At 60.6% G+C, this 41,390-nt stretch carries 36 protein-coding genes and 4 pseudogenes; 38 read left to right on the top strand and 2 right to left on the bottom strand.

Annotation, left to right across the window (positions count from 1 at the left end):
* From FCU66_RS27130 to fghA, 3 genes and pseudogenes are all read left to right on the top strand, one after another.
* Nucleotides 1-279: pseudogene (locus FCU66_RS27130) on the top strand (S-(hydroxymethyl)glutathione dehydrogenase); the annotation flags it as partial.
* Between the two features lie 51 nt (nucleotides 280-330).
* Nucleotides 331-900: an S-(hydroxymethyl)glutathione synthase gene (gene gfa / locus FCU66_RS27125; RefSeq protein ID WP_136617945.1), complete on the top strand. Its 570-nt coding sequence runs from the start codon at nucleotides 331-333 to the stop codon at nucleotides 898-900.
* Nucleotides 901-1,115: 215 nt separating this feature from the next.
* Nucleotides 1,116-1,952: an S-formylglutathione hydrolase gene (gene fghA, locus FCU66_RS27120; protein WP_136617944.1), complete on the top strand. Its 837-nt coding sequence runs from the start codon at nucleotides 1,116-1,118 to the stop codon at nucleotides 1,950-1,952.
* A 28-nt stretch (nucleotides 1,953-1,980) separates the two neighbouring features.
* On the opposite strand, the gene FCU66_RS27115 is transcribed toward fghA, so the two are convergent.
* Nucleotides 1,981-2,853, bottom strand: a complete 873-nt coding sequence (locus tag FCU66_RS27115) for a helix-turn-helix transcriptional regulator (RefSeq protein WP_136617943.1) — start codon at nucleotides 2,851-2,853, stop codon at nucleotides 1,981-1,983.
* 212 nt (nucleotides 2,854-3,065) lie between these two features.
* On the opposite strand from FCU66_RS27115, the gene FCU66_RS27110 reads away from it, so the two are divergent.
* From FCU66_RS27110 to FCU66_RS26990, 26 genes and pseudogenes are all read left to right on the top strand, one after another.
* Nucleotides 3,066-4,121 carry an aromatic ring-hydroxylating oxygenase subunit alpha gene (locus tag FCU66_RS27110; protein ID WP_168991873.1) on the top strand — a complete coding sequence of 352 codons (1,056 nt, stop codon included), beginning with the start codon at nucleotides 3,066-3,068 and terminating at the stop codon, nucleotides 4,119-4,121.
* Nucleotides 4,122-4,208: 87 nt separating this feature from the next.
* Nucleotides 4,209-5,222 carry a PDR/VanB family oxidoreductase gene (locus FCU66_RS27105; protein WP_136617941.1) on the top strand — a complete coding sequence of 338 codons (1,014 nt, stop codon included), beginning with the start codon at nucleotides 4,209-4,211 and terminating at the stop codon, nucleotides 5,220-5,222.
* Between the two features lie 15 nt (nucleotides 5,223-5,237).
* Complete coding sequence (add, locus tag FCU66_RS27100) at nucleotides 5,238-6,284, top strand: adenosine deaminase (RefSeq protein ID WP_168991872.1); 1,047 nt, start codon at nucleotides 5,238-5,240, stop codon at nucleotides 6,282-6,284.
* A 93-nt stretch (nucleotides 6,285-6,377) separates the two neighbouring features.
* Entirely contained in the window at nucleotides 6,378-7,409 is a 1,032-nt protein-coding gene (locus FCU66_RS27095; protein WP_136617939.1) for a BMP family lipoprotein, read from the top strand.
* An 82-nt stretch (nucleotides 7,410-7,491) separates the two neighbouring features.
* Entirely contained in the window at nucleotides 7,492-9,006 is a 1,515-nt protein-coding gene (locus FCU66_RS27090; RefSeq protein WP_136617938.1) for an ABC transporter ATP-binding protein, read from the top strand.
* On the top strand, nucleotides 9,003-10,070 hold the full coding sequence (locus FCU66_RS27085; protein ID WP_136617937.1) for an ABC transporter permease: 1,068 nt from the start codon (nucleotides 9,003-9,005) through the stop codon (nucleotides 10,068-10,070). The genes FCU66_RS27090 and FCU66_RS27085 overlap by 4 nt, the downstream gene beginning before the upstream one ends.
* Nucleotides 10,067-10,999: an ABC transporter permease gene (locus FCU66_RS27080; RefSeq protein ID WP_136617936.1), complete on the top strand. Its 933-nt coding sequence runs from the start codon at nucleotides 10,067-10,069 to the stop codon at nucleotides 10,997-10,999. Before FCU66_RS27085 ends, FCU66_RS27080 begins: the two co-directional genes overlap by 4 nt.
* Before the next feature lie 754 nt (nucleotides 11,000-11,753).
* Nucleotides 11,754-12,410 (top strand): 4-carboxy-4-hydroxy-2-oxoadipate aldolase/oxaloacetate decarboxylase, encoded by a 657-nt coding sequence (locus FCU66_RS27075; RefSeq protein WP_181956571.1) that lies wholly within the window; start codon nucleotides 11,754-11,756, stop codon nucleotides 12,408-12,410.
* Between the two features lie 22 nt (nucleotides 12,411-12,432).
* Nucleotides 12,433-13,791 carry an amidase family protein gene (locus FCU66_RS27070; RefSeq protein ID WP_136617935.1) on the top strand — a complete coding sequence of 453 codons (1,359 nt, stop codon included), beginning with the start codon at nucleotides 12,433-12,435 and terminating at the stop codon, nucleotides 13,789-13,791.
* 11 nt (nucleotides 13,792-13,802) lie between these two features.
* Nucleotides 13,803-14,231 (top strand): ATP-binding cassette domain-containing protein, encoded by a 429-nt coding sequence (locus FCU66_RS27065; RefSeq protein WP_136617934.1) that lies wholly within the window; start codon nucleotides 13,803-13,805, stop codon nucleotides 14,229-14,231.
* Nucleotides 14,206-14,889 carry a GntR family transcriptional regulator gene (locus FCU66_RS27060; RefSeq protein WP_136617933.1) on the top strand — a complete coding sequence of 228 codons (684 nt, stop codon included), beginning with the start codon at nucleotides 14,206-14,208 and terminating at the stop codon, nucleotides 14,887-14,889. Before FCU66_RS27065 ends, FCU66_RS27060 begins: the two co-directional genes overlap by 26 nt.
* Nucleotides 14,890-15,011: 122 nt before the next feature.
* The gene (locus FCU66_RS27055; RefSeq protein ID WP_136618020.1) at nucleotides 15,012-16,214 is read left to right on the top strand and encodes an aminotransferase class I/II-fold pyridoxal phosphate-dependent enzyme; all 1,203 of its coding nucleotides are present in this window, start codon (nucleotides 15,012-15,014) and stop codon (nucleotides 16,212-16,214) included.
* 32 nt (nucleotides 16,215-16,246) lie between these two features.
* Entirely contained in the window at nucleotides 16,247-17,458 is a 1,212-nt protein-coding gene (locus tag FCU66_RS27050; RefSeq protein ID WP_246094034.1) for a pyridoxal phosphate-dependent aminotransferase, read from the top strand.
* Between the two features lie 8 nt (nucleotides 17,459-17,466).
* A complete protein-coding gene (locus FCU66_RS27045) occupies nucleotides 17,467-18,825 on the top strand; it encodes an amidase (protein ID WP_136617932.1) in 1,359 nt (452 codons plus the stop codon).
* Nucleotides 18,826-18,975: 150 nt separating this feature from the next.
* Nucleotides 18,976-20,004, top strand: a complete 1,029-nt coding sequence (locus FCU66_RS27040; protein ID WP_136617931.1) for an amino acid ABC transporter substrate-binding protein — start codon at nucleotides 18,976-18,978, stop codon at nucleotides 20,002-20,004.
* Between the two features lie 76 nt (nucleotides 20,005-20,080).
* Nucleotides 20,081-21,178, top strand: coding sequence for an amino acid ABC transporter permease (locus tag FCU66_RS27035; RefSeq protein WP_136617930.1), 1,098 nt, complete (start codon nucleotides 20,081-20,083; stop codon nucleotides 21,176-21,178).
* A complete protein-coding gene (locus tag FCU66_RS27030; RefSeq protein ID WP_136617929.1) occupies nucleotides 21,171-22,271 on the top strand; it encodes an amino acid ABC transporter permease in 1,101 nt (366 codons plus the stop codon). Before FCU66_RS27035 ends, FCU66_RS27030 begins: the two co-directional genes overlap by 8 nt.
* 47 nt (nucleotides 22,272-22,318) lie before the next feature.
* Nucleotides 22,319-23,098, top strand: coding sequence for an amino acid ABC transporter ATP-binding protein (locus tag FCU66_RS27025; RefSeq protein WP_136618018.1), 780 nt, complete (start codon nucleotides 22,319-22,321; stop codon nucleotides 23,096-23,098).
* A 42-nt stretch (nucleotides 23,099-23,140) separates the two neighbouring features.
* Nucleotides 23,141-24,322 carry an epoxide hydrolase family protein gene (locus FCU66_RS27020; protein ID WP_246094033.1) on the top strand — a complete coding sequence of 394 codons (1,182 nt, stop codon included), beginning with the start codon at nucleotides 23,141-23,143 and terminating at the stop codon, nucleotides 24,320-24,322.
* Nucleotides 24,323-24,992: 670 nt separating this feature from the next.
* Nucleotides 24,993-26,099, top strand: coding sequence for a hypothetical protein (locus FCU66_RS27015; protein WP_136617928.1), 1,107 nt, complete (start codon nucleotides 24,993-24,995; stop codon nucleotides 26,097-26,099).
* A 202-nt stretch (nucleotides 26,100-26,301) separates the two neighbouring features.
* Entirely contained in the window at nucleotides 26,302-27,150 is an 849-nt protein-coding gene (locus tag FCU66_RS27010) for an Nmad3 family putative nucleotide modification protein (RefSeq protein WP_136617927.1), read from the top strand.
* 526 nt (nucleotides 27,151-27,676) lie between these two features.
* On the top strand, nucleotides 27,677-28,309 hold the full coding sequence (locus FCU66_RS27005; protein ID WP_246094032.1) for a 3-oxoacyl-[acyl-carrier-protein] synthase III C-terminal domain-containing protein: 633 nt from the start codon (nucleotides 27,677-27,679) through the stop codon (nucleotides 28,307-28,309).
* Nucleotides 28,306-29,022, top strand: a complete 717-nt coding sequence (locus FCU66_RS27000; RefSeq protein WP_136617926.1) for a methyltransferase domain-containing protein — start codon at nucleotides 28,306-28,308, stop codon at nucleotides 29,020-29,022. The genes FCU66_RS27005 and FCU66_RS27000 overlap by 4 nt, the downstream gene beginning before the upstream one ends.
* Before the next feature lie 2 nt (nucleotides 29,023-29,024).
* Nucleotides 29,025-30,269 carry an NAD(P)/FAD-dependent oxidoreductase gene (locus tag FCU66_RS26995; RefSeq protein WP_136617925.1) on the top strand — a complete coding sequence of 415 codons (1,245 nt, stop codon included), beginning with the start codon at nucleotides 29,025-29,027 and terminating at the stop codon, nucleotides 30,267-30,269.
* Nucleotides 30,270-30,359: 90 nt separating this feature from the next.
* Nucleotides 30,360-30,485 (top strand): annotated as a pseudogene (locus FCU66_RS42110) (fructose-6-phosphate aldolase); the annotation flags it as partial.
* Nucleotides 30,486-30,521: 36 nt separating this feature from the next.
* On the top strand, nucleotides 30,522-32,057 hold the full coding sequence (locus FCU66_RS26990; RefSeq protein WP_136617924.1) for an FAD-dependent oxidoreductase: 1,536 nt from the start codon (nucleotides 30,522-30,524) through the stop codon (nucleotides 32,055-32,057).
* Between the two features lie 779 nt (nucleotides 32,058-32,836).
* Here the strand turns inward: FCU66_RS26990 and FCU66_RS26980 are convergent.
* On the bottom strand, nucleotides 32,837-34,027 hold the full coding sequence (locus tag FCU66_RS26980; RefSeq protein ID WP_136617923.1) for an NADH-quinone oxidoreductase subunit D: 1,191 nt from the start codon (nucleotides 34,025-34,027) through the stop codon (nucleotides 32,837-32,839).
* Between the two features lie 791 nt (nucleotides 34,028-34,818).
* Between FCU66_RS26980 and FCU66_RS26970 the strand changes: the two genes are divergently transcribed.
* The 9 genes and pseudogenes from FCU66_RS26970 to FCU66_RS26930 all read left to right on the top strand — a co-directional run bounded on the left by FCU66_RS26970 (nucleotide 34,819) and on the right by FCU66_RS26930 (nucleotide 41,356).
* Nucleotides 34,819-35,616 carry a phosphodiesterase gene (locus tag FCU66_RS26970; protein WP_136621989.1) on the top strand — a complete coding sequence of 266 codons (798 nt, stop codon included), beginning with the start codon at nucleotides 34,819-34,821 and terminating at the stop codon, nucleotides 35,614-35,616.
* Nucleotides 35,617-36,160: 544 nt separating this feature from the next.
* The gene (locus FCU66_RS26965; protein ID WP_136621988.1) at nucleotides 36,161-36,835 is read left to right on the top strand and encodes a protein-L-isoaspartate(D-aspartate) O-methyltransferase; all 675 of its coding nucleotides are present in this window, start codon (nucleotides 36,161-36,163) and stop codon (nucleotides 36,833-36,835) included.
* A 427-nt stretch (nucleotides 36,836-37,262) separates the two neighbouring features.
* Nucleotides 37,263-37,388, top strand: a pseudogene (locus FCU66_RS26960) (IS6 family transposase); the annotation flags it as partial.
* Between the two features lie 294 nt (nucleotides 37,389-37,682).
* Complete coding sequence (locus FCU66_RS26955; protein WP_136621987.1) at nucleotides 37,683-38,120, top strand: hypothetical protein; 438 nt, start codon at nucleotides 37,683-37,685, stop codon at nucleotides 38,118-38,120.
* Nucleotides 38,121-38,459: 339 nt separating this feature from the next.
* Nucleotides 38,460-38,774, top strand: a complete 315-nt coding sequence (locus FCU66_RS26950) for a co-chaperone GroES (RefSeq protein ID WP_136621986.1) — start codon at nucleotides 38,460-38,462, stop codon at nucleotides 38,772-38,774.
* A gap of 50 nt (nucleotides 38,775-38,824) precedes the next feature.
* Nucleotides 38,825-40,459 (top strand): chaperonin GroEL, encoded by a 1,635-nt coding sequence (groL, locus tag FCU66_RS26945; RefSeq protein ID WP_136621985.1) that lies wholly within the window; start codon nucleotides 38,825-38,827, stop codon nucleotides 40,457-40,459.
* Nucleotides 40,460-40,502: 43 nt separating this feature from the next.
* Nucleotides 40,503-40,577: pseudogene (locus FCU66_RS43000) on the top strand (NADH-quinone oxidoreductase subunit D-related protein); the annotation flags it as partial.
* Nucleotides 40,578-40,628: 51 nt separating this feature from the next.
* Nucleotides 40,629-40,994 carry a 4a-hydroxytetrahydrobiopterin dehydratase gene (locus FCU66_RS26935; protein WP_136621984.1) on the top strand — a complete coding sequence of 122 codons (366 nt, stop codon included), beginning with the start codon at nucleotides 40,629-40,631 and terminating at the stop codon, nucleotides 40,992-40,994.
* 35 nt (nucleotides 40,995-41,029) lie between these two features.
* Complete coding sequence (locus FCU66_RS26930; protein WP_095199207.1) at nucleotides 41,030-41,356, top strand: antibiotic biosynthesis monooxygenase family protein; 327 nt, start codon at nucleotides 41,030-41,032, stop codon at nucleotides 41,354-41,356.
* Nucleotides 41,357-41,390 lie beyond the last annotated feature (34 nt).

Here is a 41,390-nt window from a genome sequence, read left to right as displayed (position 1 = left end):
CATCGCGGCTGGGGCAAGTCTGTCGTCATCGGTGTTGCCGGCGCTGGCCAGGAGATCTCGACACGGCCATTCCAGCTGGTCACCGGGCGCACCTGGATGGGCACCGCCTTCGGCGGCGCGCGCGGCCGCACCGACGTGCCAAAAATCGTCGACTGGTACATGGATGGCAAGATCGAGATCGACCCGATGATCACCCACACGCTGAAGCTGGAGGACATCAACAAGGGCTTTGAGCTGATGCTCGCCGGTGAAAGCATTCGCGGCGTGGTGGTTTACTAAGGAGAAGAAAAGCCGCCGACCGAAGCACGGGTTCAACAAGGGAGGAAGAAAATGCCTGAGAAATTGCATCCCAAGATCGACAACGGACTGCCCAAGGAAAGCGCAAGCTTTGCCGGCGGCACGCTGGTTTGCGCCTGCACCAGCAAGCCGGTGAAGGTGAAGGTCAAGGGCCAGATCGCCCACAACCATGCCTGCGGCTGCACCAAATGCTGGAAGCCGGCAGGCGCAGTGTTTTCGGTCGTTGCCGTCGCCGGCACCGGCGACGTCACCGTCGCCGAGAATGGCGACAAGCTCAAAGTGGTCGATCCCGGCGCGCTGATCCTGCGCCACGCCTGCACCGGCTGCGGCGTCCACATGCACGGACCGGTCGAGCGCGACCATCCGTTCAAGGGTCTCACCTTCATCCACCCCGAGCGCTTCGAGGAGGATGGCTGGTCGCCGCCAGGCTTCACCGCTTTCGTCTCGTCGATCATCGAATCCGGTGTCGACCCGAAACGCATGGACGGCATCCGCGCGCAGCTGAAGTCAATCGGCATCGAGCCCTATGACTGCCTCAACCCCGGCCTGATGGACTACATCGCGACATGGACCGCGAAGAAGTCCGGAGCGCTGCCGGCCTAATTTTGTGCGGTCCAATCAATGATAGGCATACGCCACGCTGAAGGTTCTGTGTTCCCAAAATTCGGAGCCTCCCCAGTGTTGGCGTAAGACCGGCGGCGTAGTCGAGCCAGCGCAGCTCGATCGCGCCGCCGGTGCAGTTTTGCGAGGCGCAAGGTTGCGAGCGCCGTGACCGGCAGCTACGCCGGTCACGATGTCCTGACAAGAAGGCAGATCTGATGAAAGTTGTTTCCACATCCAAATCCCATGGCGGCGTCCAGGGGGGTTATTCGCATGCTTCCGAGGTGTGTGCCTGCGACATGACTTTTGCCGTCTTCGTGCCGCCACAGGCCAAGGACGGCCCAGTGCCGGTTCTGTGGTACCTGTCGGGACTTACCTGTACGCACGCCAATGTCATGGACAAGGGTGAGTACAGGCGCATGGCGGCCGAACTCGGCCTGATCGTCGTGTGTCCCGACACAAGTCCACGGGGCGCTGACGTCCCGGACGAGAAGGACAATTGGCAGTTTGGCAGCGGCGCCGGCTTTTATGTCGACGCGACGCAAGCCCCCTATGCGAAAAACTACCGCATGTATTCTTATGTCGGCGATGAACTGCCCGTGTTGATCGCCGCCAATTTTCCCGCCGATATGTCTCGCCAATCCATCTTCGGCCATTCGATGGGCGGACATGGCGCGCTGACCATAGCGCTGAAGAACCCCGAACGCTTTAAAAGTTGCTCGGCTCTCGCGCCGATCACGCAGCCGAGCACGGCGGGCTGGTCGAGGCCTGCGCTACAGAAATATCTCGGGTCAGACGAGAAGAGCTGGCGCCCCTACGATGCCACTTTGCTCATCGAGGACGGTCGTCGTTTCGGCGCCTTTCTGGTTGATCAGGGCATGGCCGACGGCTTCCTGCAGGACGGTCTTCGCCCATGGTTGCTTGAAGAGGCCTGCAAGATGGCCGGCATCGAGCTCACGCTGCGCATGCAGGAAGGTTACGACCACTCCTACAACTTCATCTCGACCTTCATGGACGATCATCTGAAGTGGCACGCCGCTCGATTGGTCAGGTAGGCCGGGTAGGCCGGGTAGTGGGCGGACTTCACTTGCCGACGATCGAATTTGTCTCCGGCAGAGCCATGCCGTAAGCGGTGTCGGCGGCGCCCTCGGCGATATCGCTGGCCAGGCGATAGCCCTTGTTGGCGCGCACTTCGCGCGGCGACATGCCGAACTGTTCGGAGATTTGGCGCGAGAAGTGAAACGGGTTCTTGTAGCCGCATTGATAGGCGATCTCGGAGATTGCGAGGCCGGTCTGCAGCAACAGCGAATGACCGTGGTTGGCGCGCACTTGCCATAGGTAACGCACCGGCGTCACGCCAATGTGTTTGCGAAATGAAGAGACGAGGTGCTGCGGGGTTACCCCCACCAGCGCTGCGAGCCTTTCGACGGTGATCTCCTTTTCATAGTTCTCATCGATGTAGAAGCGGGCGCGCAGCACCGAACGTGGCGTCAGGCGTTCTTGCTCGGACATCTGTGCTTCGTGGAAATAGGCCAGGAAAATGGCCTCGCCGAGCGCGTTGCGGAGCATGTTGAGATTGGAACTCGAGCCGGCGCCGAGCTCGACGCCCAGGCGTTGCATCGCTTCGACCCTTTGCGATAGCGGGATGCGAGGCGACAGGGAACGCAGGCGCACCGCCAGAGCTTCCGGCAAATCGCCCGCATATCCCTCGCACCAGCTGACGCGGGTGTTGCGGCCCTCGGCATACTCCATGGACAGATGCCGCTCATTACGGAAAAAACCGCAGCTGCGCGGTCCCATCACCGTTTCGTCGTCGTCGCAGAAAACGCGCGCCTTGCCTTCGTGGATGATCAGCAAGGTGACATAGCGCTCCTTGAGAGGACCGTAGACGCCACCCGCCGGGTATATCGCTTCGCCGAATATGAATCCGCGACCGCCGTCGATGAATGCGTGCATGGCCAAAATCCTGCTCGCCGCCCGGCATCTTTTGTAACACGGCTATACGGTGCTTCAAAGGCGGAACGAAACCGATCTTAACTGCAGATATATTTTCCACCACGGCAGGCATTCCGCGAAAACCGCGGCTGAGGGATACTTTCCAGCGTCCGATCGAGGTTGTGGTGCTTCCGCTCGGACAAGCCAGCGAGACTGTTCCGAGGAGGAAGCGTGTGTTTCTGCCAGCCGATCATTCCAAGACCAAGGACGACCTGCCGCGCGGCTGTACATTCGCGGCAAGCGACTGGCATATCCTTGCTTCATTCTGGCATCCCGTCGCTTTCATCCACGACATTGCCGACAAACCTGTCCGGGCCAGGCTGCTCGATGTCGATCTGGTGATCTACAAGACATCGGCCGGCATCACTGTTGCCCGTGACCTCTGCCCGCATCGCGGTACCCGCATCAGTGCCGGCTGGATGGCCGACGACCAGATCGTGTGCCCGATGCACGGCCTGCATTTCGACCATAGTGGCGCCTGCTCGAAGATACCTTCGATAGCCAATTCGGAAGGACGAATTCCGCCGAAGCTGAAGCTCGAGACCTATGCCTTTGTCGAGCGCTACGGCATCGTCTGGACTTGCCTGAAGAACGATCCGATCTGGCAGCTGCCCGAGTGGGAGGGCATCTCAAATCCCGATTTCAGAAAGGTTTATGTGCCGAACGGCACCTGGTATGCGGCAGCCAGCCGGCATGTCGAAAACTTCAATGATGTGGCTCATTTCCCATGGGTGCACACAAAGAGCTTTGGCGGCAGCACTGCTGACCCGATCCCACCATACGAGGTCGAGCAGACCGACTATGGTCTGCGTTTCGAGCTGCCCTATCACGAAGGATTCAACCGTTTTGACGATGGCGTCGAGGGCGATGAGCGCGATGTGGTCTACACATACGAGCTTACCTATCCTTTCTCGACAATCATCAAGATCGCGCCGCAGGGTGCGGGCTATGTCGTCTATTTCGCCGATACGGTGTGTCCGGTCTCGGCGCGCGAGACACGCATCTTCCAACTGATGACCGACACGACGGGCGATCCCGACACCGATTATTGGATCAAGGACGCGCTGCTCATCAACGACGAGGACAAGCCAATGGTCGAAGAGCAGCACCCCGAAGAATTGCCGCTCGATCTGAGTGAGGAAATCCATGTGCCATCGGATCGCATGTCGCTCGAATACAGGCGTGGCCTGGTCAAGCGCTTTGGCCTTGGCGCACCGGTCGCGAGTTGATTGCGAGGCGTACCGCAACTGGAGACATCAGGTTGAAGTCATGACTGTCAGATCTGCATCAGCACCCGTTTCAACAGGAGCACGGGCATGATCGTCGGCCTGTTGGAAAACCGCAAGACGACGCCGTCGCCTAAGGCTGATGCGCGGCTGCGCCTTCGTGTGACTCGCAGGCAGGAATGTGCGCAAGGCATCGCGGCCTTCGACCTTGCTGCCGCCGACGGTGGCGAACTACCCGCCTTCACCGCCGGATCGCATATCGACGTCTACCTGCCGGGCGGCATGACGCGACAGTACTCCTTGCGCAACAATCCGGCCGAGCGCCACCGCTACTGCATAGGTGTGCTTCGAGAGGCCGCCGGACGCGGCGGCTCGGCCTACATGCACGACAGGTTGAAGGCCGGCGACACCGTCGAAACGGGTCGGCCCCGCAACGCCTTTGAACTGGAGGACCAAGCACCGTTCTCGGTGCTGCTCGCCGGTGGCATCGGTATTACGCCGATCCTGTCGATGGCGCATCGCCTGTCGGCGCTCGGGCGCGACTTTGCCTTCCACTATGGCGCACGCAGCATGTTGCGCCTGGCCTTTCGCGACGAGATTCAAGCTTCGGCCTTTGCCGACAAGGTGCGTTTCCATCTCGATGACGGACCGGCTGAGCAGAAGCTGGATCTGGCGGCACTACTCTCCAACCGCCGACCTGGCGCCCATCTCTATGCCTGTGGGCCAGCCGGCTTTCTCGACGCGGTGATTGCCGCGGCAAGGAATGCCTGGCCATCCGAAGCAGTGCATCGAGAGTATTTCGCCAATGCCGGCCGGCCAAATCAGGCGATCAAAGACAGACCCTTCCGCGTGACCCTTGCCAGCGACGGTCGCAGCTTTGAGGTCGTACCCGGGCGCAGCATTGTCGAAGTGCTCGGCGAAAACGGCATCGAGATCCAGGTTTCCTGCGAGCAGGGCATATGCGGCACCTGCGTGACGCGCGTGATTTCGGGTGTGCCGGACCATCGTGACCTTGTGCTGACCGAAAAGCAGCATGCGGCCGGCGATCGCATGACGCCATGTTGTTCACGCGCGCTGACCGATGAGCTGGTGTTGGATCTGTAAAGGATGGAAACGGCGATGGATCTGGACCAGTTCACAAAGGCGCTGCCGAAGGCCGAGTTGCATCTGCATCTGGCAGGGGCAGTGAAGGCCGATACATTTCTCAAACTGGCCCGGAAGAATGGCGTCGCACTACCGCAATTCGGTGAGGCCGACGAACTCTACCGCTACGACAACCTCGTCGACTTCTTGCAGATCTACGATCTGGTAGCACGTTCCGTCGTTAGCGCAGACGATTTCCACCTGATCACCTATGGAGCACTCGCGCATGTCGCCAATGCAGGCGGACGCTATGTCGAGTTCTTTTTCAGCCCACAGGTGCACCAGGACGCCGGCGTCAGCTATCAGACGATGTTTTCCGGCATCCTGAAGGCCATGGACGATGCCGAGACGGATTTCGGCCTGGTGTCGCGGCTCATCCCCGCCATCAACCGCGAGCTCACGATCGACCGTGCCTTCGAATTTCTCGATCTGGTGCTGCCCTTCCGTTCCGACAAGGTGATCGGCATCGGCCTGGACTATGATGAGGAACCGTTCCCGCCAGCGCCTTTCAAGGCGGTTTACGACCGGGCAAAAAAAGCCGGGATGCGGTTGACGGCGCATGCCGGCGAGGGGGGGCCTGCGGCCAATGTGCGCGATGCGCTCGACCTGCTTTCGGTGGAGCGCATCGACCACGGCTACAGGGTCATCGAGGACGCCGGCCTTGTCGCGCGGTGCATTGACGAAGGGATCGCCTTTACCGTCTGTCCGAGTTCGACGGTCATCCTGACGCACTGGCGGGATTTGACCGCCGCCGACCATCCCATTCGAACCATGCTCGATGCTGGTCTCAAGCTGGTGGTCGACACCGACGATCCGCCGATGCTGCAGACAGACCTTGCCAAGGAATACCGGCTGCTTGCCGAGACCATGGCGCTCGATCGCGGGACGCTTGCACAGCTCGCGCTCAATTCGCTCGATGCGGCATGGCTCGACGATTCAACCAAGCGCGACTGGCGTGCCTCGTGGTCGGCGGAGATCGATCGCCTGCTGGCCAGAGCGGAGCAATCGTCCACGAACAGCTGAGATCAGTGCCGCCCGGGAGAGGCGGAAATGGAAGACAAAACGAAAAGAATGGGATGCAACCCAAAATGACCTCAGAGGGAAAGGCAGAATCCTATGTTTATGATCTTCGTCAGAAGGGTGGCGGCACTGTCCGCACTCGTCGTCGCTCTCATCGCCATTGGTCCAGGACTGGCGAGGGCCACCGAACCCGACAAACTTCGCATTGCGGTCATCCTGTCGGCTGGAATTGAAAGCGGCTGGGACGGCACGCTTATCCAGGCCCTGGAACGGGTGAAGGCCAAGAAGCCGCATGGCCTCGATATCACCTGGAAATACACCGACCCGTTATGGGGGGACGATGCCGGAGACGCGATGCGGCTGTTCGCCGAAAGTGGCCAGTACGACATCATCTGGGCTCACAGCACCTATTCGGACCAGGTGAAGAAGCTCAAGGACGAGTTTCCCAACATCCTGTTCGTGGTCGTCGGATCGGGCAATGATGGCTTCGGCGGCAACCAGTACTGGATCTACAAACGCGTGCACGAGCCGGCCTATCTACTGGGCACCATAGCCGGCAAGATGACCAAGTCCAACAAGCTCGGCGCGGTCGGCACATTCCCGGCGGATGACGTGAATGACGAGATCAACGCCTTCTTCGCCGGTGCCAAGGCGGCAAATCCCAAGGCCGAGCGAACCGTCGCGTTCATCGAATCCTGGTACGATCCGGCCAAGGCGGCTGAATACACCTCGGCTCAGATCGCAACCGGCGCAGACCTGATCTTTCAACTGACTGGCAATTTCAAGCCGTGTGAAGAAGCCAAGATCCTTTGCTTCGGCAATTTCCAGGATCAGCATTCGTTCTCGCCGTCGACGGTGCTATCGAGCACGGTCGCGCTGTGGGATCCCGACGTCGAACATGTCGTCGATGCCTGGTGGGCCCACGCGGCCGAGGGCAAGCCCTATGCCGGCAACACGGACAAGCACTGGTTCTCGATGAAGGATGGGGGCTCGACCATGGCGTCCTATGGTGAACTCGAGGCGAAGCTGCCGGAAAACGTCCGCGCCGATGTCGATGCGCTGAAAGCCAAGATCATGGCCGGGACGTTCGAGGTGCCGGTCGACGTATCAGATCCAAAGGCGCATTGATCCTTCCGAGATCATCCGGCCGCGACGTGCCGCCGAGGCCGTCGCGGCCGATGCTTCCGCCTCCAGCCTTTTGGAACCAGCCATGTCCACTGCTTTGCGCGTCGAAGGCTTGACCAAGCGCTTCGCCGGCGTTGCCGCCAACGACGATGTCGACTTCGATCTCCGTCCCGGAGAGATCCACTGCCTGTTCGGCGAGAATGGAGCTGGGAAGTCGACACTCTCATCGTGCATCTTCGGTTTCTATCGCCCTGACAAGGGGCAGATATTCGTTCGGGATCAGCCCGTTCACATCGCCTCGCCGATCGATGCGATCCGCCACGGCATCGGCATGGTGCACCAGCATTTCGTGCTGGTGCCGGAATTCACCGTGCTCGAAAACATCATCGTCGGCACACAGCGCTCGGGCTGGCGGCTTAACGCTGCCGAGGCCAGGCAGAAGCTCAAAGCCATCTGCGACGGTTACGGCCTCGACATCGATTTCGACGCCTATGTCTGGGAATTGCCGGTCGGTCGCCAGCAATGGGTGGAGATATTGAAGGCGCTCTATCTCGATGCCGAAATCCTCATCCTCGATGAGCCGACGGCGGTGCTGACGCCGGCGGAATCGCGCATCCTGTTCAACATCATGGGCAAGATGTGCGCCAGGGGCCTGTCGATCATCCTCATCACCCACAAGCTGATCGAGGTCATGCAGTCCAACCGGGTCACGGTGCTGCGCAAGGGCAAGGTCGTGGCAACGCTCAACACCGTTGAAACGTCTCCGGACGAACTCGCCCGACTGATGGTCGGCCGTGCCGTGTCGTTCACGATCACCAAGCCAGAGCTGAAACCGGGTGAGACGGTGGTTGCGGTCAAGGGGCTGACCGCGCACGGACACTGGGGCGAGGCCGTTCTCAAGGACGTTTCCTTTTCAGTCGCGCGCCACGAGATCCTCGGTATAGCCGGCGTTGCCGGCAACGGCCAAAAGGAGTTGTTCGAGGTGCTGTGCGGCGTGCGCAAAGCTCAGGCAGGCTCGATCTGGCTGATGGACGAGGAGATAGCCGGGCTCACCCCCCGCTGCCTGATGGATCGCGGCGTCGGTCACATTCCGGACGATCGTTTCCGTGAGGGTCTGGTGTCGGAATTCAATGTCGCTGAAAACCTGGTGCTCGGCTGGCAGCGTAGCGCGAAATACCGCAGCGGCCCGCTGATAAACTCCAAGGCCATCGCCAAGCTGTCGCGCGACATGATAGCCGAGTACCAGATCGCCACGCGCGACGAAAAGGTCGCTGCTGGAAAGCTGTCGGGTGGCAACGCGCAGAAAATCATCATCGCGCGCGAATTCCGGCATGCCGCCGGTCTGATGCTCGCCAATCAGCCGACGCGCGGCCTCGATGTCGGCGTCATCGAATATGTGCAGTCGCAGTTGCTCAGGAAGCGCACAGAAGGTTTCGCCGTCATCCTCGCCTCAGAGGAATTGAGCGACCTGTTCGGCCTCGCCGACCGCATCGCGGTGATGTTCAAGGGCGAGATCATGGGCATCGTCGATCCCAGGAACACGACCATCACCGAGGTGGGGGCCATGATGGCAGGCCGCCGGCAAGGGACAATCCAATGATCCGCTTCGAACCGAGAACCGAACGCGACGGCCTGTGGACCGCCGCATCCTTCGCCATGGCCGTTGTTGCGGGGCTTGCCGTGTCGGCCCTGCTGCTTGCTTCGACCGGTGCCGATGTCGGTCAGGTCTTCGCAGCACTCGTGCAGGGTGCCGCCGGCTCGCCAAAGGCGTTGGCTACCACGCTGGTGAAAGCGACGCCGATCATCCTCGCCGGACTTGCCACCGTCATTGCCTTCCGCGCGCAGCTCTGGAGCATCGGCCAGGAAGGCCAGGTCTTTGCCGGCGCCATGGGTGGGTATCTTGGCGGGCAGGTTCTGGCCGGTATGCCGCCGCTGCTGTTTTTCCCGGGCGTGCTCGCATTTGGCATGGCCGCAGGCATGGCGCTCGGTTGGCTCGCGGCGCAGCTGAGGAATCGCTTCGGCGTCAACGAGATCATCTCCACGGTGATGCTGAATTACCTCGTCATCTATCTGCTGTCCTGGCTGCTGCAAGGCGGCCCGTGGGGCGAGAACGGCGCCACCATCTCCTACCAGCAGTCGCCGATGCTGCCTGAGGAAGCTTTTCTGCCGGCACTGTTCGGCAGCAACAGGTTGCATGCAGGCGTGCTGTTGCCGTTCCTCGCTGCCGCTCTGTGCGCAGTGGTGATATCGCGGACGCCGCTCGGCTACGAGATACGCGGCCTCGGCTACAATCCCGAGGCGTTGCGGCACAAGGGCGTCAACATCGCCCGCACCGTTACCATCGTCATGATGGCAAGCGGCGCCCTTGCCGCCCTTGCCGGGGCAACGGAACTGTTCGGCGTGGCGCACAGGCTGCGCGCCGACAACCTTATCGGTCTCGGCTATGCCGGCATCATCGTCGGCATGATCGGCGGCCTCAGACCGCTCGGCACGGTCGTGGCCGGACTGTTCTTCGGGGGACTGGCCAGCGGTGCCGTCTACATGCGGGTGCTTGGCGACGTGCCTGCGTCGCTCGTGCCCGCCATCCAGGGCATCACGCTATTCTTCTTCCTCTGCGCCGGCGTGCTGGCGCGTTACCGCGTGGTGAGGGTTGCATTCCAATGAATCAGCTGTTCCAGGAAGCGATCATCGTCAGCATCCTCGCCGCCACCATGCGCACCATGACGCCGCTGTTGTTTTCGGCGATGGGCGAACTCATCACACAGCGTGCCGGCATCTGGAACATGGGTGTCGAAGGCACGATGCTGACGGGTTCCTTCGCCGCCTACATCGCCGCAACGACGACCGGGTCGCTGTGGCTTGCGGTGCTTGCGGCGATCGTCGCCGGAGCCTTGATGGGCGCCATCATCGCCTTCATGACCGCAACCTTGCGCGTCGACCATTTTATCGCCGGCCTCGGGCTCAACCTGCTCGCCGGCGGACTGACGCTCTACTGGTTCCAGAGCTACATCCAGGGCCGGGCACAGCCGACATTTTCCGGCTTCCAGGACGTCGCCATCCCGCTGCTTTCCGACATTTCGGTGATCGGACCCATTCTGTTCTCGCAGCGCGCGCTGACCTATGTCGCACTGCTCACCGTGCCGCTGGTGTGGTTCCTGCTCTATCGCAGCCGTTACGGGCTCGAATTGCGTTGCCTTGGCGAGAACCCCAAGGCACTCGATGTAAAGGGCCTTAGCGTAACCGCCCGCCAATTTGCCGCGGTGATGATCGGCAGTGCGCTGACAGGTCTTGGCGGCGGCTTTCTTATGCTCGGCTTTTCAGATCGCTTTCTCGCCGACTTCACGGCTGGGCGCGGCTGGATCGTGATCGTGGCCCTGATCGCGGGAAACTGGAAACCCAAAGGGGTACTGGTCACGGTCATAGCTTTCGCCTTCCTTGAAGCGCTCGCCACGCATCTACAGGTGCTAGGGGCGCCGGTGCCACACCAACTGCTCCTGGCGCTGCCATATCTGGCGTCGATCGGGCTTCTGATGGGTGTTCGCTTCCGGAGCGGTCAGCCGACCCGGCTCGGCATACCGTACAAGCGGGAATGACAGCGCTCCGGCGTCAGAGGTCTCGACAGGGGCAGAGCCGGAATCGTCCCGGGCATTCGGGAAGTGCGGATAACGGCTATCCATCAGCACATCTCTGATCCAAGCGATCCATTTCCGGCCGGCTATCGTTTGCCGGACACTTGGCGGGTTGAAAAAGTGAATTGAAGGCGATGGTGCTTGGCATCTTCGCGGCAAGCAGTGGTTTTCTGTCAGACCTCGTCTTCGAGCCTCGAGATCGCACCAGACCGTGCGATGGCGTGGCTGAACAAACGACCTGCCAGGCCTCGATCTCCCCGACCGGCAGCATCGGCTGTCTTTTCACATCGCCCAGTCCAACTTGCGGATTCAAGGCTCCTCCTGACTGGGGTGCTCCGTTGATTTCATTGCGAGATTTTGTCCGATGGCGCTACCATAGCGGAGGAATTTCTCATAGTTTTCAGTGAGTTAAGCGGATTTTGGTAGCGGGAGAGCGCTACCGCCTTTCCCCACATTCGGCCTTGCCGCATTTCGCGCTTCGTTGCCGTGTGTAACGCGAAGCGACCTAATTTCTCCATTTGTATGACAGTTTCAAGGCTCGGGTGGCGCCATCGAGACTTGGCCGACTGACCTGACGGCTATGGAGCAGCTCGCGCGCTGCAACGAGCTGCTCGCCCATACAAAAATGACAGCTTTGTCGTCAAAGGTTAGATTTTTGTTGACAATCCTTATAATATCGCTGAATAAGAGAGCCTTCCTGCAAACATGAGAGTTCACGATGACAATTGCCGAAAGCGCCGCTGCTCGGGAAATCCTGGCCACCCTTATGGAGCTCGGCTCCGCGACAATTCACGAGGCCCAAGGTCAGCGGGGCGCATTGTGTTCGGCGATCAAGCCCGCTGATCCTGCTTCGAAGCTCGCCGGACGAGCCGTGACCGTGGATGCCTCGCCAGGCGACAACCTTGTTATCCACTACGCGCTCTCCAAAGCACGACCAGGCGACGTGTTGGTCATCGACGCCAAGGGCTTTGTGGAAGCAGGAGCGTGGGGGGACATCCTTACGCTAGCCGCTCAGACGGTCGGAATCGCGGGCCTGGTAATCGACGGCGCCGTCCGCGACGCGGAGGCCATCATCGCGATGAATTTTCCAACCTTTTCGCGGGGATTGTCGATCAAAGGAACGGGCAAGTACCTGCCGGGTAGAGTGAACATCCCGATCATCTGCGGCGGCGTTCGCGTGGAGCCGGGAGACATCGTGGTGGGCGACCGAGATGGGGTGGTTGTGGTTCCTGCCAACAATCTGGAAGCGGTGCTTGCCGCGTCGGAGAAGCGGGCGGCCACCGAGGAACTTTACCGTGGCGAGCTGAAGCGGGGAACTTCCACCATTGAGTTGCTGCATCTTGAGAATGTGCTGAGCAAGCTCGGGATGGTCTGATCAGACGAGCGTGGCAAAGGACATGTACAGTTCTCCCGGGACTCTTTCACGGATTGCAGCCGATCTCGCCTTGGGCGTTACGACCAGCAGGGCCCTCGTTGAGGCGGCGCTGGAGAAGATCGCGGCTGATGGCCGAGCGTTCCGGACTGTCTATGTAGACCGCGCGCTGCAGGGCGCCGATTGCGCGGATGCCCGGCGCCGCTGCGGCCGGGTCGTATCGCCGCTCGATGGAATCCCGTTCACCGTCAAGGACAACATGGACGTTGCGGGGGAAGTAACCGCTGCCGGATCGCTCGTGCTGCTGTCGCAACCGCCGGCAAAGAAGGATGCACAGGCCGTCGCGCAGTTGCGCAAAGCAGGTGGCATCATCCTCGCCAAGACTTACATGCCTGAGCTTGCTTTGGCGTCGATCGGCACCAGTGCGCATTATCTTGCACCTGGCAGCGCTTTGGACGATAGGCGCGTCCCGGGGGGCTCCAGCAGCGGCGCTGCCGTGGCGGTAGGGCGCGGGGTCGTGCCAGCATCGTTGGGCACGGATACTGGAGGCTCGGTAACCATCCCTGCTGCCCTCAACGGGATCGTCGGCTACAAGCCGACGGCCTCGCTGATATCGCTCGACGGCATCGTGCCTCTATCGCTCCATCTCGATACGGTGGGCGCAATCGCAAATTCGGTCGACTGCTGTCGGCTGGTCGCTGGGGCGCTGGCCGGCAATGCCGATCAGCTTAGCCTCGATACGCAGCAACGGCCGCCGGCCTCGCTTCGCCTCGCAGTTCCCACGAACTATGTGATGGACGAGCTCGACCCCTGCGTGTCGGAGGCGTTTCGAACAAGCCTCGATACTCTCAGCGATCTGGGCGCAAATATTTACGAGATTGAAATTGCCGAATTGAACGGCATTCCGGAAATCTACATGGGCGGCGGGTTTGCCATGCCTGAGATGGCTTCCTGGCTCAAGCGTCGAGGGTTGTTGGTCAATGAAGCCGATTTCGATCCCCGGATGTTTTCGCGTATCAGCGAGGGGTGCGCAATGTCGGCTTTGGCTATGCTCGACAAGATCGCGTTGCGGCAAGAACTTGCCTTGTCTGCGAGGGAAACGTTGTCGCGATGGGACGCGATAATCCTGCCCACCACCGCGATAGTCGCGCCGCTGTTCACCGAGGTCACCGACGACAGCGGTTATCGGCGTCTCAACATGCGGCTCATGCGCAATTCTCGCATCGCCAACATTCTTGACCTCTGCGCGGTGTCGATCCCCCAAATGAGTTCCGATCCCTCCATCGGTCTCGGTCTACTGGTCGCGTGTCCAGCGGGAATGGATGAAGCGGTGCTTGATATCGCCGATACCATCATGACCGCCCTGCATATGGCAAAGCTGTAAGGAGACAGGGCTTGTCCGACCTCGCCCAGACCGAGCCACTCCTCGAAACACGCTGGCTCAACAAGAGCTTCCGCGGGCTTAGGGCTCTCCGCGACAACAATCTCAGCATCCTGCACGGCGAGATAGCCGGCGTGATCGAGCCTAACGGGTCTGGCAAGAGCACATTGTTCAACGTCATCACTGGCTTCACGCCCCCGACTTCCGGCGAGGTGTACTTCAAAGGACAGCGGATCACCGGCAACAGTCCGGCGGGGGTGGTCGAGCGCGGTATCGCCCGCACCTTCCAGGGAGCCCGCCTGTTCGGTTCTGAAGGTAGAGCAGCCTTGCCTCATTTGTCTTGCAAAAGACGCTCATTTGGATACAATTTACGCGCGATTGTAGGCAAAAAACGATTACAAGTATGCGAGGACAATAGTGCCGAAAACTGTAAAAGCCGCTGATCCTGTTTCGCTAGCGACCGGCGTGCGCGAGCAGCTCGAGCAGATCATTTTGAGCGGTGAATATGCGCCAGGAGAGCGTCTCAACGAGCTGGCGCTGACAGAGCGTCTGGGTGTCAGTCGCGGGATCATCCGTGAAGCGACGCGATCACTGGAGAACGCGCGGCTCGTCGAAATCATACCCAACCGGGGCGTCGTGGTGAGGACGGTCGACGTTCCCGATGCCCTCGAACTCTTCGATGTTCGTGCCGGCCTCGCGAGTGCTGCTGGCAGGCTGGCCGCCGCACGAGCGACAACGGAGCAATTGCGGTCGCTCGCGAAATTGCATGAAGAAATGAACGATCTCGTCAGAGGCAACGACTCGGTCTCGTACGCAACTGCCAACCATGCCTTTCACGATGCGGTCATGCTGGCGTCCGGCAACAGCCGATTGCAGGAACTGGACCTGACGGTGCGTAACGAGATGCAACTTTACATTCGCAAAGGCGTGCTGGGAGAGGCGCAGCTCAAGGTATCCAATCTAGAACACGGCCGTATCCTCAACGCCCTTAAAGCCGCCGACGCCGAAGCGGCGGCGCGGGAGTTCGAGCTGCATATTCTCAACGGCAAGCAACGGATGCTGGAGAGCTTGCGCAGCAGTCCTGCACGCAGAGCCAGCTAGAAACAAGATCACTGCAAACGACCGATCGCCAGGCGTGGACGCGAAGTCGCGATCCGCGCGACGGGGACGCTCGAAACGCGCTGGAAGAAAGCACAGTCATGAATTCCAACCTGCCACCTGAAATGCAACTGCTGTCGCGGCGCCTAGGGCAAGTCAAACCGTCTCCCAGCATGGCGATGGCGAGAATTGCGTCCGAAATGAAGGCCGCGGGAAACACGGTGGTCAACCTTGCGCAAGGGGAGCCGGATTTTGATACGCCCCAGACTATTCGTGACGCTGCGCACCGCGCTATCGAGGCGGGACAAACCCGCTATACAACCGTCGACGGCACGCCGGCGCTGAAACAGGCCATCCAGGCGAAGTTCGCAAGAGAGAACGGGCTGTCCTTCACTGTCGACCAGATTTCAGTGGGCGCGGGAGGCAAGCAGGTGATCTTCAACGCGTTTCTGGCTACGATCGATCCGGGCGACGAAGTGATCATTCCTGCCCCCTATTGGGTCTCCTATCCGGACATGGTCGCTTTGTGCGACGGCGTACCTGTCGTACTGGCGGCCGATGAACGGACGCAGTTCAAGATCACACCAGAGCAGCTCGAAGGCGGCATTACCGCCCGGACCAAATGGGTCGTTCTCAATTCACCGTCCAATCCAACCGGCGCCGTCTATACCCGAAAGGAACTTCTGGAGCTCGGGCGGGTCATCAAGAAACATCCACATGTCTTGGTCGTCTGCGACGACATTTATGAGCATCTGGTGTATTCCGGCGAAACATTTTCCACGTTGCTCTCGGTCGATCCGTCGCTGTCGAACCAGGTTTTGGTTGTGAATGGCGTGTCGAAATCCTACGCCATGACGGGATGGCGGATTGGCTACGGTGCCGGGCCGAAATTCTTGATTGACGCCATGGCCACCGCACAGTCGCAATCCACCTCGAACCCCTCATCTGTCAGCCAGGCTGCGGCTGTCGAGGCTCTCACTGGGCCGCAGGATTTCATCCCTGAGCGGAACCGCGTCTTCCGAGCGCGCCGTGATGCCGTCATCGCGAGGCTCAATCAGATCGCCGGGCTGCGCTGCTTGTGCCCCGATGGAGCGTTCTACCTGTATCCTTTTTGCGGGGAGTTGATGGGCAAGAGGACGCCCGACGGAGAGGTATTGCGAACCGACGCAGATTTCGTCGCCTACCTGTTGCGATCGCAGGGCGTCGCTGCAGTGCACGGCGCGGCATACGGGCTCAGCCCATATTTCCGATTGTCCTATGCCACGAGCATGGACGTTCTCGACGATGCATGCACGAGGATCGCGGCAGCATGCCGGGATTTGCAATAATCGGCGCGAAGGCCCGGGACGAGATGACGACCATGACCGGATTGAGCGAAAGTATCTCGCAGATGCATACCATCGCCGCCTTCGACCGTCTCGGCGAGGAAAATGCCTTCGCGGTGTTGGCGCGTGCCACAGCATTGGCGCACCAAGGCCGCGATATCGTCAATCTCGGCATCGGCCAGCCCGACTTCAAGACGCCGCAGCACATCGTCGAGGCGGCGATCAAGGCGCTGCGCGATGGCCACCATGGCTATACGCCGGCCAACGGCCTGCTGGCGACGCGCGAAGCGGTGGTGCGGCGCACGCTGACCACCACCGGCATCGAGGTCTCGCCGGAGAATGTGATGATCCTGCCCGGCGGCAAGCCGACCATGTTCGCCGCGATCCTGATGTTCGGCGAACCGGGCGCCGAGATTCTTTATCCCGATCCCGGCTTTCCCATCTATCGCTCGATGATCGAGTTCACCGGCGCGGCGCCTATTCCGGTGCCGATGCGCGAGGCAAACGGCTTTGCATTTTCGGCCGAGGAAACGCTGGCGTTGATCACGTCCAGGACCAGGCTCCTGATCCTCAACTCGCCGGCCAACCCGACCGGCGGCGTCACACCCCGCGCCGAGATCGAGAAGCTGGTCAAAGGGCTGGAAGCCCACCCGCATGTCGCCATCCTCTCCGACGAGATTTATGACGTCATGACCTATGATGGCGAGACGCATTGCTCGCTGCTCACCTTCCCGGAAATCCGCGACCGGCTGATCGTGCTCAATGGCTGGTCGAAGACTTGGGCGATGACCGGCTGGCGCATGGGCTGGTCGATCTGGCCGAACGGCGACAAGGGTGCGCATCTCTACGACAAGGTGCGCAAGCTGGCGGTCAATTGCTGGTCCTGCGTCAACGCGCCGAGCCAGTATGCCGGCATCGCGGCAATAGACGGCCCGCAGGACGACGTCGAAAAGATGATGCGCGCCTTCAACAATCGCAGGAAGGTCGTGGTCGAGGGGCTGAACGCCCTCCCCAGCGTCTCCTGCATCACACCGAAAGGCGCCTTCTACGCCTTCCCCAATGTGTCCAAGACCGGCTGGAAGGCCAAGAAGCTTGCCTCGGCATTGCTCGAGGATGCCGGGGTGGCGCTGATCGGCGGCCCCGATTTCGGCATTCTCGGCGAGGGCTATGTCAGGCTCTCCTACGCCAACTCCGAAGAGAACATCTTGCGCGCGCTGGAGCGGATCGAGCAATTCGTGACCCGGTAGCAGGCCATATGGACGACTTCGCTTTCCTTTCTGTGACGAAGGCAGCTTCACTTCTAGCAGCGCGGAGGATCTCATCGGTCGAGTACACGCGGGCGCTGCTGGATCGTATAGACAACGTCGGTCACCGGCTCGCGGCCTTCATCTCGCTCGATTCCGACGCGGCATTAGCTGCCGCAAGGTGCGTAGATGATCAGCGCGCAGCCGGCCATGTCCTGCCGGCCCTGGCCGGGATACCGTACGCCGTCAAGGATCTGATCGACGTCGCCGGCCAGCGGACTACGGCGCAATCCGCCGCAAGTACACGACTTCCGGTCCGCGATGCGGCTGTCATTCGCCGCCTTAGAGAGGCGAAAGCCATCCTGCTGGGAAAGTTGACCCTCGAGGAATGGGGCATTGGTTCGCCGCTGGATCCGTTGCCTTGGCCTCCGGCGCGCAATCCATGGTCGCTCGATCGTACGCCGGGCGGCTCCTCGAGTGGCGCTGGAGTCGCCGTATCTTCAGGCCTGGTCCCCCTAGCACTCGGCACCGATACGGCAGGCTCAGTGCGCAATCCGGCGGCCCTGTGCGGTATCGTCGGGCTTAAACCCACGCGCGGCCTGGTCAGCCGCGCTGGTGTGGTCGCACTGTCCCGCACGCTGGACCATGTAGGACTAATGGCGCGATCGGCGCAGGATTGCCGTCTGCTTCTCGATGCGTTGACAGGAGAGCATTCGAGAGCTGGCGACCTTCCCCGCTGTAAGCAGCCGCTCGCCGGCCTGCGGTTCTGTCTTCCTGACGTGTCTCGCAACGAAGAACTATGCTCGGCCGAAACCAGGCACGCCCTAGATTCGGCGTGTGGCGTGTTCGAGCGCCTCGGCGCCTCGACCGTTACCGTGGGCACGCCCGATTTTCAGGCTTGCTATCGCGCCTTGGTAGTCGTGCTTCAAGCCGAGGCGTTCCGCGCGCATCGGTTCCGTCTGGCCGCTTCGCCTGGTGCCTTTGGCTCCAGGACCCATAGCAACCTTATGGCAGGGGCTGCGATCTCGGCCGCGCAATATGCAACAGCCCGACTGGCGTGCAGCGCCTTCGCTGTCGAACTGGCGACAACGTTTGCATCCTGCGACATCCTCGTTTTGCCACCCGTCAATGGCCCGGCCGTCCTACTGGACGACGAGCTTGCACTCAAGCGCGCGGGGCAAGGCGTGCTGCGTGCCCCGTTCAATGCCAGCGGCAATCCCGCTTTGTCGCTATGCGCGGGTATGACGGCAAGCGGCCTGCCGCTGGCAATGCAACTGGTAGGCCGCCCAGGCTCGGACACGCTACTCCTCGAAGTTGCCATCGCTTTCCAGCGAGTGACGGGCTGGCACGAGTTGCACCCAGCCTTATAGCGGCTCGCCGCGACAAGAGAATGCCCCGCTTTTGTGTTGACAAGATTGAGAAATGTCATCTATATAAACGCATATTGCTAGCAATCTAATTAGTTTTGCATAAAAAATCCCGCATTCTTAAACAGCGGGGAAAACCAGGGAGAGAACCAAATGGACAAAACAAGCGGGGCATTGGCGCTGACATGGGCGCTGTGCGTCTCAACAACCACAGGCATCGCCCACGCCGGCGCAACACTGGATACGGTCAAGGCGCGTGGACAGCTGAAATGTGGCGTCAATACCGGCGCTGCAGGCTTCTCGGCGCCGGACAAAAACGGCGTATGGCACGGGCTAGATACTGACTTCTGCAGGGTCGTGGCCGCTGCGGTTCTGGGCGATGCTACCAAGGTGCAATTCGTGCCTGTGACGTCCGAGACGCGCTTCCCCACCCTCCAGTCGGGCGAGATCGACGTCCTCATCCGCCAGACCACGACGACCCTTTCGCGGGACACTTCGCTGGGGCTGCTCTTCGAGCCACCGATCTTTTATGACGGGCAGGGCGTGATGGTCGCGGCGGCCTCTGGTATCAAATCGGTCAAAGACCTCAACAAGGCCTCTATCTGCGTCCAGCCTGGGAGCACGACCGAACTCAACATTCGGGACTATTTCCACGGCAACAACATGGAATTCCAGCCGGTCGTGATCGAAAGTCTCGATCAGGTGACAAGTACTTTCTTCTCCGGCAGATGCGACGCCCTTACGAGCGATCGTTCGGATCTCGCCTCCTCTCGGTCGATCGCGGCAAACCCGAATGATTATGTGCTATTGCCCGAGGTTCTCTCCAAGGAGCCCCTGGCTCCGGTCGTCCGTCAGGGTGATGACCAATGGTTTCTGATTGTAAAGTGGGCAGTCTACGCAACCTTCATAGCCGAGGAAAAGAAGCTCGGCCGTGACAATGTTGAGGCTGCGCGCACCAGTAGCAGCGACCCCGAGGTTGCGCGTTTCCTCGGCTCCGACGCCAACATTTACGCCGGCCTTGGGTTGCCCGCCGACTGGGCGTTTCAGATTGTAAAACAGGTTGGCAATTACGGCGAGATATTCGAGGCCAACGTCGGTCCGTCGACGCCGCTTGGGCTGGACCGCGGCCTAAACCGGCTCTGGAGCGACGGCGGTCTTCTCTACGCACCACCCTTCCGCTGAGCCCGTCAACCCATTTGGTGGCGCCGCCGTGCATCGTCTGGGGCGGCTGCGCCACCAATCAAACGTAGGTGCGAAAATGAATTTAAGCGGCAGATTCCGCTCGCTACTCTACCAGGCGCTTTTCGCAGTCGCCTTGCTCATCGCGATGCTGGTCTTGGCCGCCCCAATTATCGACAACGTCCGTCAAGGTGGCGCTGGTTTCGACGTTCTGTGGCGTCCAGCGAACTTCAACTTTGGGGAATCGCTGATCCCCACCGGGCCGTCCGACACCTACGGCAAGGCGCTTCTCGTTGCATTCGCAAACACACTCTGGGTCAGCTTCATCGCCTGTATCCTGGCAACCGTGCTGGGCGTATCGATCGCCATCGCCGGCTATTCGCGACTTGTCATCTTGCGGCGCGTCGTGTCGGTGTATGTGGAGGTGTTCAGGAATACACCACTGCTGCTCCAGCTGCTTCTGTGGTACTCCGTGCTGCAGTCGCTGCCTTCCTTGCGGCAGGCGATCCAGATCGGCGACGTCTTCATCAGCCAGCGCGGGATTGCACTGCCTAGCTTGTCAGTTTCCCCGCAGAGCCAAATTGTCATCTCAGCTGGAGCACTTGCCCTGGTGCTGGTCTCTTGGCTGCCCGCCCTGACACGGAAACCCGGACCGCGGAAGGCGCTATGGATGATCGCTCTTGCAGTCATCGTTGGCGCGTTTTTGCTCGGCCTTTCGGCGGAAGCTCCGCAGCTGGAAGGGTTCAATTTTCGCGGCGGTTGGCGGATCAGCCCTGAGTTCCTGGCAATGGTGATCGGGATCACTCTCTATTCGGCCGCCTTCATCTCGGAAATCGTCCGTAGCGGAATCGATGCAGTGCCGAAGGGCCAGTGGGAGGCTTCGTACGCATTGGGTCTTGGCCGCCTGCGCTGCATGCACCTTGTGGTGCTGCCGCAGGCCACACGGGTCTCGATTCCGCCTCTCGTTAGCGAGTATGCCGGCATCGTCAAGAATTCAAGCCTGGCGGTGGCCATCGGCTATCCCGATCTGATCTGGGCGAGCAGCACAGCCATCACCCAGACGGGGCAAGCGGTGCAGATTGTCGTGATTGTAATGGGCCTCTACCTCACCGTCAGCACTTCGATCTCGATCGTCCTGAACGTCTTGAACCGTAGGATGATGCGCCGCTATGACTAGCCACACATTCCCCCAACGGGGTCACAGGCTGCCAGCAGAAAAAGCGCCGATCTTCCGACGCGTGCCGCCCGTCAGGCTGGCCCTGAATCTGACGCTCGTCCTGCTGCTCTTGCTCAGCCTTATGCCTCTGTGGAATTGGGGCGTGCGGGATGCCGTGTGGGACGGCACCCAGCAACAGTGCCAGCAGCTCCATGCAGGGGCGTGCTGGATCTACGTCGCCGAGAAGGGCCGGTTCTTCGTTTTGGGCTTCTATCCCGTAGACCTGCAGTGGCGGCCGGTGATCGCCACCCTTCTTATCGTTGCGCTCGCCAGCGCGAGCGTCATGCCGCGATTTTGGCGACCTCGATTGCTGATTGCCTGGATGACAGGCGCGTTGGCCTTCCTCTGGCTCATGGCAGGCAATATGGGCCTGACGCCGGTCCAGACCCATCTGTGGAGCGGACTGCCATTGACCATCATGCTGACAGCCTTCGCGCTGATGTTCGGTTTTCCTCTAGGCGTGTTACTCGCGCTTGGGCGCCTCTCCAGCTTCCCGCTCATCCGGCTTGGCTGTGTCATCTGGATCGAAGTCTTGCGGGGCCTGCCGTTTATTTCCATCTTGATCACCGCCAACGTTCTGATGCCACTGTTCCTTCCCCAGGGGATGACACTCGACAAACTCATCCGGGTCCAGCTCGCCTTCACCCTGCTGGCATCCGCTTACATCGCTGAAGTGGTGCGGGGTGGGCTACAGGCGATCCCGGACGGGCAGCAAGAGGCCGCATTTTCGCTCGGACTGGGTTACTGGCGGTGCACCCTGCTGGTGGTATTGCCGCAAGCGCTCCGCCTGGTCATCCCATCCCTCGTGAACACCGCGATCGCCTTCCTGAAGGACACTTCCCTCATCATTGTGGTGGGATTGTTCGACTTGCTCGGAACGGTCAAAGCCGCCAGTTCCGACAGCGCCTGGCTCGGCCATGCGACCGAGGGATATCTTACCGCGGCAGTCATCTACTTCATCCTGTGCTTCTCGCTGAGCCGGATCGGATCACGTCTGGAACGCAGAAACGCCACCACCCACGGCACGCAAAGTCAGCAGCCGCAGCCCGCCTGACCGTAGGGCCGAGGGCAGAGCATCAGTATGGAGACAATCCAATGACCATGATTCCACTGACTGCTTTGGCGCCACGCCAGGAGGAAATCCCCGTGGCCGAAGTTGCGGTGCTGATCGAGGAGATGGGCAAATGGTACGGCGATTTCCAGGCGCTGCGAAACATCAATCTGAGCGTCAGCCGCGGCGAGCGCATTGTGATCTGCGGGCCGTCAGGTTCGGGCAAGTCGACGCTGATCCGCTGCATAAACCGCCTTGAGAGACACGACTGTGGTCGGATTGTTGTCGATGGCGTCGAGCTATCGGATGATTTGCGGAAGATCGATGAGGTTCGCCGTGACGTCGGCATGGTCTTCCAGCATTTCAATCTGTTCCCGCATTTGACCATCCTCGAGAATTGCACGCTGGCACCGATTTGGGTGAGGAAAATGAGCCGAAAGCGGGCGGATGAGATTGCCATGCACTTCCTCGAACGGGTCAAGATTCCCGAACAGGCGGGCAAATACCCGGGTCAGCTCTCTGGGGGGCAGCAGCAGCGCGTCGCCATCGCGCGGTCCCTATGCATGAATCCACAGATCATGCTGTTTGACGAGCCCACGTCGGCTCTTGATCCGGAGATGATCAAGGAAGTGCTCGACACCATGGTTGGCCTTGCCGAGGACGGCATGACGATGCTCTGCGTCACGCATGAAATGGGATTCGCCAAAGAAGTCGCGAGCCGCATATTGTTCATGGATTTGGGCGGCGTGGTCGAGGAGGGTTCACCCGACGAATTCTTCGGCAGCCCTCGGCACGAGCGCACGAAGCTGTTCCTGTCGCAAATTCTTTGAGCGCCACGGAAGGTACACCAAACCTTAAAGCGCAGATGGATCATGCAAATGGCCACTAACTTGGACCCGTTCAGCTTCCATGCAAGCCCGGACGCAATCGCCGATCTACGTCGAAGGCTTCATGCGACGATCTGGCCGGACGAGGTGGAGGCGGAGCCGTGGCGGTACGGTCCGCCGGTCGCCTACATGAAAAGCTTCGTCGACTATTGGCTCGATGGATACGATTGGTCGCTGCACGAGGCCAGGTTGAATGCATTTCCCCAATTCATGGCTGACATCGGAGACCATCGGATTCACTTCATTCATCAGGTTGGAAACGGGCCGGATCCGGTTCCAATTATCCTCACCCATGGCTGGCCAGGAAGCATCGTCGAGATGCTCAGCATCATCCCCATGCTTGCGGATCCTGCGGCTTATGGTGGAGATCCTGCTGACGCCTTCACGGTGATTGCACCATCGATCCCGGGCTACGGATTCTCGAGCCGACCCACTCGGCGGGGGACGAGCGTGTTCGCGGTCGCGGACCTTTGGGCCGATCTGATGACCCGCCTCGGTTACCCGACATTCGGAGTCCAAGGAGGGGACTGGGGTTCGTGGATCAGCGCCGCCACCGCACTGCAGCACCCGGATCGGGTTCGCGGAATCCACCTCAACTATCTATCGACGCGTTTTCGCCCGGCCATGGCGCAGGGCGACGCTCCCTTATCACAGGACGAGGAAGCTTACCTCGCGCGTGTTGCCGAATGGTCGGACGCCGAAGGCGCCTACATTGCAATTCAGGCCACCAAGCCGTTGACCCTTGGTTACGCCTTAACCGACTCGCCGGTCGGACTGGCCGCTTGGTACGTGGAGAAGTTCCGCAGTTGGAGCGACTGTAAGACCCTGCCAGACGAGATCCTGAAGAAGGACGAAATGATCACCGACATCATGCTGCACTGGCTAACTGGCACCGCGCATTCCGCCTTAAGGTTCTACAGTGAATCCAAGGAACACCCGCTCCACCTGGCGGCTGGACAGCGTATAACGCCCCCGTGCGGGATAGTTCGACTGCCTGCCGAACTTCCGATGCCGCCACGCAGCTGGGCAGAGCGAGCCTTCAACATCGTGCATTGGACGACCCTGCCGCGCGGCGGACATTTTGCAGCTTGGGAGGTCCCGGACTTGCTGGCTGAGGATATCCGCGCGTTTTTTCGGCCACTGAGGGCCGCCGCCTCGGTCACGTAATGCGTCCTGACTGCGCTTACATGTACCCGAAACGGAAGCGGGTCGTAGTCCAACGATCTGTCCGGCCACATCCAGGCCGGACATGGCGATTGGAGGATCTGTAGCCTCACAAGCCTTTTGTCCGATTTCGCGACCCAATCGCAGTCGCAAGCTTCCCCAGATCGGATGTGCTCCGTTATGTTCTGTGAGGGAATGCCCGCAACCACTGACTTTCAGACCCTCTCGAAGACCTGCCTGGCCTATGGAACACCGCTTCACCCGCCAAGAACTCTATGACCGGGTTTGGTCAAAGCCGATGTCGCACCTTGTTTCAGAGCTTGGGACGACGACGGGAGTATTGGGCACCCTGTTGCGTCGTGCGGACATACCCACTCCGCCTGCTGGCCATTGGATGCGAAAGGACTTCGGGAAACCTGTCGTTCAGCAGCCATTGCCGCCGGCGCCAGCAGGATGCACGGAGCCCCTGCTTCTGGATACCGGGAGGCGAGGTGCAGCGCGCCGGCCCAGGCTGAAAGAAGGGACGGCAACACCAAAAGTGGATCCGGTTCCAAAGCCCGACATCCGGGCACAACCGCTCGAAGTGCCCGTGCCGGCGCCGATCAAGCCACGTCCGACACAGCCGACGACGATAACGCGCGACGAACTATATAGCTCGGTCTGGACAACGCCGATGATTCGACTGGCGGCGCAGTTTGGCATCAGCGGCAATGGTCTCGCCAAGATTTGTGATCGGGAGAATATCCCATGTCCGCCGCGCGGCTATTGGGCGAAGCTGGCCGTGGGCAGGGCGCCGGCACAGTCTCCGTTGCCGGAATCTGGTGGTTCCCATGCGATCACCATTCGCCCGACACCGTTGCCGCCACCGCCAATTGACCTGCCGCCGGAGGTGCAGCAGCTGGTAGACAAGGCTCGCGCCAGCGAACCTGCAATAGCCGTGGGCGAGCGTCTTCTGCGACCTCATGCGGTTATCGCGGCCTGGCTCGCCGAGCACGAGGAGAAGAAGCAGCGAGCGCGCAGGGAGCGAGATCCGTGGACTCGCAGTCTGTACGATCCGGGCGAGTTCACACAAAACGATCGCCGGAAGCACCGGATTCTGGACGCTCTGTTCAAGGCCATCGAACGTCATGGCGGCAGGATCAAACAGGGAGACCGGCGCGAACTCTTTGCGGAGGTTTTGGGAGAAAAAGTCGAGTTCCAGGTTCGTGAGAAGCAAAAGCAGGAACGTCGACCGCTAACGGCAGATGAGAAGCGATGGCGCTCGCCTGACGACAATCGCTGGAAGCAGGAGCTGGTTGCAACCGGACGTCTCGTCTTCGAGATCAAGACGTGGCAGTGGCCTGCCGGTTTACGGCGCCAATGGGTCGACAGCGACAAACAGGCAATGGAAGATATGTTGCCTGACATCCTCACCACCTTCGTGGCTGCTGGGCCGCTGCTGGTTCAACAGCGAAAGGATCGAGAAGCCGCCGAGCGCGAGCGTCAGCTTGCGGAGCAACGCCGATATGAAGAGCAACGACGGCGCAAGCGCGACGCGAACCGCTGGCGCCGCTTCAAGGAGATGGCACAAGACTGGCACGAGCTTGCCACGGTACGCGATTTCCTCGTGGCACTTCGCTCGATGAATGTCGACCCGTCTGGCGAAATTGACGGGCGGAGCATTGAAGAGTGGATAGCGTGGGCTGAGGATTGGCTTACACGCGCTGATCCCTCAACAGAAGGTGTTGGCGGTATCTTCAGGCGGATCGCAGAGATAAACGATTGGACCTATCACGATTGACAAGAACTGGTTGCAGGCGAGGCAAATGGACTTTTCAGCGTTGCGGTGCGACCAGATCAACCAGTCGCAGCGGCCTCGGCTAGGTTGGGCCACTGGAAACCCGGAATATCTCTCGCATTGAACAGTCGTGACTAGCCATGCGGGTTTGAGGCTTAAGGGTCTGGGCAGGGGACACGGACGGCATGTCCGGAAGGGGCGGGCAATGAAAATCATCTTCAGCCGCAAGGGATTTGACAGTTCTGCAGGGGGAGCACCTAGCCCGATTGTTGACGGTCGTCCGATCTCCCTTCCTATTCCGCTCGATCTGAAACATACGCGATACCGAGACCTTCGCGACCCTATCCCATCATTGGTCAACGACCTTACCCGTGGCAGGCACACTGCCAATTCTTATTGTCATCTCGACCCCGACATTGATCCGAGTGCCACTCGGTTGCCCCGTCCCAGTTTATGGCGCGGCGCACTCGGGCAGATTGGTGCGGCGCAGTCTCATCTAAGTCGTCAAAACGTCGGTCCAGGCGATCTGTTCTTATTCTGGGGGCTCTTCCGACACGCTGCCTGCAAGAACGGCCAATGGCGCTACGAAGGCCAGCCGATGCACCTGATATTCGGCTGGCTGGAAATCGGCGAAGTCCATCTCGTTGGAAACCGAGGTGCCAATTTGGTAAAGCGCCATGGCTGGCTTGGCTTGCATCCGCACGTTCGACCAGGATGGGAGCGATGGTCTGCGCATGAGCGAAGCAACAATACGATTTACCTAGCTTCGGAGAGACTTTCGGTATTGCCTGGCTTAAAATTGCCGGGCAGCGGAGTTCTTGGCAGAGGCCATGTTTTGACCTCTGCAACGTCTCATCTCAAATCCGTTTGGCAGGTGCCCGAATGGCTGCATCCAAGATCGGGCGGCAGCGGCATGTCGTTTCATCCGCCAGGCCGTTGGCTGGACGGAGGAGAAGTACGATCAGCGGGAAGGGGCCAGGAATTTGTTGCCGACATAGGGTCAGCCACCGAACCGTTGAGGTGGTTGAAAACGGTCTTTGCGAAAAGCGTTTGAATTCGGCGACATGTCCGTGGAAAGGATTGCCAACTCTTACCAGCGCCGAGATCGGCCGCGTCCAGCTCCGATCTGTCCGGAAAACGGTCGCTCAACGATCATAAGCGGCGTATCGATTGCAACTCCCAGCAATTGGCAGCGTCAACCGCTTCTGAGCGGTGCCCATTTGCCCAACATGATCTTCACCAACGGAGTTGGCTCTCTCGAAACGTGTTCGGCGTACTGGGCAAAAAGGCCGTGTTGGCTTCGACTGTTTCGCCGATGTAAGGCCTCTTGGCCTGCTCTATGGCACCAAGCAAAGTGCGAGGTCATCTCCCCGGACCCCGCTGTCTGGTCCATTTGCAACGCCAGGCTAGGCTTCAACGGATGCCGCTCTTCAGCCTGATGCGACTCTGACGGACCTTCCCCCGTCATACGGCACCTCTCCCCGGGGGCGGCGGTCCCGCGTCCCGCCTGCGGCGTCGCCATGCTGACGCTCCTTCGGCGCCCTGTTAACCGGTCTCGAGGTCACGAACTGGCTCTGGCAGTGAAATGGACCTGCCTGTCTTACGGACATTTCATCGCCTCCGCTTTGTGCGCCCTTTTTCCTGGGGCCGCTGGCGCGGCACCGGCGCGCCGGAAACGGCACCTCTCGCCGGGGGCGGCGGTCCCGCGTCCCGCGCTGGAAAAGCTGCTGTCCTTCTGCCTCTGGGGCGACGGTTGCGCGGCCGCACTTGTCACCGCCGAGCCGCCCGGCATCGAGCTCGACAGGTTTCATTGCACCGTCGCCGACGAGGGGCGGGATCTGATGAGGTGGGACATTGGCGACCACGGCTTCGATATGGTTCTTTCCGGCCAGGTGCCGGCCGCGGTTCATGAGACTTTGCGGAGCAACCAGGGCGCCATCTTCGGCGACCGGCCAACCGAAGCGATCGATCTCTGGGCCGTACACCCCGGCGGACGTTCGATTCTCGACGCCGTCGAAAGGGCGCTGAACCTTGCGCCCGCTGCGCTAGAGTCGTCGCGCGAGATGCTACGCCGATACGGCAACATGTCGTCGGCCACCGTAATGTTTGTTCTGGAAAACATGCTGAAGGCGCCGTCCGGACTGCTCGGCTGCGGCATGTCGTTCGGACCCGGATTGACGGCTGAAACCATGCTTTTTCGAACCGTATCATGAAGGCGCTCAGCCAACGCAGCCTCGTCCCGGAAATCCTTGACGGGCTTGCGGCCGACGATCCTCGGGCGCTTGCCTCGCGCCGTGACCTCCGTTGTATCAATACGTTGATGTTTAAGGCGCCGATCAAGGCGTCATTGTTCAGGAAATTCGTGCCGAGGCCGCCGGGCCGCATATTGGAAATCGGCGCCGGGGACGGCACCTTTATGCTCAAGCTCGCGCGGCGAATGGCACGATACTGGCATAAGGTCGAGCTGACGATGCTCGATCGCGTCGACCTCGTCACCCCTGAGCTCTCAGCGGATTTCGACAGGCTGGGATGGAAGCTCGAAGGCATCACGGCCGACGTCTTCGACTGGGCGGAAACGTCAGGCGGCGGGCCTTTCGACGCGATCACTGTCAATCTGTTCCTGCATCATTTCAACGATGCCGAACTTGTGCGTCTATTTTCACTGCTGGCGTGGAAAGCCCCGCTGCTCCTGGCGACGGAACCGCTGAGGGCAAGGTTCGCGCTGGCCGCGACCCGTCTTCTCCCGGCGATCGGCGCCAACGACGTCACCCGACATGATGCCGCCCAGAGCGTGCGCGCTGGCTTTCGTGGCAGAGAGCTTTCCGACCTCTGGCTTGCGGCCAACGGCAAGCCGCTCGAGGAGCGGCGTGCCGGTCCCTTTTCGCACGTCTTCGTCGGCGCCGGCGCCCATGCCGGCTCGAGATGACCATGAGGCGACCATCCACCCACGACGCGATTGTCATCGGCGCTGGCCCGGCAGGCACTTCGCTCGGGCTGGTGCTGGCCCGGCGCGGATGGGCCGTGGCGATCGTGGAAAAGAGCGTGTTCCCGCGCCGCAAGGTGTGCGGCGAATACATCTCGGCAAGCAATCTGGCGCTTCTCGACCGGCTGGAGATCGGCGACGCCTGGCGCGCCAATGCCGGTCCCGAAATCCGCCGTGTGGGCTTCTTTTCCGGTCAGACCAACGTCGAGGCGCCGATGCCCGGGGCGAAATATGGGCCAGAAGATGGCTTTGGTCGGGCGCTGGGCCGGGACATCCTGGACTTTCTGCTGCTGCAGGCGGCGCGATCGGCAGGCGCCGAAATCTTCCAGCCTTGCCGCGCCGTCGCCATCGACCAGGATGGCGATATGCAAGCGGTGCGAATTCAGGCAAGAGATGAGAATTCCCGGGACGAAGCGACAATCTTGCGGGCTCCGGTGATCGTCGCCGCGCATGGTTCCTGGGACCCGGGCACACTACCAAGCCAGCTCGAAAAGGCCAGCCTCTCGTCGGACCTGCTCGGCTTCAAGGCGCACTTCACAGGGTCTTCACTCGCGCCTGATCTGATGCCTCTGCTGACATTTCCCGGCGGCTACGGCGGCATGGTCTTCGCCGATCATGGCCGCATGTCAATCTCATGCTGCAAAAGGCGTGACATGCTCGCGCGGCTGCGCAGGGACCGTGGTTTCGAACATGATGGCATTAAACAGGATGGCAATCTTTCGGCCGCTGACGCGGTTTTCCGCCATCTCATGGCTTCTTGCCGCGGCGTGAGTGATGCACTGGATGGAGCCCGCCTCGACGGTCCGTGGCTTGCAGCCGGCCCGATCCGGCCTGGCATCCGCGCCTGCTATGAAAGGGATATCTTCCGAGTCGGCAATGCCGCCGGGGAGTCTCATCCGATCATCGCCGAAGGCATCTCGATGGCGCTTCAGTCCAGCTGGCTGCTGGCCACGGAATTCGCGGGAGCGCCAAGCGGCCGGGCAGGGCGCGAAATTGCTGGCAGACGCTACCGAGCGGCCTGGAGAGGATTGTTTTCGACGCGGGTCTACGCAGCTGCAGCCATCGCCCGAATGGCCCTCAGCCCCGGTGGCGCAGCATTGATGGGGGCGGCTGTCCGGAATTTCCCGCAAGCACTGACACTGGGCGCGCATATGAGCGGCAAGACTAGGGCGATCCCCGGTCTTAGATGACCGGCGCTGCGGCGCTTCGCCTCCACGCACAGCATCGCCCGAACCAGGTTTTGGAACATTCCACCGAAGCCCCGCATTCTACTTATGGTTCGGGCTTTTCTCGCAGGCGCTGATGTCGCGACCGTGCCGCCAGCGGTGCTTAGAAAGCCGCTATGCAGCCAAGGGCCTGCGTCCTTTCTCGCCGACTGGAGTAAAACTGGCCAAGCGATCCTATGATTGCCCCGTTGCCGCGGGTCGCAAAGGGAGAAGAAGATGGCCGAAGACCACATCAAACCGAGCGGACCGGATCTGGTCCAGGGCATCGCGCTATCCGACCTTCCCGATGGCGGAAAGCTCGTCGGCCATTGTGGCGAGGAACAGGTCTTGTTGGTGCGCCGCAGCACTGAGGTCTTCGCCATCGGCGCGACATGCACACACTACGGCGGGCCGCTCGTTGACGGTGTTGTGGTGGAGAATACCGTTCGGTGTCCGTGGCATCACGCGTGCTTCGATTTGCGAACAGGCGAGGCCTTGCGCGCCCCCGCCTTTAATCCACTCGCTTGCTGGTCGGTGGAGCTGCGCGATGACCGGATATTCGTAGGGGAGAAACGCAAACGGACGGCTCCGAGGCGGCGTGATGGAAGCTCTGGCCAGGTTCCAGAGAAAATCGTCATTGTCGGCGGCGGAGCGGCTGGTTTCGCAGCGGCCGAAAAATTGCGGCGCGAACGCTATCAAGGCAGCATCGTCATGTTCAGCAACGACGAAGCGCCGCCCGTTGATCGTCCCAATCTTTCCAAGGAGTACCTCGCCGGCAAAGCACCGGCGGATTGGGTTCCGCTGCGTGGGGAAAGCTTTTATTCAAAGAACGACATCGACCTGCGTCTCAATGCGAACGTCGCCAGTATCGATGCAGGTTCTGGTGAGGTTGTACTCGCGGACGGGTCCCGGACTCCCTACGACAGGCTGCTGCTTGCGACCGGAGCCGAACCGGTTCGCCTGACCATACCCGGCGCCGACCAGCCACACGTTCACACGCTGCGCTCGCTCGCAGATTGCATGGCGATCATCGAGCGAGCCACGACTGCCCGCGGCGCCATTGTGCTTGGCGCCAGTTTCATTAGCCTGGAAGTTGCCGCGGCCCTGCGCTCGCGCGATATCGACGTTCATGTCGTGGCGCCAGGTAAGCGGCCCATGGAGCGTGTCCTGGGTCCGCAGATGGGCGATTTCATCCGCGCCCTCCATGAGGAGAATGGTGTCGTGTTCCATCTCGAGGACACTGCGATCAGCATTGACGGCAGGAAGGTGAAACTCAGCAGCGGTGTTACCTTGTCGGCGGATTTCGTCGTCGCCGGCATCGGCGTGCGACCGCGGATCGGGCTCGCCGAAAAGGCTGGCCTTAGCCTTGATCGCGGTGTCGTGGTGAACGCCTTTCTGGAGACGAGCGCACCGGAGATCTTCGCGGCTGGCGACATTGCCCGGTGGCCAGATCCACACACTGGCGAGAACATTCGGGTCGAGCATTGGGTGGTTGCAGAGAGGCAGGGACAAACTGCAGCACTCAACATGCTCGGCCATCGCGAGAAATTCGTCGCGGTGCCGTTCTTTTGGAGCCAGCATTACGATGTACCCATCAACTATGTCGGCCATGCCGGGCAATGGGACGAGATCGCGGTCGATGGAGACATTGGTGCCAAGGATTGTCTTGTGCGTTTTAAACGCAATGGACGTACACTGGCTGTCGCTTCGATCTTCCGCGACATCGAAAGTCTAAAGGCCGAGGTCGAAATGGAGCGCCAGATCGCGACTTAGCGAAACGCCCTCGGGAGGGAATGCCGCGTCCTAGTGAGCAAAATCGAGGTCTGGCGAAGAAAAAGCGGCGGCTCCCGCGGGCCGAACGAAACATATGCTGCCGATCCCTCAAAACTAACCCAGAGCCCTCCATCAGGATGCGGATCGCGACCGCGCCGAGCGGATTTGGCTTGGTGATCCCAAGCCTCCATTGAGGGAACGCGCTGTCTCGCTCGCTATCGAGAAGGGCGAAGTTCGGACAAAAGACCTGACCGACATCCGGCATTATCCGGCATTCCTCGCTGCTACCTCGGCCGCACGTGCGAGGCGGGTTATTTGCTCATGAAGGCGGGCTATGGGCGCTACCGCGGTGGGAGTTCCTCAAAGCGGCTTCGAGGCACGATACGAACTGATCTTTGGGGGCCAGTTGTCGATGAGAGCCGGAGAAGGAAACCGAGTTCCGACTTGGGATGGTGCTGCCGGCTCTGTGAAACTCGGGTTCGGTGGTCGGTCCCAGTGTTGGAGCTGTTGCTTGTTCGCATCTTTGATAACGCAATCAATGAGCTCTGTCTTGCCCGCTCGCTCCCGCAGTGTCCTCGAAAAAGCAGTTAGGTTCGCATGCTTGATCAGGCTCCAACGCTCTCAACGCCAGCAGACTGGCTGCATGGATCCACCTGACAAAGCCCGAGGCCGCCCTTTTGCGACCGCGAAGGGTCACTGCATCGGAAACATTCCGCGCAGCCCTTCCAAACATGTCCCTTCGGATGCACGTCGAAAAGATTGTATGATTGCAACTCGGCTTAACGATCGATCTCTCCGAACACGATGTCGAGCGAACCAATGATCGCGGAGACATCGGCGATCATGTGGCCCCGACACAAGAAATCCATTGCCTGCAGATGGGCGAAGGAGGGTGCTCGGATCTTGCACCGGTACGGAACATTGCTGCCATCGGAAACCAGATAGACGCCGAATTCTCCCTTTGGCGCCTCCACGGCGGCGTAGACTTCACCGGCCGGCACATGAATCCCTTCGGTATAAAGTTTGAAATGATGGATCGTCGCTTCCATCGAGCGTTTCATCTCGGCACGCGACGGTGGCGTGATCTTTTGATTTGGAAGTGCGACCGGGCCCCGGCCTTCCGGCGACCGTAATTTTTCCAGGCATTGCTTCATGATCCGCACCGACTGGCGCATTTCCTCCATGCGGACGAGATAGCGGTCATAGCAGTCCCCGTTCTTGCCGATGGGAATGTCGAAATCCATCTCGGGGTAACATTCATATGGCTGCGCCTTGCGCAAATCCCAGGCCGCGCCCGATCCGCGTATCATCACGCCGGAGAAGCCCCAAGCCCAGGCATCGTCAAGACCGATCACGCCGATATCGACGTTGCGTTGCTTGAAGATGCGGTTGTCTGTGAGCAGCACTTCGAGATTGTCGCAGACCTTGAGGAACGGGTCACAGAAATCCCAGATGTCGTCCAGAAGCTTCGGAGGCAGATCCTGATGCACGCCGCCGACCCGGAAATAATTCGCGTGCATGCGGGCGCCGGAAGCGCGCTCGTAGAAGACCATCAGCTTCTCGCGCTCGGCAAAACCCCAGAGCGGCGGGGTCAGCGCGCCGATATCCATGGCTTGCGTCGTCACATTGAGAAGGTGCGACAGAAGCCGGCCGATTTCGCAAAAAAGGACACGGATGAGCTTTCCGCGCCTGGGAACCGATATTTCGAGCAGCTTCTCGGCGGCGAGGCAGAATGCATGCTCCTGATTCATTGGCGCGACGTAGTCGAGCCGGTCGAAATAGGGCAGGGCCTGCAGATAGTTCTTGTGCTCTATGAGCTTCTCGGTCCCGCGATGGAGCAGGCCGATATGCGGATCGACGCGCTTGACGACCTCGCCATCGAGTTCAAGCACGAGCCGCAAGACACCATGCGCGGCCGGATGCTGCGGTCCGAAATTGATGGTGAAGTTGCGAATTGCGGCCTCGGCCATGGCAATCCTTCCGGCCTCGTAGTTCGCAGTCGATCTCGAATGCCCGATGCAAAGTGCGGCGCCTGACCGACGATCAAATCAAGTCGTCGTCTGGGCCATCGTCACCGATGTTGGCAGCGACCACATGCGACGAATCCAGCCCGACCGCTACCGACACCGACACCGACACGGCAGGTGGCGTCGCATCGATCGAACTTTGCAGGATATACTACTCTTCAGAGCTCGTTTGGGTAATCACGGCATCGACCTCCGATCTAATTTCCGGAGGCAAATCCTCGATGTCGATGACCGCTACGCTCGTGAAGCCTGGTCACACAAAGTTGGCGGAGCCTGGGTTACATCTTGGGGACGTTGCGCGCCCGGGGATTGAGCGTAAACTGGCGACGCCACGCCGAGTGCCAAAAGGACGGCGATTGTCGTCAGCATGCGCATGATCTTTCCGTTCCCGTTTGCTCAGAGGAGGATCATCTTGATGGCAACAAAGAGTATCCCTTAGTTGTGGCCCTCGGCTGCCACAGATGTGCCCAATGGTGAAAGCCGTGCCTCGGAGCTGTTGCCTTGGACATGTAAATCGTGAGACCGGTAATTTTGCTGGNNCCAGCAAAATTACCGGTCTCCCCCCGAGGATGGGCCGAACGCCTTGCCAGGAAACTCAAGCTCCGATGAGATAGCAGGGCTCCGAAAGCTCACGGCTTCGGAGCAGGTAAGGTACCGATCCGCATCGGCGCCACTCCATTCACCGCGCGGGCGCCAACCGGCCCCCGGTTATCCCTCCACTTGGACTTCTTTCCATGCTCGTTGCTCAGATTAGCGACTTCCATGTCCATCCCGTTGGCCAAATGGTATATGCTGGCATCGACACCAATGCCATGACGCGGCGCGCCATTGCCACGATCGCTGCCCTGGACCCTGTTCCCGATTGCGTCCTCGTCACGGGCGATCTTGCCGATAGCGGGGGCCTGGACGAGTACGCTCTCGTGGTTGATATCTTGTCCCGCCTGGCAATGCCGGTATTCGTCATTCCGGGCAATCACGACCGGCGCGAGACGATGCGCGACGGCCTCGCCGCGGCCTATCCCTATCTGCGCCAAGCTGAGGATTTTCTGCATTACGTTGTCGAGGATTTTCCAGTTCGGCTCATCGGCCTCGACACGGTGGTGCCGGGAAAGGTCGGCGGTGCTATCTGCGCCGCACGAGCGGCTTGGTTTGCCGATCGTCTCGCTGAAGGCGACGGTCGCCCGACGCTGGTCTTCATGCATCACCCACCCTTCGTTACCGGTGTCAGCGGGATGGACGCGACGATGTGCCGAACCGACAGCGCATTCGCGGGGCTTGTCGAAAGCCATCCTGAAATTGAATGCGTGGTCGCTGGCCATCACCATCGCCCCATCACCCGTCGCTGGGCCGGCACGGTCGGCTTCGTTGTGCCCGGAGTGGCGCATCAGCTGGCGCTTGATCTTCGCCCGGGCCAGCCCATCCGATTTATCCTCGAGCCTCCTGGCTTTGCGCTCCACGCCTGGTCGCCCGAGACCGGCTTGGTCTCGCATGTCGCGCCAATCGGCGACTACGGACCGAGTCGCGATTTTTAGCCTTATTCCGGTTGTCCGTGGAAGCTCGAGAAATGAGCCGCTACTGCTGGCCTCGGCGAAAGCGGAGGCCGGAACGCGCATCCAAACAGCGCAGTAGTGACGGTCCGGAGGCGGCGTAAATGCAACGGAAGCGCCGCGCCGGCTGTGCCGGCGTTCGCCCTCGCCTCGCCTGCAGCGCGAATAGCGCTGCTGGCTCGCCCAGGTTCGGTCATCGTCAATCACCAGATCACGCACGATCAGCACGGGAAGGAGCCGGTGAGCGACAGCGCAGGGTTCGGCGTCGTTTTGGCCTTCGGCCTATTGGTGCTCAACTGGCTGGCGATCCGCTATATCGGTGTTGTCGCCTGGCTGGCGAGCTTCTGATGCGCACGCCGTTCCACCCCCGGTGCGAGGAACGGGAGAGCACCAAGGACGGCGACGAGATAGCAGGGCGGTACAACCCGCCCCAACCGAAGCCGCGTTCTCGACGACATGGTTACTGTGACAAGACGAACAGGGTATAAGGCTATCAGGCAGCAGACTGGTTGAGGAACGCCCCACCGTCATGAAGCCGATGAACGAAGAGCACCTCGCGGTTCTACGCAGGCACATGGTCGAGGTGATTGCAATCCATGCCGACCTTGCAAGCGAAGAACTCGGCAAGGCGACGCTCGATGAGCGGGTGATGGCAGCGATGCGGCGGGTGCCGCGGCATCGCTTCGTGCCAGCCCCGTTTGCGCCTTATGCCTACGAGGACATGCCGTTGCCGATCGGCTTCGACAAAACCGTCTCGCAGCCCTTCATCGTCGCTCTCATGACCGATCTCCTTGCTCCCCAACCGCACGAGGCAGTGCTGGAGATCGGCACCGGCCTGGGCTACCAAGCCGCAATCCTCGCGGAACTCGCCGGGCAAGTTTGGAGCGTCGAAATCATCGAAGAATTCGCAAGCTATGCCGAGTCTCTCCTGCAGGGCCTCGGCTCCTCCAATGTCGGCATTCGTGTCGGAGACGGGTCTCGTGGCTGGCCTGAGCACGCCCCATTCGACAAGATCCTGGTCACGGTGGCGGCTGAGCCGACGCCGCCGGCTTTGCTTGAGCAGCTCAAGCCAGGGGGACGCCTGATTCTGCCTGTGGGATCTGAAAAAGTACAGTTGCTGACTGTCATCGACAAGGATGCGGCAGGGCAACTCAAGACTCGGAAACTCATCCCAGTTCGGTTCAGTCGGCTCGAAACGGTCTAATGAGGGGTGCGGCTGCGCGGAGCCGTGCTGGAAGATCAGGATAACGCGCGCCGCATCGATCACACGGGTGCTGGATGGCATCGCCGATCTTTTGACATCCATGCGCAACGCTACTCGTCGAGCACGCCTGCAGCCGCCGGTCGCGCCGCTGGCGATCATGCCGGCGCGGTCGTATTGCGCGTTTCTCAAAGACCCTTATCCAGCCTGTTTGCCTACCAGAGGGCAAATGGGTCGCTCATCTCTAAAGGTCGAAGGAAGGGACCCCTGATTGGCTGTTTCGCTGGTTCGGCTACCATCCTGACGACGCACAGCCTGGACCGTTTTTGAGACGGCTTCCGCTCAACTTGTTGGACGGACCGGTCCTTGGATCGAGCGCAATCCGCAACACTCCGCCATCGGGCCGGGTAACTTCGATAATGGTTTCGACACGGACAAACTGCGATCCTACGGAGTAGCCAGGCGCCAGGTCATGCCGGAAGTCGTACACTGGAGCCACAAGGGCCCCAACGACCGGGCGGAGAACTCGCATCGGCCCGGCCTTCGGCGGTTTCGAAGCTAAACTGCCACTCCCTTGATCCCTCTGCCCCGGCCAGCAATGGAGCCGGGGCACTCCAGTACAGACTCTGCCCATCGATCGGCACGGACTCCAGACCGACATCGTCGAACAGCCGCGCATTTGACCGCGTTCGCCAAATTATGGCCGGATCTTTGCGAAGCCTCCACATCTGCGTGAACGAAGCCCTCCAGGCATCATCGTGATTGGACTTCACGATCCGTTGGAGTCACGCTGGCTGCAGGCATAAGAAGGATATGGGTGGACCAACTATCGTCCGAATAGGAGGCCAACATGAAGCACCAAACGATCGAGCAACTGCAGATCGTCGCCGAAATAGATCAGGCCTACCCGCGCCAGACCATGTCGCGCAGCGAACGTCTTGAACGCTGGGCGGAGCTCCTCGAACGGAACCCTGACCGGCGCCTCTCGACGCTGCCTCAGACTGAGTACCAGCCGGCTAATGCGCGCGCGATCATGCGCGGTCACGACACGCCGATTTCGATCGCTTTCGAGGATCCTGTCCTGCGCGCCGCCGGGTTGGAAAACGACAACTACGGCGAAGCGAAGCGGTTCTTCGAGCTGACCGACAGGCAATTGCATGAGATCATCTGCTATTGCCATTTCGGCGCGACGGTGAACGCCGCAACGGCCGCCCGTCACATCCGTGCGGCGATTGCAGGGAGACAGCCCGGCATGTTCGCTCGGATGCGTGAGGCGTTCGTCGGATAAGCCGGCGCCGTTTCGCAGCATCATTTTTGAAGCGGCTCGCAAGGAAAGCCTCCGCCGCAGCGCAGGCAACCGCTCCCCAAGCGGGAAGGCTGCGTTGCATGAAGGATGGTGCGGTCATGATTATCCAAGGTTCTTTTCGAGAGCGGCGTCGAGGTCTGCTGGGCTGAGCTGCACCATCTGTTGCGCCGAACTCTGCAGGGCGATTGCCGGCAGGTGAATGAACGCGCCGACGCGTCGCCAGGCAAGCCTGGAAAATTTGGCACTCCTATCATTCGAGTGCCAAAGGGGCTATGTTAAGTGTTGCAGTCGCTCTATGTGCGGCGGCAGAAAGAACCCCCAATGAAATTCCGACCACTCCACGACCGCGTCGTCATTCGGCGCGCTGAAGGCGACAACAAATCCAAGGGCGGAATCATCATTCCCGACACCGCCAAGGAAAAGCCTCAGGAAGGCGAAGTGATCGCCGTCGGCCCGGGCTCGCGCGATGAGAGCGGCAAGCTGATCGCGCTCGACGTCAAGGCCGGCGATCTCATCCTGTTCGGCAAATGGTCCGGCACGGAGGTCAAGATCGACGGCGAGGATCTCCTGATCATGAAGGAGAGCGACATTATGGGCATCGTCGAGAAGACCAAAGCGGCCAAGAAAGCCGCCTGACCGGGCGATTTGCGCTCTCCTAATTTCTAGACTGAACTGGACGTAAAATCATGTCTGCCAAGGAAATCAAATTCGCTACCGATGCCCGCGACCGGATGCTGCGCGGTGTCGAGATCCTCAACAATGCCGTGAAGGTGACGCTCGGCCCCAAAGGCCGCAATGTCATCATTGACCGCGCCTATGGCGCGCCGCGCATGACCAAGGACGGGGTCGCCGTCGCTAAGGAAATCGAGCTTTCCGACAAGTTCGAGAACATGGGCGCGCAAATGGTGCGCGAAGTGGCCTCGAAGACCAACGACCTTGCCGGTGACGGCACCACCACCGCCACGGTGCTGGCCGCTTCCATCCTGCGCGAGGGCGCCAAATTCGTTGCCGCGGGCATGAACCCGATGGATCTCAAGCGCGGCATCGATCTTGCTGTGGCTGCCGTGGTGAAGGACGTTCAAGCCCGGGCCAGGAAAGTCAAATCTTCGGACGAGATCGCCCAGGTTGGCACGATAGCCGCCAATGGCGACGCGTCGGTCGGCGCAATGATCGCCAAGGCGATGAACAAGGTCGGCAATGAGGGCGTGATCACCGTCGAGGAGGCCAAGACCGCCGAGACCGAACTCGATGTCGTCGAAGGCATGCAATTCGACCGTGGCTATCTTTCTCCCTATTTCGTCACCAATGCCGACAAGATGCGCGCGGAGCTGGAGGACCCCTACATCCTCATTCACGAGAAGAAACTCGGAAATCTGCAGGCGATGCTGCCGATCCTCGAAGCCGTGGTGCAAAGCGGCAAGCCGCTGCTGATCATCTCCGAGGACGTCGAAGGCGAGGCGCTCGCCACCCTGGTCGTCAACAAATTGCGCGGCGGCCTCAAGGTCGCGGCCGTCAAGGCGCCGGGCTTCGGCGATCGCCGCAAGGCGATGCTGGAAGACATCGCCGTGCTCACCGCCGGCCAGATGATTTCCGAGGATCTCGGCATCAAGCTGGAGAACGTCACCATCGACATGCTCGGCCGCGCCAAGCGCGCGCTGATCGAAAAGGACACGACCACGATCATCGACGGCGCCGGCGAAAAAGCCACCATCCAGGCGCGTGTCCAGCAGATCAAGTTGCAGATCGAGGAGACCACCTCGGATTACGACAAGGAGAAACTCCAGGAGCGGCTGGCGAAGCTGGCTGGCGGCGTTGCCGTCATTCGCGTCGGCGGTGCGACCGAGACGGAAGTCAAGGAAAAGAAGGACCGCATCGACGACGCGCTGAACGCCACGCGTGCGGCGGTGGAAGAAGGCATCGTGCCCGGAGGCGGTGTGGCGCTGCTGCGCGCCAGGTCGGCGCTTAACGGGCTGACGGGAGCCAATGCCGATGTGACGGCCGGCATTTCGATCGTGCTGAGGGCGCTCGAGGCGCCGATCCGCCAGATCGCCGAGAATTCCGGCGTCGAAGGCTCGATCGTCGTTGGGAAACTCATGGACAGCAAGGATCACAATCAAGGTTTCGATGCTCAGACCGAACTCTACGTCGACATGATCAAGGCCGGTATCGTCGACCCCGCCAAGGTCGTTCGCACGGCCCTGCAGGATGCCGGTTCCATCGCGGCCCTGCTGATCACCGCTGAAGCAATGATCGCGGACATTCCGCAGAAGGATGCGCCCGCTATGGGTGGCACAGGAGGTATGGGCGGAATGGACTACTGAGCGGCGCCTGAAAACTATAGCCAGGACGCCGGAAGGCCAGCGACGCGGGCACATGCGAGCCGATATCTCGGCGATCATCGGTTCGCTCGACATCGTGTTCGGGGAGATCGATCGGTAGGCGCTCGTCGCTGTCGTTTTTGCTGCCAAAAATCGTCTTGGAGACAAGAACATGACCGACACTCTTGCCGAGAAAACATGTACGCCTTGTCGCGGCGGCGTCCCGCCGCTCACGCGTGATGAAGCCCAACGCTTCCAGGCACAGGCTCCAGATTGGGAGCTGGGTGACGATGCCCACCGCATCCAACGGAGCTTTCGATGCCGCAATTTCCGGGACGCGCTCACCCTTGTTCAGGAGATCGGTGAGCTCGCCGAAACCGAAGGCCATCACCCCGACATCAGCTTCGGCTGGGGTTATGTGACGGTTTCCCTGAGCACCAAGAAGATCAAAGGACTGCACGAGAACGATTTCATCATGGCGAGCAAGATCGATCGGGTGCTCGATCGCTCGGGCCGGCCCGTCGACCGCCAGCAGTGACACGGCAAATCCATCGCCAATCTAGCGAGGTTTCCATGACACAGATCCGAACCGACAACCAACCCGTCACCCAAATCACAATCGTCGATTCTGAACCGGACAAGCAGGCCGAGGCATTGTCCGTCATGACCGAGCGGGCGCGCTTTATGGCGCGCCAGCCTGGCTTCATCTCAATCAGCCTGCATCGCAGCCTCGACGGGCGGCGCATCGTCAACTACGTCCAATGGCAGAATCGCGATCTCTTGCGATCGGCTCATCAATCGCCGGAATTCCGGAAGGAGTGGGGTCATTTCGATCAGTTGACGGACGAGATCGATCCCAATCTGTACGAGGTAGCCCAAGTGATAGATAGTGGTCAGTAGGCGTGCCGCCCACATGACCTGAACCGCCGGGTCG

This window comes from Mesorhizobium norvegicum (genome assembly GCF_004919685.1).
GTDB lineage: Bacteria > Pseudomonadota > Alphaproteobacteria > Rhizobiales > Rhizobiaceae > Mesorhizobium > Mesorhizobium norvegicum.
The sequence above is the reverse complement of the archived record's forward strand: the minus strand, read 5'-3'. Positions and strand labels throughout refer to the sequence as shown.

Excerpts from the sequence above, each read along its gene's own strand:
- gfa (WP_136617945.1), top strand. The coding sequence starts at position 331 with ATGCCTGAGAAATTGCATCCCAAGATCGACAACGGACTGCCCAAGGAA.
- fghA (WP_136617944.1), top strand. The coding sequence starts at position 1,116 with ATGAAAGTTGTTTCCACATCCAAATCCCATGGCGGCGTCCAGGGGGGT.
- FCU66_RS27115 (WP_136617943.1), bottom strand. The coding sequence starts at position 2,853 with ATGCACGCATTCATCGACGGCGGTCGCGGATTCATATTCGGCGAAGCG.
- FCU66_RS27105 (WP_136617941.1), top strand. The coding sequence starts at position 4,209 with ATGATCGTCGGCCTGTTGGAAAACCGCAAGACGACGCCGTCGCCTAAG.
- add (WP_168991872.1), top strand. The coding sequence starts at position 5,238 with ATGGATCTGGACCAGTTCACAAAGGCGCTGCCGAAGGCCGAGTTGCAT.
- FCU66_RS27095 (WP_136617939.1), top strand. The coding sequence starts at position 6,378 with ATGTTTATGATCTTCGTCAGAAGGGTGGCGGCACTGTCCGCACTCGTC.
- FCU66_RS27090 (WP_136617938.1), top strand. The coding sequence starts at position 7,492 with ATGTCCACTGCTTTGCGCGTCGAAGGCTTGACCAAGCGCTTCGCCGGC.
- FCU66_RS27085 (WP_136617937.1), top strand. The coding sequence starts at position 9,003 with ATGATCCGCTTCGAACCGAGAACCGAACGCGACGGCCTGTGGACCGCC.
- FCU66_RS27080 (WP_136617936.1), top strand. The coding sequence starts at position 10,067 with ATGAATCAGCTGTTCCAGGAAGCGATCATCGTCAGCATCCTCGCCGCC.
- FCU66_RS27075 (WP_181956571.1), top strand. The coding sequence starts at position 11,754 with ATGACAATTGCCGAAAGCGCCGCTGCTCGGGAAATCCTGGCCACCCTT.
- FCU66_RS27070 (WP_136617935.1), top strand. The coding sequence starts at position 12,433 with ATGTACAGTTCTCCCGGGACTCTTTCACGGATTGCAGCCGATCTCGCC.
- FCU66_RS27055 (WP_136618020.1), top strand. The coding sequence starts at position 15,012 with ATGCAACTGCTGTCGCGGCGCCTAGGGCAAGTCAAACCGTCTCCCAGC.
- FCU66_RS27050 (WP_246094034.1), top strand. The coding sequence starts at position 16,247 with ATGACCGGATTGAGCGAAAGTATCTCGCAGATGCATACCATCGCCGCC.
- FCU66_RS27045 (WP_136617932.1), top strand. The coding sequence starts at position 17,467 with ATGGACGACTTCGCTTTCCTTTCTGTGACGAAGGCAGCTTCACTTCTA.
- FCU66_RS27040 (WP_136617931.1), top strand. The coding sequence starts at position 18,976 with ATGGACAAAACAAGCGGGGCATTGGCGCTGACATGGGCGCTGTGCGTC.
- FCU66_RS27035 (WP_136617930.1), top strand. The coding sequence starts at position 20,081 with ATGAATTTAAGCGGCAGATTCCGCTCGCTACTCTACCAGGCGCTTTTC.
- FCU66_RS27030 (WP_136617929.1), top strand. The coding sequence starts at position 21,171 with ATGACTAGCCACACATTCCCCCAACGGGGTCACAGGCTGCCAGCAGAA.
- FCU66_RS27025 (WP_136618018.1), top strand. The coding sequence starts at position 22,319 with ATGATTCCACTGACTGCTTTGGCGCCACGCCAGGAGGAAATCCCCGTG.
- FCU66_RS27020 (WP_246094033.1), top strand. The coding sequence starts at position 23,141 with ATGCAAATGGCCACTAACTTGGACCCGTTCAGCTTCCATGCAAGCCCG.
- FCU66_RS27015 (WP_136617928.1), top strand. The coding sequence starts at position 24,993 with ATGATTCGACTGGCGGCGCAGTTTGGCATCAGCGGCAATGGTCTCGCC.
- FCU66_RS27010 (WP_136617927.1), top strand. The coding sequence starts at position 26,302 with ATGAAAATCATCTTCAGCCGCAAGGGATTTGACAGTTCTGCAGGGGGA.
- FCU66_RS27000 (WP_136617926.1), top strand. The coding sequence starts at position 28,306 with ATGAAGGCGCTCAGCCAACGCAGCCTCGTCCCGGAAATCCTTGACGGG.
- FCU66_RS26995 (WP_136617925.1), top strand. The coding sequence starts at position 29,025 with ATGAGGCGACCATCCACCCACGACGCGATTGTCATCGGCGCTGGCCCG.
- FCU66_RS26990 (WP_136617924.1), top strand. The coding sequence starts at position 30,522 with ATGGCCGAAGACCACATCAAACCGAGCGGACCGGATCTGGTCCAGGGC.
- FCU66_RS26980 (WP_136617923.1), bottom strand. The coding sequence starts at position 34,027 with ATGGCCGAGGCCGCAATTCGCAACTTCACCATCAATTTCGGACCGCAG.
- FCU66_RS26970 (WP_136621989.1), top strand. The coding sequence starts at position 34,819 with ATGCTCGTTGCTCAGATTAGCGACTTCCATGTCCATCCCGTTGGCCAA.
- FCU66_RS26965 (WP_136621988.1), top strand. The coding sequence starts at position 36,161 with ATGAAGCCGATGAACGAAGAGCACCTCGCGGTTCTACGCAGGCACATG.
- FCU66_RS26955 (WP_136621987.1), top strand. The coding sequence starts at position 37,683 with ATGAAGCACCAAACGATCGAGCAACTGCAGATCGTCGCCGAAATAGAT.
- FCU66_RS26950 (WP_136621986.1), top strand. The coding sequence starts at position 38,460 with ATGAAATTCCGACCACTCCACGACCGCGTCGTCATTCGGCGCGCTGAA.
- groL (WP_136621985.1), top strand. The coding sequence starts at position 38,825 with ATGTCTGCCAAGGAAATCAAATTCGCTACCGATGCCCGCGACCGGATG.
- FCU66_RS26935 (WP_136621984.1), top strand. The coding sequence starts at position 40,629 with ATGACCGACACTCTTGCCGAGAAAACATGTACGCCTTGTCGCGGCGGC.
- FCU66_RS26930 (WP_095199207.1), top strand. The coding sequence starts at position 41,030 with ATGACACAGATCCGAACCGACAACCAACCCGTCACCCAAATCACAATC.